Source organism: Streptomyces viridiviolaceus (assembly GCF_014650995.1).
GTDB classification, from domain to species: domain Bacteria; phylum Actinomycetota; class Actinomycetes; order Streptomycetales; family Streptomycetaceae; genus Streptomyces; species Streptomyces viridiviolaceus.
Map to the genome: position 1 here is coordinate 200516 of NZ_BMWA01000010.1, position 55439 is coordinate 255954.

Below are 55439 nucleotides of genomic sequence, written 5' to 3' on the forward strand. Positions count from 1 at the left end.
TACTGGGAGGTGGGGCGGACGAGTGAGGCGATCGATATCGAGGAGCAGGTGGCTGCGGATCGTGAGCGGATTCTTGGTGTGGATCATCTCGACACTTTGACCGCGCGGGCCAGCCTTGCCGCCTCCTACTGGGAGGTGGGGCGGACGAGTGAGGCGATCGATATCGAGGAGCAGGTGGCTGCGGATCGTGAGCGGATTCTTGGTGCGGAACATCCCGACACTTTGACCGCGCGCGTCAACCTGGCGGTTTCCTACCAGCAGGCGGGGCGGACGAGTGAGGCGATCGATATCGAGGAGCAGGTGGTCGCCGATCGTGAGCGGATTCTTGGTGCGGAACACCCCGACACCTTGACCGCGCGCGCCAACCTGGCCATCACCTACCAGCAGGCGGGACGCACGCATGACGCCATCGCGTTGCTCAAGGAGGTGACCGGCGACCGCGAACGGACTCTGGGTGCGGACCACTCCAGCACCTCGACCGCGCGGATCAACCTTGCCTCCGCCTACCGGGCAGCGGGGCAGGACGACGAGGCCATCGCGTTGCTGGAGCAGGTGGCTGCGGATCGTGAGCGGATTCTTGGTGTGGATCATCTCGACACTTTGACCGCGCGTGCCAATCTCGCCGTTTCCTACTGGGAGGTGGGGCGGACGAGTGAGGCGATCGATATCGAGGAGCAGGTGGCTGCGGACCGTGAGCGGATTCTGGGTGCGGAACATGCCGACACTCTGACCGCGCGCGCCAACCTAGCCGCCTCTTACCAGCAGGCGGGGCGGATGAGCGAGGCCATCGCCTTGCTGGAGCAAGTGGCTGCCGATCGTGAGCGGATTCAGGGTGCGGAACATCCCGACACCCTGACCGCGCGCGCCGCCCTCGCCACCGCCTCCCAGCAGGCAACCAGGCCGCAAGGTGATCACGCCGGCTAACGGGCTTGAAACTCGGTCTGTTGGGGCTTCGGCGTTGAGCCTCCGGCCGGACCCGCCATAACGGCCCACTACGAGCGGATCGCGGGCCGCTGCGCCGACCGACTCGAAACGGTGGCACATCTGGCGGGCCAGGGCGACCGGTACGCCGTCCACGCCATCACCACGGGCGCGTCCGCGGCCGGACGGGCCCTCGGCGGGCTCGCCAACGTCCTCGGCCCCGACCGGGGTCGTCGTCGCCGGTGGGCGTCCCGCGCATCGGCCGGCTCTACCGGAACGCCCTGACGGCAGCCTTCACCGCGGAACTCCTTCTTCCCTTGCGTGACCGGCGGCCCGAGCCGCCGCGCTTCGGAGACGCCCTGGTGATGGCCGATGTCGCCACCCTGCGAGAAGGAGTGACAGCAGCCGCCGACGGAGCCGACTTCGTCTCCACCACGCTGTCCGGGTACGCGCCCGGCTCTCCCGTCCAGGACGGACCGGACCTGGCTCTGGTGGCGGCCCTCGCCGCCGCGGTGGACGTCCCCGTCACCGCCGAAGGCCGCATCCGTACGCCCGAGGAGGCCGCCCAGGCCCTCGCACACGGCGCACACAGTGTCGGCGTCGGCACGGCCGTCACCGCGCCCACCGCTTTGACCTCCGCCTTCGTCCGGGCCCTGCCGCACCCCTAGGTGCAGCAGGGGACCGAGGCCCACCGGTTCCCCAACACCCCGGTACGCCTGCCCGACGGACTGCACTGGAACCTGCTCGCGCTCTTCCAGGGAACCGTCGACGGACTGCGGGAGGCCGCCCGGGCCGGCGGTGTCGTCTCCATCGGGGTGGACACGTGGGCGGTGGACTACGGACTCCTCGACGCCGACGGCGTACTCGTCGGCACCCCCTACCACTACCGGGACAGCCGCACCGACACCGCCGCCGAGCAGGTCTGGCCCCGCGTCGGACCCGAGGAGCTGTACCGGATCACCGGGCTGCAGCACCTGCCCTTCAACACCGTCTTCCAGCTCGCCTCGGCAGCGGGCAGCAGCCAGTTGCGCGCCGCCCGCACCCTGCTGCTGATACCGGACCTGCTGGTCCACTGGCTGACCGGATCCATCGGGGCGGAGGCGACCAACGCCTCCACCACGGGGCTCTTCGACGCCCGCACGGGCACCTGGTCCGCGGAACTCCTCGACCGGCTCTCCATCGACCCCGGCCTGCTGCCACCCCTGCGCCGACCCGGCGACCCGGCAGGCAGCCTGCTTCCGCACGTCGCCGCCCACACCGATCTGGACGCGAGCACCCCGGTCGTCACCGTCGCCTCGCACGACACCGCATCCGCGGTCGCCGCCGTCCCGGCCACCGAACCGCACTTCGCCTACATCTCGTGCGGCACCTGGTCGCTGGCCGGCCTCGAACTGGACGCCCCGGTCCTGACCGAGACCTCCCGGGCCGCGAACTTCACCAACGAGCTGGGCGTGGACGGCACCGTCCGCTACCTCCGCAACATCATGGGCATGTGGCTGCTGGAGGAGTGCCGCCGGGCCTGGGACGCACAGGGGCTGCCCACACACATCCCCGAGCTCCTCGCCGAGGCCGCCCGGTGCCGGGCCTACGGCGCGATCATCGACCCCGACGACCCCGAGTTCCTCGCCCCGGGCGACATGCCGGAACGGATCCGGGACCACTGCCGCCGCACCGGCCAGCCGGTCCCCGAGAGCCAGGGTGCCGTCGTCCGCTGCATTCTGGAGAGCCTGGCACTGGCCCACCGCCGCACCCTGCGGCAGGCCGCCGAACTCGCCGGCCGCGACATCACCCACATCCATCTCGTCGGTGGCGGCTCACGCAACGACCTGCTCTGCCAGCTCACCGCCGACGCCACCGGACTGCCCGTCATCGCCGGGCCCACCGAAGCCACCGCCCTCGGGAACATCCTCGTCCAGGCCAGGGCCGCCGGACTGGTGGCCGACCTGGCCGCGATGCGCCGACTCGTCGCCTCCACCCAACACCTCAGGCGCTACACCCCCCGCGGCGACAGCGCCGCCTGGGACGCGGCGGCTGCCAGGCTCACCCCTGCCCGAACGGAGCCCTGATGCGCGTAGCTCTCTTCGCCACCTGCGTCAACGACGCCCTGTACCCGTCCACGGCCATCGCCACCGTCAAGGTGCTCGAGCGCCTCGGAGTCGAGGTGGACTTCCCCGCCGCCCAGACGTGCTGCGGCCAGCCGCAGTACAACACCGGTTACCGGCGCGCGACCGAACCGCTGGTGCGCCGCATGGCCCGCGCCTTCGAGGGCTACGACCACGTCGTCGCCCCCTCCGGCTCCTGCGTCGCCATGGTCCGCGACAACTACCCCCGCATCGGCGCCAGAGCGGCAGCCGAAGGCCGCGGACGGGAACTGGCCGGGGCCGCCACGTCCCTGGTGCCGCGCGTCCACGAGCTGACCGAGTTCCTCGTCGACGTGCTGGGGGTGACGGACGTGGGCGCGTACTTCCCCCACACGGTGACCTACCACCCGTCGTGCCACGGGCTGCGCACGCTCGGGCTGGGCGACCGGCCGCGCCGCCTGCTGCAGGCGGTCAAGGGACTGGAACTGATCGAGCTGCCGGGCGCGGAGGAGTGCTGCGGCTTCGGCGGAACGTTCGCCGTGAAGAACGCCGACGTGTCCGAGGCGATGGGCGCCGACAAGATCAGCAATGCCCTGGCCACGGAGGCGGACGTGCTGTGCGGCGCCGACAACTCGTGCCTCATGCACATCGGCGGCATGCTGCGTCGCCGGGAGGCACCGCAGCGGGCACTGCACCTCGCGGAGATTCTCGCGAGCACGGAAGAGGAGCCGCTGCGATGAGTGGAACCTTCATCGGAATGCCGTCCTTCCCCGAGGCGGCACGCGACGCCGTACGCGACACGACGCTGCGCGGCAATCTCCGGCACGCCACGCACACCATCCGCGCCAAGCGGGCGGGGGCGGTCGCCGAACTCGACGACTGGGCGCAGCTGCGCGAGGCCGGCAAGCAGATCAAGGACCGGACGCTGCGTCACCTCGACCGCCACCTGGAGCAGCTGGAACGGGCCGTCACCGCCGCGGGCGGCACCGTGCACTGGGCCGCCGACGCCGAAGAGGCCAACCGCATCGTCGCGGACCTGGTCGAGGCGACCGGCGAGACGGAGGTCGTCAAGGTCAAGTCCATGGCCACCCAGGAGATCGGCCTCAACGCGGCGCTGGAGACGGCCGGCATCCGCGCCTACGAGACCGACCTAGCCGAACTCATCGTGCAGCTCGGCGACGACCTGCCCTCCCACATCCTCGTCCCGGCCATCCACCGCAACCGCGGCGAGATCCGCGACATCTTCCGCGACCACATGCAGGACTGGGGGCGCCCCGCCCCGGACGGCCTGACCGACCGGCCCGCGGACCTCGCCGAAGCGGCCCGGCTCCACCTGCGCGAGAAGTTCCTCCGCGCCAAGGTGGGGATCTCCGGTGCCAACTTCATGGTCGCCGAGACCGGCACGCTGGTCGTCGTGGAGTCCGAGGGCAACGGCCGCATGTGCCTGACCCTGCCCGAGACCCTGATCTCCGTGGTCGGCATCGAGAAGGTGATCCCCACCTGGCGCGACCTCGAGGTCTTCCTCCAGCTCCTGCCGCGCTCCTCCACCGCCGAGCGGATGAACCCCTACACCACGATGTGGACGGGCACGACCGACGGGGACGGCCCGCGCGCCTTCCACCTGGTCCTGCTGGACAACGGCCGCACCGACACCCTCGCCGACGAGGTCGGCCGGCAGGCGCTGCGCTGCATCCGCTGCTCGGCGTGCCTGAACGTCTGTCCGGTGTACGAGCGGGCCGGCGGCCACGCCTACGGCTCCGCCTACCCCGGCCCCATCGGCGCCATCCTCACCCCCCAACTGCGGGGCACCGCCACGGAGCTCGACGCGTCACTGCCGTACGCGTCGTCCCTGTGCGGCGCCTGCTACGAAGTGTGCCCGGTGGCCATCGACATCCCCGAAGTCCTCGTCCACCTGCGGGAGAAGGTCGCCGACCAGGGCGGCGCCGGACACCGCCTCGAACGGGCCGCGATGCGGGCGGCGACCTGGCTCCTGGACCACCCGGCCGCCCTCACCGCCGGTGAACGCCTCGCCTCCAGGACGCGGAAGCTGCATCCCAAGCGGCTCCCCGGCCCCGGGGCCCGCGAGTGGACCAACAGTCGTGACCTGCCGGAGCTGCCCGACCGGCCCTTCCGTGACTGGTGGAAGAAGAACCACGCATGACGTCTCCGTCCTCCTCCCGCGACCGCGTCCTGGGCAGAGTGCGCAGGGCCCTCGCCGACGTGCCCGAGGCCCCCGAGGTCGCGCGCGACTACCTCGTGAGCCACACACCCGACGACCCCGCCGGGGTGCTCGACCTCCTCCACGACAACCTCGTCGACTACCGGGCCGGTGTGCACCGCAGCACCCGGCAGGGCCTGCCGGCACTCGTCGGCAGGCTCCTCGCCGAGCGCGGCGCACGCACCGTCGTCGTGCCGCCCGGTCTTCCCGGTGCCTGGCTGGCCGGCTCGGACGCCCGGCAACGGTTCGACGACGTCCCCCTGACCCCGGCCGAACTCGATTCCACCGACGCCGTGGTCACCGGGTGCGCCCTGGCCGTCGCGGAGACCGGCACCGTCGTCCTCGACGCCGGCCCGGGGCAGGGCCGGCGCGCCCTCACCCTCATTCCCGACCTGCACGTCTGTGTCGTCGAAGCCCCCGGCCAGGTGGTCGCCTCGCTCCCGCAGGCCCTGCCCCGCCTCGACCCCACCCGCCCGATGACCTGGATCTCCGGCCCGTCCGCCACGAGCGACATCGAACTCGACCGGGTCGAAGGCGTCCACGGCCCGCGGACCCTGGAGGTCGTCCTGGTGGTGGACTGACGCCGCCGTCGACGCGGCCGGCGCATCGCCGGCCCCGTCGGTCAGTCCAGCCGCCCCACGCGGAACGTGGTCGTGCAGCCGCGTTCCTCGCCGGGAGCCAGGAACGTCATGGAACCGTCCTCCCGGGCCGCGGTCGCGCCGAAGAGCGTGTGGTCGAGGCCCGCGGTGAGCAGCAGTCCCGAGAAGCCGCGCATCATCGACAGGGCACGTCGTCGTCGCGGTACTCGTGCAGACCGGGGTGCCGGAAGCCGGTCGCGGAGCGCCAGCCGAAGCCGCGGCCCGCGAACTCCGTTCGGGCGGGACACCGTCACACGCGATGTCCGTCACTGTCGTAATCAAGCTCGCGGACCTGTCCGTCGCACGCGCCGACGCCCTGCGCGGGCGCGGTGTGAGCGACCTGATCGCACGCCTGACCGCCGAGGCGGGGACGGCCGTGTTCAAGGTGGCGTTCCAGCGCTGGATCGTCGAGCCCGGACAGCGGGACCTCTCACAACTCGTCAGGGAGTGCCTCGACACGCTCGGCGCCGTCGGCGCGGGCCGCTGACCGGCTCCGGCCGCCGGGCGCGCGAACCCGCCCGGCCGAGCCGCGCGGGAGCGCACGGGGGCCGCCGCCCGGATGCGCGGCGTGGCCGTACGTCTGGCGGCTTCCGGCCTGGGTACCCTCCGGCGCATGGCGGTGGACAGGAGGAACAAACCGCCGCACCGGACACCCGAGCGGACGCGGACGAACCGCACGCTCGGGCGGTCCCTGGTGCGGTGGGCGACGACGACCGATCACAAGGTGATCGGCAATCTCTACATGACGACCTCCTTCTGCTTCTTCCTCTTCGGTGGCCTGCTCGCGCTCCTGATGCGCGCCGAACTCGCCCGCCCGGGACTGCAGCTGTTCAGCAGTCACCAGTACAACCAGCTCTTCACCGTGCACGGCACGATCATGATGCTGCTGTTCGCGACCCCGCTGTTCGCCGGATTCGCCAACGCCATCATGCCCCTGCAGATCGGTGCCCCGGACGTCGCCTTCCCCCGGCTCAACGCGCTGTCCTACTGGCTGTACCTCTTCGGCGGTCTGATGGTGGTGGCGGGATTCCTCACCCCCCAGGGAGCTGCGGCCTTCGGCTGGTTCGCCTACGCGCCGCTCAACAGCGCCGTCTTCAGCCCGGGACCGGGCGGTGACCTGTGGGCCATGGGGCTGGTGGTCACCGGCGTGTCCACCACGCTCGGCGCCGTCAACTTCATCACGACCATCCTGTGTCTGCGCGCCCCCGGCATGACCATGTTCCGGATGCCGATCTTCACCTGGAACGTGCTGTTCACCTCGATCCTGGTGCTGCCCGCCTTCCCCGTGCTCACCGCCGCGCTCCTCGCCCTGGAGGCCGACCGCAAGTTCGGCGCGCACATCTACGACGCCGCGAGCGGCGGGGCACTGCTGTGGCAGCACCTGTTCTGGTTCTTCGGCCACCCCGAGGTCTACATCGTCGCGCTGCCGTTCTTCGGCATCGTCACCGAGATCGTCCCGGTGTTCAGTCGCAAGCCGATCTTCGGCTACCTCAGCCTGATCGGCGCCACCATCGCGATCACCATGCTGTCCGCCGTGGTGTGGGCCCATCACATGTTCGCCACCGGTGCCGTGCTGCTGCCGTTCTTCGCGCTGATGTCGTTCCTTATCGCGGTGCCGACGGGAGTAAAGTTCTTCAACTGGATCGGCACGATGATCCGCGGCTCGCTGTCCTTCGAGACGCCGATGCTGTGGTCGTGCGGCTTCCTCGTGACGTTCCTGCTCGGCGGCATGAGCGGCGTCCTGATCGCCTCCCCGCCGCTCGACTTCCACCTCACGGACTCCTACTTCATCGTCGCCCACCTGCACTACGTGCTGTTCGGCACGGTGGTGTTCGCGATGTTCGCGGGTTTCTACTTCTGGTGGCCGAAGTTCACCGGCAGAATGCTCGACGAACGCCTCGGCAAGATCCACTTCTGGACGCTCTTCGTCGGTTTCCAGACCACGTTCCTCGTGCAGCACTGGCTCGGCGAGCAGGGCATGCCGCGCCGTTACGCCGACTACCTGGCCGCGGACGGCTTCACGGCCCTGAACACCATCAGCTCCATCGGCGCCTTCCTGCTCGGCCTGTCCACGCTGCCGTTCCTCTACAACGTGTGGCGCACCCGCCAGTACGGCACCCGCGTGGAGAACGACGACCCCTGGGGCTACGGCCGTTCCCTCGAATGGGCCACCGCGTGCCCACCGCCACGCCACAACTTCCACTCGCTGCCCCGGATCCGTTCCGAGTCCCCGGCGTTCGAGCTGCACCACCCCCACATCAGCCGGCACGACCAGAGGCACGTGCAGTGAAGACCGAGGCGCGTCTGTTCACCCTGGTGGCGGCCTTCTTCGCCGTCATCACGATCGGCTACGGCTACTTCTCCGCCGAGCCGGCCGGCACCGCCGTCCTGACCGTCGCCTTCCTGATGTCGTCGCTCGTCGCGTTCTTCCTCCTCGTGCAGCACCGCAAGCGCGGCCCGCGGGCGCAGGACCGCGACAACGCCGAAGTCGCCGACGGCGCCGGCCCCCTGGAGTTCTTCCCGCCGCGCAGCCACTGGCCGATCATGACCGCCCTGGGCGCGGTCCTCCTCGCGCTCGGCGTCGTCTACGGCCTGTGGCTCGCCCTGCTGGGCCTCGGCGTCCTCGCGGGCGGCACCTTCGGCCTCGTCTTCCAGTACGCGGGACGGGACACTCAGCGCTCCAGCTCGTCCTCGGACGGCTCGGACACCTCCGGCTCCTCCACGTCGACGCGGTCGCCGTAGTACCACTGGCTGAGCGTCGCCCGGAGCCTTGCCACCCGCGGCGCCCCGCCTTCGGGCGCGGCCGGCGCGAGCGGCTCGGGCGGGCGCCCCGTCCGCAGCACGTACCGCGTCTCCTCGTCCAGGGGTTCGTGGCTCTCGGCGTAGCCGCCCGCGAGCGTCTGCCGCACCTCGCCCGTCTCCTCGCCCTCGGCCAGCCGCTCGCGGTCCCCTTCCTGCAGCGCCAGGCAGACCCGCTTGGTCACGACGAAGGCGAGCGGTGGCAGCACCACCAGACAGACACGGAACACCCACGTCAGCAGGTTCAGCGAGATGTCGAAGGTGAAGGCGATGATGTCGTTGCCGCCCGCGGCGGTCAGCACCCCGTAGAAGGTGATCGCGGCGACGCCCAGCCCGGTGCGCACGGGCTTGTTCCGGGGGCGGTCGCACAGATGGTGCTCCTGCCGGTCACCGGTCACCCAGCGCTCGAAGAACGGGTACGCGTAGAGCACCGCGAACAGGGCGCCCGGCAGCACGACCGCGGGCAGCAGCACGTTCCACATCACCGTGTGGCCGGCCACCACCGTCTCCCACGGTGGCACCAGCCGCAGCGCGCCCTCCAGGAAGCCGACGTACCAGTCCGGCTGCGACCCCGTCGAGACGACGTCCGAGCGATAGGGGCCGTACGCCCAGATCGGATTGATCTGGGCCACCGCCGCGAGCACCGTGAGCGCGCCGAAGACCATGAAGAACAGGCCGGTGGAGCCCGCGGCGAACTGCGGGAACATCGGCTTGCCCACGGCGTTGCGGTTGGTGCGGCCGCGGCCGGCCCAGTGGGTGTGCTTGAGGTAGAAGACCAGGATCAGATGGACCGTGAGGAGCCCCAGCAGCAGCCCGGGAACGAGCAGGATGTGCAGCGAGTACAGCCGCGGGATCAGCTCCTCGCCGGGGTACTCGCCACCGAACGCGAACATGCTGACGTACGTCCCCACCACCGGGAGGGACAGCATGATGCCCTGCGCGATGCGCAGACCCGTACCGGACAGCAGATCGTCGGGGAGCGAGTACCCGGCGAAGCCCTCGGCGAGCGACAGCAGGAACAGCGTCACGCCGATCATCCAGTTGGCCTCACGGGGCCGGCGGAACGCGCCGGTGAAGAAGACGCGCAGCAGATGCACTCCGATGGCCGACAGGAACACCAGGGCGGCCCAGTGGTGGAGTTGCCGGATCAGCAGCCCGCCACGGATGTCGAAGCTGATGTCGACCGTCGAGCGGTACGCCTCCGACATGCGCACCCCGAGCAGCGGCCGGTACGAGCCCTCGTAGACGACCTGCGTCATCGAGGGCTGGAAGAACAGCGTCAGCCAGACACCGGTCAGCAGCAGCACGACGAAGCTGTAGAGGGCGATCTCGCCCAGCAGGAACGACCAGTGGTCGGGGAATGCCTTGCGCAGCAGCCCCCCGCCCTCACAGACGGGGAGCCGCTCATCCGCCCAGTCGACCGTGCGTTCGGCCGCGTAGCGGGCCCGCGCGCCGGCGCGGGCCCTTCTCCTCTTCAACAGCACGGCGCATGGGTTCCCCGGCGGCCGTGCCGGAAATCACCTGCGGTCACCCTTCGGCTTGCCCCGCTGGTCCGGAGTGCCGTGCGGCGGCGGGCTGAACGGCTCCGGAGAGGTCGCGGGCGACACGGGCGAACCCGTGTGGCCCTGAGTCTGCTCGGGGCGTACGGCACCGGGGTCGCCGGACGACGGTTCGGCCCCGGACTGCAACTGCTCCAGACGGGTCGCCAGCAGCTCCGTCACCGGGAGACGGTCGGCGTGCGACCGTTCGTACGCCAGCAGTTCCTCCACCTCCTCCACGCCCAGCGACCGGATACGGCTCTCCAGACTCCCGATCGGCAGATGGTCGTAGTCGGGCAGCGGCAGGGTGTTGCGGGCCGGGTCGGCCATGGTTCTCACTTCTCTCTGTGCGGCGGCCCGGGCGCGGCGGCCCCGGCACTCCGGGCCCTTCGAAGGCCTTCGGGTCGGTTCCGGTTCAGCGGGCCCCCGGCCCGCCACTGCCGAACGAACCGCTGCCGCCCTCGTTCCAGCGGGGCCGTTCCCCTTCGGGGGCGGAGCGGCTGCCCTGGTGCCGAAGCTCGTGCGGCAGCATCCGGTCGTCGCTCCTGGGCACCTCCTCGGGCTCCCGGTTCTCCTGGACCTCGCGGACCGGTCCGTCCGCGGGCGGCCGGGGCTGCTCGTCGGGACGGGGCGGCGCGGGCTCCCTGCGTTTGACGCGGATGCCGAACGCGAAGGCGCCGATCAGCAGCGCCACCACCACGACACCCGCCACGATCAGTCCCACACCGGCGGCGCCGGAACTCGCGGCCATCTCCATCCATGCGCTAGTCATGCCGCGCGAGTACCCCCGGCGCACGTCACCAACCTGCTCAGCCCGACCGGGCCGCTCGCGTCTGCGAACGGTTCGCCTTGCGGATGGCGTCGAGCAGTTCCGTCTTGGACATCCGTGACCGGCCCTCGACGCCCAGCCGCCGAGCCACGCCGTAGAGGTGTTCCTTCGAAGCGCTCTCGTCGACGCCCTCGCCGCTGCGGCCGCCCTGCTGCCGGGGCCGGGCCGACTGCGGGTCGGAGGGGCCCTTGCGGCCGCCCTCCTTGCGCTCCCAGTGGTCGCCGACCTTCTCGTACATGTGCTTGAGCGCCCCGTAGGCCACCCGGTGGGCCCGTTCGCCCTCGCCGTACTCCTCCACGGCAGAGTCATGGGCCTTGATCCACGTGCGCTGGGCCTCCTCCGATGACCGCTCCAGGGTCGACGGCAGTTCCTGTCGTCCCGGCATGGTCGTGCACCTCCGTCCGTCGTCGCTTCCGGCGGGTCCACGGGTGCCCGGCGACGAAGCCGGAAAACGGGCCGGAACCCTTGGGAACACCGGGTTCGCCGGGTTTGCCGCCGCCCCTTCCGGCAACCCGCGGAGTGTGACATCGACGACGACTTCCCAGCAGGAGCTCTTCCGCTTCCTCGAAGATCGCTTCGCATGTGCACAGGCGTGCACCGAGTGTGCGCGGGCCTGCGCGCTGCGCGCGAGTCTCGTGGAACCGGACGGGACCGAGAAACAGGAACTGGTGCGCCGCAAGGGCATCATGTGCGCGGAGGTGTGCGACGCGACGTGCCGGGTGCTGTCCGAGCAGAACCAGGTGGACGAGTCCGCGATCCGGGTCCAGCTGGAGTGGTGCCGGCAGGTGTGCCTGGAGAGCGCGCACGTCTTCGACGAATGCCCCGGCGCGGAGGACGGCGCCGAGGCGAGCCGCGCCTGCGCCCGGGCCTGCGACGACTTCCTCGCCACCCTCCGCTGAGGCCCTGGGGCCACGACCCGTACGGCGTTAGCCTGCGGGTATGACGGTGACGCGGACGGGCGACCCGGGGCTGTTCGGCCCGGACTCGGTGACCTGGCAGGCCCATGCCGACCCGATGATGTGGATCGCCGGGATCCGTGCCCTCTACCTCCAGGCCCTGCACCCGCGCGCCGTGCGCGGCGTCATGCAGAACTCCGACTTCCGGCGCGACGCCTGGGGGCGGCTGATGCGCACCGCCGGCTTCGTCGGCACGACGACGTACGGCACCACCGAGGCCGCCGAGCGGGCAGGTGCCCGGGTACGGAAGATCCACCGCATGCTCGGGGCGACGGACCCGGACACGGGGGAGAGGTACGGCATCGACGAACCGGCGCTGCTGCTGTGGGTGCACTGCGCCGAGATCGACTCCTACCTGCACGTGCTCAGACGCTCCGGATTCCCGCTCACCGACGCCCTGGCCGACCGCTACCTCGCCGAGCACCGGCACAGCGCCCGCCTGGTCGGCCTCGACCCCGACGCCGTACCCGCGAGCCGGGCCGAGCTCGCCGCCTACTTCGCACGGGTGCGGCCCGAGCTGGCCGCGGGGGACGAGGCACGCGAGGTGGACGACTTCCTGCTCCGCCCGCCGACGCACCCGCTGCTGGTCCCGGCGCGCGCGTTGCTGTGGCGGCGGGTGGCACAGCTGGCGTACGCCTCCCTACCGCAATACGCGCACGTGCTCTACGGCAGACCGGCCCCCGCACCCGCCACCGTCACCCGCCGGCTACGGGTCACGGGAGCCCTGCTGCGCCGGATTCCCGCACGTCTGCGCTGGCAGCTGCCGCCCAAACACATCCTGCGCGCCATGGCGCGGCTCGGACCGGACGCGCGTCCGGCACCGTACAAACTCGGACGATAAACCGCCATACTGGACCGGCCAGGGGAGGGCGGGGCGACAGTGACGAGGCGGGGGCGGGCGCCGAGATGGGGGACAGCACGCTGATCCAGGGCCGGTACCGGTTGCTCGACCGGATCGGGCGCGGCGGCATGGGCGAGGTATGGCGGGCGCGGGACGAGTCGCTGGGCCGCCGCGTCGCCGTCAAGTGCCTCAAGCCGCTGGGAGCGCAGCACGACCATTCCTTCACCCGCGTCCTGCGGGAGCGGTTCCGGCGCGAGGCCCGCGTGGCCGCCGCCCTCCAGCACCGCGGGGTGACCGTCGTGCACGACTTCGGCGAGTCCGACGGCGTGCTCTTCCTCGTCATGGAACTGCTGGAGGGCCGCAACCTCAGCCAGCTCCTGGAGGACAACAAGCACCACCCGCTGCCGGTCCCCGACGTCGTCGACATCGCCGATCAGGTGGCCGCCGCCCTCGCCTACACCCACGAACAGGGCATCGTCCACCGGGACCTGAAGCCGGCGAACATCGTGCGGCTCGCCGACGGCACGGTGAAGATCTGCGACTTCGGCATCGCCCGGCTCGGCCACGACGTCGGGTTCACCGCCCGCCTCACCGGCACCGGCATCGCCATGGGCACCCCCCACTACATGTCGCCGGAGCAGATCGGCGGCACCGAGGTGGACCGGCGCAGCGACCTCTACTCGCTGGGCTGCGTGCTCTACGAGATCGCCACCGGCGTACCCCCGTTCGATCTCGACGACGCCTGGGCGATCCTCGTCGGCCACCGCGACACCCCGCCCGAACCGCCGCGCCGGCACCGCCCCGAACTGCCCGGGTACCTGGAGCGGATCATCCTGGACCTGCTGGCCAAGCGGCCCGAACGGCGTCCGCAGGACGCCCGTGAACTGGGCCGCCGGATCGCCGCCGGCCGCACGGCACCGGCGTACGTGCCCGTTGTGGCCGCTCCCCGGCCGGAGCTGCCCGAGCCGGTGGGACACAAGCTGCCCTCCTGGACGGCCGGCATGACCACCGGCCACAAGGCGACCGGCACCGGACTGCGCTCCACACCCCCGGACCCCGGGGCCGGTCTGTCCGGCGACTGGATCCCGCGGCCCGCCGACGACGAGGACGCGCGGCCCGTGCCCGACGAGCGGCCCGACCCGCCGCCGGAAGCCGTCACCTCGCTGGCGGGGCGGCACAACGCGGGCCTGAGCCTGGGGCGGCTCGGCCGCTGGACCGAGGCGGGCGAGGTGCACCGCGCGGTGGCGGGCGAACGCGAGCGCCTGCTCGGCCCCGACCACCCCGACACCCTCGCCAGCCGTCACGAGCTCGCCTTCACCCTCAGCCGCACCGGCCGTCCAGCCGACGCGCTGCACGCCTACAAGCGGGTGGCCGAGGCCAGGATCCGCGTGCTCGGCCCCGACCATCCCGACACCCTCGCCACCCGCCAGGAGATGGCGTACGTCCTGGGCCGGCTGGGCCGGTACGACGACGCCCACCAGGTCTACACGTCGGTCCTCGCCGTCCGGGAGCGCACCATGGGCGCCGACCACCCCGACACGCTGCGCTGCCGTCACAACCTCGCCTTCAACCTGGGCCGGCTCGGCCGCCCGGAGGAAGCCCACCGCATGGCCCGCGAGGTGGCCGCCGCCCGCGCCCGCGTGCTCGGTCCCGACCATCCCGACACCCTGGTCACCCGCTACGAGGTCGCCTACGCCCTCGGCCGGCTGGGTCGCTGGCAGGAGGCGCTGCGGACCTACCGCGAGGTCGCCGAGGCCCGCGACCGGGCGCTCGGCCCGGACCACCCCGACACCCTCGCCGCCCGCTACGAGATCGGCATCAGCCTGGGTCGTCTCGGCCGCAGCGCCGAGGCGCTGACGCTGTACGGCGAGCTGGTCGAGGACCGCACCCGCGTCCTGGGCGCCGAGCACCCCGAGACCCTGCGCGCCCGGCACGGCCTGGGCGTCAACCTGGGGCGGCTGGGCCGCTGGGAGGACGCGCTCACCGAGTCCCGCTCGCTGTGCGCGATCCGCGAGCGCGTGCTCGGCCCCGACCACCCGGACACGCTGGTCAGCCGCCGGGAGGTCGCCGTGGGCCTCGGCTGGCTGGGCCGCTGGGCCGACGCCCTGGCCGAGTACCGGCAGGTCGCCGACGCGCGCGAGCGGGTCCTCGGCCCCGACCACCCGGACACCGTCGCCAGCCGTGACGACGAGGCCCACTGCCTGCAGCAGCTCGGCCGGGGCGCCGAGGCCGTGGACCTGTACCGCAGGGCGGCGGTGGTGCGGCGGCAGGGGGCGTCGGGCAGCCGCTGATCCGGGGCACGGCCGGCCTCTGGCGATGTGGATCACGGCGTGCTACCAAGAGCCATGGCCCCACACCACGCATCCCGTGCCTACGACGCCGTCATCGTCGGCGGCGGCCACAACGGCCTGGTCGCCGCCGCCTACCTGGCCCGCGCGGGGCGCTCCGTGCTGGTGCTGGAGCGGCTCGGCCACACCGGGGGCGCGGCCGTCTCCACGCGGCCGTTCGCCGGGGTCGACGCGCGGCTGTCCCGGTACTCGTACCTGGTCAGCCTGCTCCCGAGCAAGATCGTGCGGGACCTGGACCTGGAGTTCCGGGTGCGCGGGCGCACCGTCTCCTCGTACACGCCCGTCGAGCGGGACGGACGGCCCACCGGGCTCCTCGTCGGCGGGGGCGAGCGGCGGACGCGGGAGTCCTTCGCCCGGCTCACCGGCTCGGACCGGGAGTACGCGGCCTGGCAGCGCTTCTACGGCACGACCGGCCGGGTCGCCCGGCGGGTCTTCCCGACGCTCACCGAGCCCTTGCCCACCCGGGAGGAGCTGCGCCGCCGCATCGACGACGAGGAGACCTGGCGGGCCCTGTTCGAGGAGCCGATCGGCGTCGCCGTCGAAAAGCACTTCTCGGACGACCTGGTGCGGGGCGTGGTCCTCACCGACGCACTGATCGGCACCTTCGCCGACGCGCACGATCCCTCCCTGAAGCAGAACCGCTGCTTCCTGTACCACGTGATCGGCGGCGGCACCGGTGCCTGGGACGTTCCGGTCGGCGGCATGGGTGCCCTCACCGACGCGCTGGCGCACGCGGCGCGGGCAGCGGGGGCCGTACTCGCCACCGGGCACGAGGCGGTGCGCATCGACACGGACGGCCGGACGGCCGAGGTCACCTACCGCACGGCCGACGGCGAGGGCGTCGCCGCCGCGCGCCATGTCCTGGTGAACGCCTCGCCGCAGGAGCTGGCGGTCCTGACCGGCGCGGCCCCGCCGCCGCCCGCCGAGGGCGCCCAGCTCAAGGTGAACATGCTGCTGACGCGGCTGCCGGCGCTGCGCGACCCGGCCGTCGACCCCCGCGAGGCGTTCGCCGGGACCTTCCACATCGCCGAGGGCTACGAGCAGCTCGGCGCCGCGTACGCCCGGGCCGCCGCCGGGGAACCGCCCGCCGCGCCCCCCTCCGAGATCTACTGCCACTCCCTGACCGACCCGACGATCCTCGGCCCGGACCTGGCCGAGCGGGGCATGCACACGCTCACCCTGTTCGGCCTGCACACACCCGCGCGGCTGTTCGCACGGGACAATGACGCCGTGCGCGAGGAGCTGCTCGCCTCGACCCTCGCCCAGCTCGACGTCCACCTCGCCGAACCCCTCGCCTCCTGCCTCGCGACCGATGCCGACGGGCGCCCCTGCATCGAGGCGAAGACCCCGCTGGACCTGGAGCGCGACCTGCGCCTGCCGGGCGGCAACATCTTCCACCGCGAGCTGTCCTGGCCCCACGCCCAGGAGGGCGCCGGCCGCTGGGGCGTGGCGACCGGGCACGCGAACGTGCTGCTGTGCGGAGCGGGCGCGGTGCGCGGGGGAGGGGTCAGCGGGGTGCCGGGGCACAACGCGGCCATGGCGGTGCTGGAGTCGCCGGAGCGCTGAGGGTCTGCATGCGTCGGGGTGTGCGGGGTACCGCGACATAACGGAAATTCCGTACAGCCGACCCGCACGGACAAGGAGCCTGTCATGGCCGACCTCAGCCCCATCGACCTGCAGAAGGCCCTCAGCGGCATGGACTACCCGGCGGACAAGAAGGCGCTCGTCGAATGCGCCCGCAAGAACCACGCCGACGACAAGGTCGTGAGCCGCCTCGACGGTCTGAAGGAGAACAGCTTCGACGGGCCGAACGAGGTGCAGAAGGCGGTGTTCAACCGGTAACGGACCCCCGGTCCGCTAGTCCGCCGACGGCGTCCACCCCACGGCCTCGACCCGCGCCGCGTCAGCCGGGCGCGCGTCGTCGAACAGGACGCCGCCGGCCGCCTCGGCGCGCAGCCCGTCGACGTACGCCCCGCGGCCCACGTACAGCCGGTCGGTCGTGTACCGCCAGCGCAGCGTGAGCCCGCGGGCGGCCGGGAGGTCCGCCGTCAGACGGTGCCAGACGCGCCCGGACCAGCCGGAGGCCGAGCCCGCGGGGTGCTCCCGCGGTGTCTCGCCCCGGCGCGTGGTCGTGAACGGCACGGGCCGCCAGGTGTCGCCGCCGTCCGTCGTGGCCTCCAGGACGAGGGCGTCCGACCCCGGCTCGGTGTCCCACCACAGCGCGCAGCGCAGGCGGGCGTCGCCGGCCGACGCGTCCAGCGCGGGGAGCGTGAGCGTCGCCGTCGTGGCGTTCGCCGTCCCGGAGAACCAGGCGGTGCGTCCGTGTGCCGGCCGGACCGGCACGGCGCGTGCCATGTGGGTGCCGGCGGCAACCCGCGGAGCCGAGCCGGAGCGCCAGCTGCGCACGGGGTGCACGGAGTTGCCCAGCACCACCAGGAACGAGTCGGTCGTCGGATCGAGCACCAGCGACGTCCCGGTGAACCCGGTGTGGCCGGCGGTGCGCGGGGTGGCCATCGCGCCCATGTACCAGTGCTGGTACAGCTCGAAGCCGAGCCCGTGCTCGTCCCCCGGGAAGGCGGTGTTGAAGTCGGTGAACATCAACTCCACCGACTCCGGCCGCAGGATGCGCGCCCGGCCGTAGGAGCCGCCGTTGAGCAGCGTGCGGCCGAGAACCGCGAGGTCCCACGCACAGGAGAACACCCCCGCGTGGCCGGCGACACCGCCGAGGCTGAAGGCGTTCTCGTCGTGCACCTCGCCCCACACCAGCCCGCGGTCGAGGCCGGACCAGGGTTTGCGGGCGTCCTCCGTGGCCGCGATCCGGGGTCTCCAGGAGGCGGGCGGGTTGTAGCGGGTGCGGTGCATGCCCAGCGGGGCGGTGATCTCGTCGCGCAGGAGGGCGTCCAGGGTGCGGCCGGTGACCTTCTCCAGGACCAGCTGGAGGGAGATCAGGTTCAGGTCCGAATAGAGATAGGCGGTTCCGGGCGGGCTCACCGGTGCCTCGTCGAAGATCAGCCGGACCTTCTCCTCGTACGTCGGCGCGCTGTACAGCGGGATCCAGGCGCGGAAACCCGAGGTGTGCGTCAGCAGCTGACGAACCGTCATCTCCTGCTTGCCCGCCCGGCCGAACTCCGGCAGGTACGAGGCGACCGGCGCCTCGAGCTCCACGGTGCCCCGCTCGATCTGCTGCACGGCGAGGATCGAGGTGAACAGCTTGGACACCGACGCCAGGTCGAACACCGTCTCCCGGGTCATGGGGATCTGCCGCTCGGCCGGGAACTCGACGCCGGTGTCGGTCTTCTCGTCGTACGCCCGGTAGCGCACCGCCATGCCGATCGGCTCGTGCAGCGCCACCGTGCCGCCGCGCCCGGCGAGCAGCACGGCACCCGCGTACCAGGGGTGCTTGGGGGAGGGGCCGAGGAACGTCTCGGCGTCGGCGACGAGTTGGCGCAGATGGCCGGGGAGCAGTCCGGCGCGCTCGGCGGAGCCGTGCCGCAGGGTGGGACGGCGGCCCGTGCCCGAGGCCGCCGCGGCGGGCCCGGCCGCGAACGGGGCGATCGCCAGGGCGCCGCCCAGCGCCAGGGCACCGGCGCCCAGTTGCCGACGTGTGAATCCGCTCGCCGCCTGCTCCGCCATCGAGAGCCTCCCGTACCGAAGGTGAAAGTATCTTTCCGGGATTGCCGTGCGGGGTGAAACTTTCCTGTCAGTGACGGGATGTGTCAATGGGGCGTGCGGGGCCCGCCCGGTACGACGCCGGGCGGGCCGGGGTGTCAGCGTTCACGCACGCGGACGACCCTGAGTGCGGGCGAGGAGAGGATGTCCCGCTCGCAGAAGCGGGACGTCACCCACCTCTCGCCGGAGAACAGCCGGGTCTGGTCGGCGTGATGCGGCGAGTAGGGGTCGGAGGACTGCGAGTACGTCAGGAGCGTCCGGGCCACCGGGCAGCGGGTCCCGTCCCAGCCGACGGCCTGGATGTAGCTGGAGCCGGTGGTCACCTCGGTGTAGCCGCCACGCGCCGGGTCCCAGACGGGCTCGATCTTGTTCCAGACGCCCAGCGACTCCGTGCCGCCGCCGACGGGGATGCGCTCGCCGCCTCGCACGACGAACTGGTGCTCGCCGAGAGGGGCGTCGAGCGCGATGCCCGCCGCCCGCAGTTCGGCGACGGCGTCGGCGAGGGCGGTGGCGAAGCCCGGCGCCTCGGTGTTCAGTGTGTGCGGGGTGCGGACCGGGTCGGCGGGCGAGAACGGCACCTTCCACAACTGCGCGGCGGGGACGGCCGCCGTGAGTTCGCGCCAGAACCGGTCGAAGAGCAGCGCGCCCCGGCTGCCGGAGTTCACGGTGCGGTCCCAGGAGGCGAGCACGTCGCAGGCATCCCGGACGTCCACGGCCCGCCCGTCGCTGCCCGTCGCCGTGCCGCCGGGCAGCGCGGCACAGCTCCTCGCCGCGTCGGCCGCGGCCACATCACCCGCGGGCACCCGGTTGGCGAACTGCTGCCTCTGCAGGTCCCCCACGGTCAGCCCGCCCCGGCCCGCCAGCGCCGCCACGTCCTCGAGCGCGCCCCGGGTACGCATCGTCCGCTGCGTGCCGACCGTGCCGAAGACCCGCTCGTAACCGGTCAGCGGCCGGTCGGCGTTGGCCAGCCAGGCGCTGTCGTTGGAGTTCTCCGCGTACGGCGCGTCCCGCAGCGTCGGCATCCTGCTCGGGCCGAAGACGCCCGGCTGCACGGCGTCCCGGTCGCGGCCCAGCGCGCAGTCGCCGCGCGAGCCGTCCAGGACCGCCAGTCCCGACGACGGGTAGGTCACCTTGCCGAGCGGCGTGGAGCAGGCCCGAGCCAGCTCGTCGGTGATGCGCGGCAGCACCTGCGACTGGGTGAACAGGGTGTGGCCGCCGGAGTCGGCGGCGATCGTGTTCACCCACGGCAGGCCCTGGGTGCGCCGCAGGGAGTCCAGCACGTCGTCCGTGTCGCGGGCCCGGCTGAAGCCGAGGGCGGTGTCGGAGGCGCGCATGTTGGCGGCGTTGGGGTCGTTCAGCGCGTAGGCCGTCGTGGCCGTCCAGGGCAGCGGCAGGGAGGCGCCGAGCGAGGTGACCACCGGGCCGTACCGGGTCCACCACTGGGTCTTCGTCACCGGGGCGCCGTTGCGCACCGGGACGGTGACGGACCGTTTCGTCATGCGTTCACGCCTGCCGTCCACCAGGTAGACGGTCGGGTCGGCCGGGTCCAGCGTCAGCTGGTGGAGGTTGAGGGTGACGCCCGTGGCGACGGTGTGGCTCCACGCCACGTGCGCGTTGTGGCCTATGGACACCGTCGCCGAGCCGAGCAGCGAGCCGCCCGCGACGTTCAGGCGCCCGGGGATCGTCTGCTGCGACTGCCAGAAGCGGCGCCCGCCCTGCCACGGGTAGTGCGGGTTGCCCAGCAGCAGGCCCCGGCCGTTCGCCGTGGTGGCGCCGCTGAAGGCGACCGCGTTGGAGCCCATGTCGGCGTCGTCCGCGGCGAACAACTGCCGGGCGGCCCGCGCGGTCGCCTCGGCGTCGGGTGCCCGCGAGGGTGCGGTCCCCGGCGTCCCGGCCGGCGGCTGCGCGGCCGTGATGCCGTCCGCACCCCGCCCCTGCCCGCCGAGCACGGAGAGGGCGAAGCCGCGCGCGGCCACGTCAAGCGGCGTCACCGGCCGTACCCAGGCGGCGCCCCGGCACGCCGGGTCGGTGATCCGGTTCTGTTCCAGCCAGGCGTTGTAGCCCGCCGCGAAGCCCCGCATCAGCTCCTTCACGTCGCGGCTGGGGCCGCGCGGCGCCGGTTCGGCGAGCAGCTTCTCCACCGTGCCCGCCTCCCGCACCCCCCGGAAGTACAGGTCGCTGGAGAGGTTCGTGGTGGCGGAGGAGAGCGAGAGGTCGGACGCCGCGTCCGCGCCGAAGTAGCGGGAGCGTTCGCCGCGTACGGTCACGAAACCGTCGGCCAGCGTGCACACCTGGTCGGTGGCCTGCGCCCAGCCGGTGCCGAAGCCGAGATTCGCGTAGTCCTCGGCGACGATGTGCGGAATGCCGTACTCGGTGTAGCGGATGACGGCGGACAGTCCGCCGTGGGACGGATTCTCGTGGCGGCCACCGGGGCGTTCGGCCGCGGCGGCGGGCAGCACGGTCGTGGCGGTGAGCAGGGCGACGGCCGTGACGACGAACCGTCTCAGACGGGTGCGCATCGTGCCTCCCGACGTCATTGGGGGAAGGGGCGGCTGAGCGTACCAGTCGGTATGTGCACGTGTCAGTGCCATGACACCAGGGGTTTCGAAGGTGCCGTCACGCCCTCGGTGACGCGTTCAGCCGCGTTCCTCACCGCCGCCGACGGCGGCTTCGTACGCGAGCAACGTCTCGACGAACAGCCTGCGCTGATCCGGCGTCAGCGGATCGAGGGCCGCACGCCACGCGGTCGCGCCGGGAGCCAGCCAGGCGCGGATGGCGGGTTCCTGCTCCGGTGCGATGGCGACGATCCGGCGGCGCCGGTCGGCCTCGTCCTCGCGGCGCTCCAGGATCCCCTTCCGGCTCAGGTCGCCGATCAGCAGGCTCGCCGTCGTCGGCGCCACCTCCAGCCGTGCGGCCAGTTCGTTCACCGTCATCGGGCCGTCGAACAGCAGGCAGGCGAGCAGGGAGAGATGGCGCGGCGCGAGCTGGAAGGACCGCAGGGCCTCCGGCACGGGGATGCGCTTCGCCCGGCCCACCAGTCGCGGCATGAGCAGCAGCAGGGCCCGGACCGTGTCGTCGACGCCTCCGGCTGCGTCCCCGTTGTCCCGTCCGGGCGCGCTCCCGGGTGTCGGCATCGTGCACTCCCTGGCATTTACCTTTGAAGACAAAGATGCTTTGCTTTGTCCTACGAGCTTTCCGCCATGCTACGCATCGTGTGAACGGAGATCCTGCCATGCCGCACTTCACCGTCCACCTCAGCGAGGAGACCCTCGACGGGACGGTCGAGCCGAAGCTGATCGCCGCCCTGACCGACGCGGTCGGTTCCGTCTACGGAGAGGAGTTCCGCCGCCTGGTCGGCGTCGACCTGATCGGCGTCCCGCAGCACCGGCGCGGCCTCGGCGGTGTGCCGACCGACGCCGATGCCCCCCTGGTGACGTTCAGCCTGCGCGAGGCCGCCCTGCACCTCCCGCAGGTCCCCGAGGCACCCGCCCGCCTCGTCGCCGCCATCACCGGCGCACTGGCCGGCGTACTCGGCGAGGGGGTCCGCGAGCAGACCGTCGTCAGCCTCACCGGCGTGCCGGACGGCCGCAGCGGGGTGGGCGGCACCCTCATGTGAACCCGGCACCCGACCCGCACGGCGCACCGGTGTCTTGACCTCCCCGGGACGCGAGCCGAGGATCGACTGTCATGACGCCCGGACATGGCAGCACGGTCGACGGGGTGCTGCGGCGCAGCGCCCGACGCACCCCGGCGCGCGTCGCGGTGGAGTACCGCGACCGCACGTGGACGTACGAGGAGCTCGACACCGCGGTCTCCCGCGCGGCGAGCGTCCTGCGGGAGCTGGGACTGTCCCCCGGGGACCGGGTCGGCGCCTACGGCCACAACTCGGACGCCTACCTGATCGCGTTCCTGGCCTGTGCCCGGGCGGGCCTGGTGCACGTGCCGGTCAACCAGAACCTGACCGGCGACGACCTCGCCTACATCGTCGGCCAGTCCGGCAGCACGCTGGTCCTGGCCGACCCGGACCTCGCCGGGCGGCTCCCCGACGGGGTCCGTACGCTCCCGCTGCGCGACACCGACGACTCCCTCCTCGCCCGGCTGGCCACGGCTTTCGCGTACGACGGCCTGGAACCGGGCGGTGAGGACCTGGTGCAGCTGCTGTACACCTCGGGCACCACCGCGCTCCCCAAGGGCGCGATGATGACCCACCGCGCGCTGGTGCACGAGTACCTGAGCGCCATCACCGCCCTCGACATCGGCGCCGGCGACCGCCCGGTGCACGCGCTCCCCCTCTACCACTCGGCGCAGATGCACGTCTTCCTGCTGCCCTGCCTCGCGGTCGGCGCGAGCAGCATCATCCTCGACGGGCCCGACGGCGACCGGCTCTTCGACCTGATCGAAGCCGGCCGCGTGGACAGTCTGTTCGCACCGCCGACGGTGTGGATCGGCCTCGCGAACCGCCCCGACTTCACCACTCGTGACCTCGGTGGCCTGCGCAAGGCGTACTACGGTGCCTCGATCATGCCCGTGCCCGTCCTGGAGAGGCTCCGCGGGCGCCTCCCGGACCTCGCCTTCTACAACTGCTTCGGACAGAGCGAGATCGGTCCGCTCGCCACCGTCCTCGGACCCGACGAGCACGAGGGCCGGATGGACTCCTGCGGCCGGCCCGTCCTGTTCGTGGACGCCCGCGTGGTCGACGAGGACGGCAAGGACGTGCCCGAGGGCACCCCCGGCGAGATCGTCTACCGTTCCCCGCAGCTGTGCGAGGGGTACTGGGACAAGCCCGAGGAGACGCGAGAGGCGTTCCGCGGCGGCTGGTTCCACTCCGGCGACCTCGCCGTGCGGGACGCGGACGGCTACTTCACGATCGTCGACCGGGTCAAGGACGTCATCAACTCCGGTGGCGTCCTGGTCGCCTCCCGCCAGGTCGAGGACGCCCTGTACACGCACGAGGCCGTCGCCGAGGCCGCCGTGGTCGGGCTTCCCGACGAACGGTGGATCGAGGCCGTCACGGCGGTCGTCGTCAGGCGCGCGGACGTCACGGAGGAGGACCTGATCGCCCACGCCCGCGAGAAGCTCACCGCCTTCAAGGCACCCAAGCGGGTGCTGTTCGTGGACGAGTTGCCCCGCAACGCCAGCGGCAAGATCCTCAAACGGGAGCTGCGGGACCGCTTCACCGCTGCCCGGGAGTGACGGTCACGGGCACGGGCGCAGATCCACGATCCGCCGGATCTTCCCCACCGACCGCTCCAGCGACTCCGGGTCGACGATCTCCACGCCGACCGAGACGCCGATGCCGTCCTTCACCCCCGCCGCGATGGCCCGCGCCGCCTCCTCGCGCACCTCCGGACCCGCGTCCGGACGGGCCTCGGCCCGTACCGTCAGGGCGTCGAGGCGACCCTCCCGCGTCAGCCGCAGCTGGAAATGGGGCGCGACGCCCGGCGTACGCAGCACGATCTCCTCCACCTGCGTGGGGAAGAGGTTCACGCCGCGCAGGATCACCAGGTCGTCACTGCGGCCGGTGACCTTCTCCATCCGCCGGAACACCCGCGCCGTGCCCGGCAGCAGCCGCGTCAGGTCCCGGGTCCGGTAGCGGACGACGGGCATCGCCTCCTTGGTCAGCGAGGTGAAGACCAGCTCGCCCTCCTCGCCCTCGGGCAGCACCTCGCCGGTGACCGGGTCGACGACCTCCGGATAGAAGTGGTCCTCCCAGATGTGCAGCCCGTCCTTGGTCTCCACGCACTCCTGCGCGACGCCCGGGCCGATCACCTCCGACAGCCCGTATATGTCGACCGCGTCGATCCCGAAACGCTCCTCGATCTCCCGGCGCATCTCCTCGGTCCACGGCTCGGCGCCGAAGACGCCCACGCGCAGCGAGGTGCCGCGCGGATCGACGCCCTGCCGCTCGAACTCGTCCAGGAGGGTGAGCATATAGGAGGGGGTCACCATGATGACCGCGGGCCTCAGGTCCTGGATCAGCTGCACCTGACGAGCCGTCATACCGCCGGAGGCGGGAACGACCGTACACCCCAGCCGCTCCGCGCCGTAGTGCGCGCCGAGCCCGCCCGTGAACAGTCCGTACCCGTACGCCACGTGCACGATGTCCCCGGGCCGGGCACCGGCCGCGCGGAGCGAACGGGCCACCATGTCCGCCCACACCGACAGGTCGCCGTCGGTGTAGCCGACGACCGTGGGGCGTCCCGTCGTGCCGCTGGAGGCGTGCAGCCGGCGGACGCGCTCCCGCGGCACCGCGAACATCCCGTACGGGTAGTTCTCCCGCAGGTCCGCCTTCGTGGTGAAGGGGAAGCGGGCCAGGTCGGCGAGCGAACGGCAGTCCTCGGGGCGCACCCGGGCCTTGTCGAAGGACTCCCGGTAGAACGGCACGTTCTCGTACGCCCGCCGCAGCGAGGCCCGCATCCGGTCCAGCTGCAGTGCCCGCAGCGCCTCGGCGTCGAGCCGCTCCCCCGAGTCCAGCAGGTCCGTCGCGTCCGCCATCGGCACGTCTCCCTCACCAACCGCATCATTCCGGGCGACCGATCATTCGGTCGAGGTGCTGGGGATCAGTAACGCAGGCCGCGTCCGCGCAGGCAAGACCTCCGCCCGCACTTTCTGCCGGACGTCCCGCGGAACTCCGTTGCGGCCGGTCCGCGCGACGGCGAGGATCGGGGCCATGCCGACCTTCACCGCGTCCGACGGCACCCGCCTCGCCCACCACGTCCGGGGCGACGGCGACCCGCTCGTCGTCCTGCCCGGCGGGCCCATGCGGGCCTCCGCCTACCTGGGCGACCTCGGCGGGCTGGCCGCCCACCGCCGGCTGATCCTGCTCGACCTGCGCGGCACCGGGGACTCCGCCGCCCCGGCGGACCCGGCGACCTACCGCTGCGACCGGCTCGTGGACGACGTGGAGGCGCTCCGCATCCACCTCGGATCGGACTGGAGCGCATGGACGTGCTCGCGCACTCGGCGGGCGGCAGCCTCGCGATGCTGTATGCCGCCCGCCACCCGGCCCGCGTGGCCCGCCTCGCGCTCGTCACCGCCACGCCGTGGGCGCTGGGCATGCCGGCGACCGCCGAGGACCGGCTGACGGCGGCGCGGCTGCGCAAGGGCGAGCCGTGGTTCGAGGGCGCCTTCCCGGTGTTCGAGAGCTGGCTGGCGGGGACCGGCGACTACGACCCGGTGTTCACGCCCTTCTTCTACGGGCGCTGGGACGACCCGGCCCGGGAGCACGCCGCGCGCGGCGACGAGGAGTGCAACGACGAGGCCGCCGACGTCTACGGCTCCGAGGGCGCCTACGACCCGCCCGCGACCCGGGCCGCCCTCGCCCGGTGCACCGCCCCGGTCCTCGTGCTCGCCGGCGAACTCGACGGCGGCCCGCGCCCGGAACTGGCCCGCCGCGCCGCCGACGCGTTCCCGCACGCCGAGGTCGCGGTCCAGCCCGGCGCCGGGCACTATCCGTGGCTGGACGACCCCGATTGGTTCGTACGCCGTGTCGTCGCCTTCCTCGGTCAGGACTGAGGCGACCGTGCCGGGACCGCTCCGAGTGACCCGTGTGGTCACGGGCAACCGGTCTGGCGAAAGGTACGCCTCAGGTGGCCTGTTGGCGGTCGGACCCGATCGCTAGGCTGGCCGCGGACGACGATTCGGGAGGAGCACGGACGTGGCCGAGACCACCACCCAGCAGCGCCCGCTCACGGGCTGGGACAAGCCCGAGCTGGACCTCAGCAACGCGCAGTGGCAGTCCAGCAGCCGTGGCCTGGGGGATGTCCAGATCGCCTTTGTCGAGGGGTTCATCGCCATGCGCAACAGTGGCCGCCCGGAAAGCCCTTCCCTGATCTTCACCCCCGCGGAGTGGGGCGCTTTCGTGTCGGGCGCGCGGGAAGGAGAGTTCGACCTCACGTGACCCGCCGGACCGGCCGGTGAGCCGTCCGGCCGATCCGGGGGTGTTCCACCCGTTTTTCCGGACACGCGACCAGGAGCACCCTCCGGGAGCCCGAGCCTGAGCGAGGCTGGCGACCGGAGGGGGAGGTCGTACTCCGGAGGTGAGGAACCCATGAGCACCCTGCCGGTCATCGCGGCGGTCGACGGCTCGGACGACAGCCTGCGTGCCCTGGACTGGGCCCTCGACGCCGCCCGCCGGCGCGAGGCGCCGCTGCGGGTCGTGCACGTGCGGCAGTACGCCGCCTGGGGACAGCCCGACGTCCTCGTCTCCGGCCCCCCGGACATCGGCGAGGACCTGGTGCTGGACCAGGCACGCACCCACCTCGAGGAGCGGACCGACGCGCCGGTGACGGAGTACGTCGGCGTGGAGGGAGTACCGGGCGCCGCGCTGCCGGAGATGGGCGGGGAAGCCCAGCTGCTGGTGCTCGGCTCCCGGGGCCGGGGCGGATTCACCAGCCTGCTGCTCGGGTCCAACGGCCTGGCCGCCGCCCGGGACGCCGAGTGCCCCGTGGTCGTGGTGCCCCGGCCGGGGCGCGAGGTGCTCGGCGAGGCGCCGGCCGAGCCGGGGCCCCGGGTGGTCGTCGGACTGCACGTGGACGGCCCCGACGAGGCCACGCTGTCCTTCGCCTTCACCGAGGCCGCCCTGCGCGGCGCCCGGCTCCAGGTGGTCGCCGCCTACCCGTGGCCGGTGCAGACCTGGGCCGCCGCGGGCCAGATCGTGCCCCCGGTGATCGACGAGGTCTCCATCGAGAGCGAGACCCGGGTCCTCGCCGACGGCTTCCTGGCCCCCCACCGCGAACGGCACCCCGACGTGCGGGCCGAGCCGTACGTCGTTCCGGGCGATGCCGCCGGAAACCTCGTCGCCGCCTCCCGGGACGCCGAGCTGGTCGTCGTCGGCCGGCACCGGCGGCGCCTGCTCGCGCCCGCCCGCATGATGGGCTCGGTCACCCACGCGGTCCTGCTGCACGCCGCGGCCCCGATCGCCGTGGTGCCGCCGGCCCCGCCGGAGGAGTGACCCACGCAGGCGTCCCGTGCAGCCCGCCGTGTCTGTCACCGGCGCCACGGCCGCCTCAGCGGGACACCCGGCTCGCCTCGACCGTCCGGCACGACGGACGCGGCGGGCCGCCGCCGACCCGACGGACCGCAGGGCCCAGGGGCGCGGACCCGCTCCGGCGTCGTCCCGCACGCGGACCGCTGTCGAGGCACGCTCGGCCCGTACCGCACGGCCGTCCACGCCGAACCCGGCCGACGCTGCCCGCCCTCGGCTCCCGGACGGGCCGCCGACACCGCCGCCCGCGTGCCGAGGCCGCCGGCCTCGTGGCGGCCCTGGCAGGGACCGTGATCGTCCGGGCTCGGGCCGGCCCGTCACCCCGGACGACACGGCAGGGCCGCACGGCCGGATCGGCACACGCCCGCACGCCGTTCGGCGGCTTGGTGCACGTACCATGGCGGCATGTCGTTCCTCCGCCGCCGCAGTGCCACACCCGCCGGGCCCGACTTCGACGTACTGGCCATGGACCCGGGCGACTGGCCCGGGAATCTGGGCGCCGGGCTGCTGCCCGCCCCCGACGGCAGCTGCCAGGGCGTCTTCCTGCGCTACGACCTGTTCGGCGGCCGCGGCCCCGCGATGATCATCGGCAATCTGCCGGAGGGCTCGCCGGCCCGCGACGTCCCCGAGGGACAGATCCCGTTCGAGGTGGGCCAGCTGCTGCTGGCCCTGGAGAACGACGAGGAGGTGACGGTCGTCGGCAGCGAGGACGTCCCCGTCATGCAGGGCGACAACCTGCTGATCGTGCGCCGTCTGAAGCTCTCCGAGGGCCGGATCTCCTGTGTGCAGTTCGACCGCAGCGACAAGGTCCTGGTGACCATCGCCGCCTGGGACCGCCCCATCACCGACGACCTGTACGCCCTGCTGAAGCCGCTCCCGGCGGAGCTGTTCCAGCAGGGCTGACCCGGCTACTTCCCGCTGGGCACCAGCGTCACGTCGGCGGCGCGCACGTACGCGACCCGGTGGCCGTACTGGATCTCGTAGTACAGGTCCTTGCCCACCACCACCCGGTGGGAGGCGTCGTCGAAGGTGACCGCGTAGTAGTACTCGCCGGGCACCTGGTCACCGACCACGTACCGCTGGCCCTCGGGCAGTGTGTACGGCAGCGGGGACACGGACTGAGCGGGCACGTCCGCCGGGTAGGCCGCCTTCTCCGGATAGGCCCGCCCGTACACCGGGACGCTCTCCAGGCCCGCCCGCGGGGTGATCAGCCGGCCCGAGGCGGGCACGGCCGTCGGGTTCTTCTCCGGGTTGCGGAACCAGGCCTTCTGGCCCAGGTACCAGATGGCGGTCCAGTCGCCCCAGCGGTCGGCCACGGCGTACTGCTGGCCGGTGGAGACCCGGGAGGACAGGTCGTTCACCCCGGTGGTCGGCGTCGTGCCCAGGCCGACGTCCTTGATTAGGGGCGCCTTCTCGTCGTGGTCGGAGTACAGCCGCACCTCGCTCGAACCGTGCGCCGCGCACGGTACGCCCTTGGTCTCGCAGCCGGTGTACTCCGGCTGGTTGGTGGCGTAGTCGGGGCGGATCGTCACCAGGGCGGCGTCCTTGCCGGCGGTCGGCTCGAAGGGCCGGCCGAGGAGCTGGAAGTAGTGCCGCCAGTCCCAGTAGGGCCCCGGGTCGGTGTGCATGCCGGGGACGGTTCCGGCGGTCGGGCCGGGCACGTTGTCGTGGCCGAGGACGTGCTGCCGGTCCAGCGGGATGTCGTACTCCTTGGCCAGGTACTTCACCAGCCGCGCCGACGAGCGGTACATCGCCTCCGTGTACCAGGCGTCCGGCTCCGCGAGGAAGCCCTCGTGCTCCAGGCCGATCGACTTGGCGTTGATGTACCAGTTCCCCGCGTGCCAGGCCACGTCCTTCGCCTTCACGTGCTGGGCGATATGGCCGTCCGTGGAGCGCAGCGTGTAGTTCCACGACACGTAGGTGGGGTCCTGCACCATGTTCAGGACCCCGTCCCAGGCGCCCTCCGTGTCGTGCACGACGATGTACCGGATGGACTGGGAGGCGGGCCGGTCGCCCAGGTCGTGGTTCCCGTAGTCGCCCGCCCCGAACTCCTTGTACGGCGCCGGGATCCACTCGCAGGACACCGTCGTCGGGCACTCGGTTCCGGCGTCCGCGGCGGGACGCAGGCCGGCCCGGACCAGCTGCCCGGTCTCGGGCGCCACGTCCGGCCGGGCGGCCAGCACGACCCGCTGCCCGGCGTCCGTGGTGCGTTCCTCGCCGCCGCGGATCACCTCGTAGACGTCGTTTGCGTACGCCGCCGCCGTCGCCGAGTCGTCCGCACCCGAGAACCGGGCCACCGCCCCGTACCAGTCCGCCGGGTCGTCGCTGAGGGGCGCGCCCAGGTCCCGCTGGGCGGCGGCGAGCAGCGCGGCGCCGCCCGACACGTTGGCGGCCGGGTCGCTGCGCAGGTCCTCGGGGCTGAGCCCGGTCAGCTCGGCCGCCTTCGGGAGCGTCGTCAGCCGGGCCGGCAGGTCGGCGGTGTCCGGGAGCTTCGCCTCCGCGGGTCGCAGGGGCGCCCGGGCGTCGTCGCCGCGCGGGTCCTCGGTGCCCTCGCTGTGGTGGGAGGCACCGGCCAGCGCCGTGCGTGCGTCGGTGAGGTGCATCGGGCCGTACCCGCCGGTCACGCTGGGCGCGCCGCCGTGGGCGTCCCAGCGGGACTGGAGGTAGGAGACGCCGAGCAGCACGCTCTGCGGCACGTGGTACTCGGCCGCCGCGGTGGCGAACGCCTGTTGGAGGGTCTCGGGGGCGGGCGACGCGTCGGACGGCCGCGCCGTGGACGGGGCCGCGCCGAGGAGCGGCAGCAGCAGCGCCGCGGCGGCGAGGGCGCCGGCCGTGATGCGGACACGTCTGCCGCCGGGCGTGGGATCGGGGACGGGGGCGGAACCTCGCAATGCAGCCTCCTGTGACGGTCGGGCGTGGCGGGGCGTGCGGGGCCGAGCGTCCGTCAGTGGTACCCGGCGGTCCGACGATCCGTCAATCATGCAGGAGCAAAGGCGATTACCCACGTCAGCAGGGGGATGGGCGAGTTTCGTGGCGGACGCTCACGGGCCTGCGGAGCGTCAGTGGCGTACACCAATGGCCGCTGGACACATCCGGGAACACAGAAGTCCGCGGTGCGCCCCGTGCGGGCACACCGCGGACCGCCGTCCCCGTCAGCGAGTGCCGACCGCCGCGCGCACGGCCCGCCGGGCCAGCTGGCAGTCGTCGTGCAGCCGCCGCAGCAGCAGCCGCTGTTCCTCGCCGGACGGCGCAGCACCCGGGTGGGCCGCTCCCGGTGCCGCCGGGGCCGTGTCGTGCATCGAACGCTGCACGGCCGTCTCGTACGTACGGATCTCCCGGGTCAGTACGATCATCAGGTTCACCAGGAACGCGTCACGCGCGGCCGGTCCGCCGGACTGGGCGATCTGGCTGATCTGGCGACGGGCCGCCGGCGCGTCACCGAGGACGGCCCACAGCGTCGCCAGGTCGTAGCCCGGCAGGTACCAGCCCGCGTGCTCCCAGTCCACCAGCACCGGACCGGCCGGGGACATGAGGATGTTGGACAGCAGGGCGTCGCCGTGGCAGAACTGGCCCATGCCCTGACGCCCGGCCGCGTGAGCGATGCCGTGCAGCAGCTTCTGCAGGTCGCCCAGGTCCCGGTCGGTGAGCAGCCCCAGCTCGTGGTACCGGGAGATCCGCGCCGCGTAGTCCAGCGGGGCGTCGAAGGTGCCGGCCGGCGGCCGCCAGGCGCCCAGCCGGCAGATCGCGCCCAGCGCCGCCCTGATGTCCGCCCGCGGCGGGGCCTCCACCGGGTGCCGCTGCAGCGCCGCCGCCCGTCCGGGCATCCGCTCGATCACCAGGGTGCAGTTGTCCGGATCCGCCGCGATCAGCCTCGGCACCCGAACCGGGGGGCGGTGCCGGACGAACGAGCGGTATGCCGCTATTTCGTGCCGGATCCGCTCCGCCCACGCGGGGGAGTGGTCCAGTAAACACTTGGCAACGGCCGTGCTGCGCCCGGTCGTTCCGACCAGGAGCACGGACCGCCCGCTGCGGCGCAGCACCTGCACCGGAGCGAACTCCGGGCAGATCCGGTGCACGGAGGCGATCGCCGTGCGCAGCTGGGCGCCCTGGGGGCCGGACAAGTCGATTCTCCCGCTGAGGGGTTGCGTGCCGGGTGCCGCGCCGCGCCGCGCCCTGCCCGTCCCGAGCACGGGAGCCGCCGGACGCGCGGGGGCGAGGTAGGGGCCGCCGCCCGCCGCCGGGCGGGGGTGCAGCGACCGGGGCGGAGCGGACACGGAGGACGATGCTGCGTACATGGGCGAGACAGATCCCTTCGTGTGCCTGCTGTGCCTGCCTGACAAGCCGCGCCCGTCGAGGGCGGCGCCTGTCTCAAAGAGCCGTCGCGCTGCCCTCCCGGCCGCCGAGGACCACCCTGGGGAGTGCCCCTGCGGCGACCGGTCGGGGTGGCGCGTTCCTACCTGACACCCGTCGGCCCGTGGCACACCATCTGGCGCACCCTGGCGAACGGTGGCGAATAGTCGCCCGGCAACTCTCCCCGGGCTACTGTCAAGTCAGCCGAGAACCTGGGGGCTTGACGTGAGCGGACAACCCAACACCCGCCTATCGGACCTGTTCGGCCTGGCCGGCTGGTCCAAGGGGGAGCTCGCGAGGCTGGTCAACCGGCAGGCGGCGGCCATGGGCCACCCCCAGCTGGCGACCGACACCTCGCGGGTGCGGCGGTGGATCGACATGGGAGAGATCCCGCGCGATCCGGTACCGCGGGTGCTGGCGGTCCTGTTCACCGAGCGTCTCGGCCGTGTCGTGACCATCGAGGACCTCGGTCTGGTACGGCGCGGGCGTGCGGGGAGACGGCAGGGCGGCGGGAGTGCTGAACATCCCGACGGAGTGCCGTGGGCGCCCGAACGGACCGCCGCGGTCCTCACCGAATTCACGGGAATGGACCTCATGCTCAACCGACGCGGCTTGGTGGGCGCGGGCGCCGCGCTCGCCGCGGGATCCGCACTCAGCAGCGCCATGCACGACTGGCTGCACACCGACCCTGTCCTGGCTGCCGACGCTCCCGACCTCGACCACCCCCTGCACGCCGACCCCGCTGGGTTCGACCGCTACGAGGCCGCCCCCATCGGGTCGCAGGAGATCGAGGAACTGGAGCGCTCGGTCGAGGTGTTCCGCGCCTGGGACGCCGCCCGCGGCGGCGGGCTCCAGCGCAAGGCCGTGGTGGGCCAGCTCAACGAGGTGGGCGGCATGCTCGCCTACCATCACCCGTCCCACCTCCAGCGGCGCCTGTGGGGCGTCGCCGCCAACCTCGCCGTCCTCGCCGGCTGGATGTCGCACGACGTGGGCCTGGAGCCCACGGCCCAGAAGTACTTCGTCATCGCCGCCCACGCCGCGCGCGAGGGCGGCGACCGTCCCCGTGCCGGGGAGGCGCTCTCCCGGGCGGCCCGCCAGATGGTGCACCTGGGCCGGCCCGACGACGCGCTGGACCTGATGAAGCTCGCCAAGTCCGGTTCCGGCGAGCGGCTGCTGCCGCGCACCCAGGCGATGTTCCACACCATCGAGGCGTGGGCGCAGGCGTCGATGGGCAAGGGCCAGGCGATGCGCCGCACCCTCGGGCAGGCCGAGGACCTGTTCGTCTCCGACCGGAACGACACCGAGCCGCCGGACTGGATGCAGACCTTCAAGGACGAGGACCTGTACGGCATGACGGCGCTCGCCTACCGCACCCTGGCGGAGTTCGACCCGGGTGCGGCGGTGCACGCCCAGTACTACGCCGAGAAGGCTCTCGAGCTGAGGATCGACGGCCGCGAGCGGTCCAAGATCTTCGACCATCTGTCCATGGCCTCGGCCTGCTTCATCGCGGACGACCCGGAACAGGCGGACCGCTACGCCCGGTTGGCCCTGATGTCGATGGGCTCCAACTCCTCCCAGCGGACCTGGGACCGGCTGCGCCAGATGTACCGGCTCACCGCCGAGTACGCCGGCTACCCGAAGATCCAGGAGCTGCGGGAGGAGATCAAGCTGGCGCTGCCGAAGGGGAGGGGGAGGACCGGCAACAGCGCCCAGGCGTAGCGGGCACCGCTTCCCGCGTGGTTTCTACGACGTCACCCGGGCGACCAGTACGCAGGCGTCGTGCTCGCGTCCGGTCCCGGCGATCGCGGCGAACTCCTCCGTGACGATCCGTACGCCGTCCTGCGCCGAGCGGGCCTCGGTCAGGCGCGGGGTGAGGGCGAGGACCCGGTTCACCGCTGCCGCTCCGCTGTCTCCCGGCACCAGTGCGCCGGTGTGCAGGAGGAGCAGGTCGCCCACCTGGAGGGTCTCCTCGTGCCGCCCGTCCAGCCTGCGCCCCGTTCCGTTGCGGAAGAGCAGCGGGGCGGGGTGTCCGGTGTGCGCCCACCGCAGTGTGCGGGTCCCGGGCCGGAAGCCGCAGCACACGGCGCTGTCCAGGGGCGGCTGGGCGGTCGCCTCGAGTAACGGGGTGAGCCGGCTCAGAAGGTCTCCGGGCGGGGTGTCCGCCATGGCGGCCATGCCGCGCAGGGCACCGACCAGCATCGCCGTGCCCGCCGCCTCGCCGGTGGCGGGGCCGGTGAGCTCGCCGACGGTGAGCAGGGTGCCGTCGTCGCCGAGTGCGCAGGCGTCGTACCAGCCGCCGCCGACCGGGCCCGCCGAGGAGGGCAGATAGCCGGCGGCGAGGTCCAGACCCGGGCGTCCCTGCCCGGGGAAGCGCAGCAGGCCGTGCCACGGTGGCACCGCGGCTGCCCGCTGCCCGGTCCCGGCGTCCCGCGGCCGGCTCCGGAGCGTGTCCCGGGTCTCGCTCACCGTCCGCTGGCTGCGGCGCAGTTCGCTGACGTCCCGCAGCACCGCCCACATCGAGGCGGTGCTGCCGTCGGCGTCGAGCACGGGCTCGCCCATCATGTGCACGAGCCGTACGTCGCCGTCGGGCCGCACGATGCGGAACTCCCCGTCGATGGGCCGGGCGTCGACGAGACAGTCCGTGACCATCGCCGTCAGCTTCGGCCGGTCTCCGTCGTGGACCACGGACGGCAGCTCGTCGAGGCTGAGCGGGGGAGCGGCGGGATCACGGCCGAGGATCTGGTGGAGCTCCTCGGACCAGTCGGCCTCGTCGGTCAGCAGGTTCCACTCCGCGCTGCCGACCCGGCTGAGCAGCGAACCGCTTCGGGGCGCGGGCGCAGGACCGTCCCGCAGCTGGGCCAAGTGCTCGTCAAGATCGCGGAGTTGGTGCAGCGCCAGGTCGCACAGCGCGCGCTGCCAGCGGCCCCGCGGGTCCGTTCCATCGTCCCGGGTGTCCCGCCGTACGGCGTCCACGTCGCCCCTGAGCCGCCGGGCCTGCGATATCAGCGCCTCGACGGAGCCGCGCCCCGGCGGCTGGGCGGCTGGACGGTCCGCGGAGAGATGGGACGGCATGACGCACTCCGGTGTGCAGACGGTACGACCAAGGCGGAACCGAGGCTGGCGGAAGGACCGTTACGACTGTTGCACAGCCCACGACGCCCTGTAAGGGATTTGGCAACACACGATACGGTGGTGCTTCTGGCATATGCCAGCGTCTTCCCGGAGTGACTTCGACGGTCGAACGGCGTACGCGTCGGGAGTGCCAAGTCCCAGGATCTCTACGGAACTTGACGGAGTGGCGGGCCTCGTGGCGTTGTCGTTCTGGTGTTCGCCGGACCTGCGTTCTACGAGGGGGTGTGGAGCGCCGGGCGGGACGCCAGGTCGACGGCCGTCCGGGCTCCCGTCTCCAGGGCCCGTACGCCGGCCTCGGCGACCGCGGAGGCCGCGTACCCGTCCCAGGTGCTCGGGCCGGTGACCCGGCCCCGCCGCGTGGCGTCGACCCAGGCCTGCACCTGGCGGTCGTAGGCGTCCGCGAACCGCACGAGGTAGTCCTGCGTCACCTCCTCGCGGCTGCCGCCCCCCGCCGTCACGACCATCGTGTGCGCGGCCCCGATCCGCGCACTGCCCGCCTCGCAGACCGCCTCGCAGCGGACCTCGTAGCCGAAGCCGCAGTTGACGAAGACCTCCACGTCGACCAGGGCGCCCCCCTCGGTCTCGAACAGCACGAACTGCGGATCGAGCAGCCCCTCGGGCGCGCTCGCCGACGGGCGCGGCCGGAGCACGGTCACCGCGGTCAGCTCCTGGCCGAGCAGCCAGCGGGCCGCGTCGATCTCGTGCGAGACGGAGCTGTTGACCAGCATCGCGGAGGTGAAGCGGGGCGGGGAGGACACGTTGCGATGGATGCAGTGCAGCATGAGCGGCCGCCCCAGCCGCCCGCCGTCCAGCAGCGACTTCAGCTCACGGTATTCGGCGTCGTAGCGCCTCATGAACCCGATCTGCGCCAGCCGCCGGCCCAGCCGGGCCTCCGCCTCCACCACCCGCAGCGCACCCGCGGAGTCGGGCACCATCGGCTTCTCGCACAGCACCGGCAGCCCCCGCGCGAAGGCGGCGAGCAGCGCCTCCTCGTGCGCCTCGCCGGGAGAGGCGATCAGCACGGCCTCGACGCCGGGCGCGTCGAGCGCGGCCTCGGCCTCCGTATGCGTGACGACCCCGTCCATCCCGGCCACCGCGGCCTTCGCCCGCTCGGCGTCGGGATCGGCCACGGCGGCGACCCTGGCCCCGCTCACCACCCGGTCGAGACGCCGTACGTGATCGGCCCCCATGTGTCCCGCGCCCAGGACCGCCACACCCAGCAGCTCGCTCACCCTCCGCCGGCTCCTTCCCGGTTCGCCGTGCGCCCGCCGGGGCGGGCACCTGCACGGCGAACAGGGTTTCATGGTCGTCAAGAGGGCCGTACGGCGCGCGGGCGGCGCACGCGTCAGTACCGCAGCACTCCCGCGATGCCGTTCGCGTCCCCCAGCATGCCGTCCGGTACGAAGCGGACGTCGGCGCCGGTCTCCAGGCACTGCTCCACGATCTCGTCCACGATGTCCTCGCGGGCGTCGAGATCGCCGCTCTCCGCCGGGATCAGATGGTCACCGGCGTCACGCACCGTGACCCGGTAGTTCTCCTCGACGGCCAGCAGCCGTACGCGTCCCGTCCGGGCGCTCTGCCACAGCTCGTCGACCCCGGCCGCGTACTCCTTGCGTCCGCGGGCGGCGACCAGCTCCTCGGCGACCGCGTCGGCGGAGCCGCGGGCCTCCTCGTCGAGCACCGGCCGCACCGCCTGCCGGACGGCCTCGGGCGTGCCGTGCGCCAGGCCGCCGCGCGGGACGAGCACGGCCTCCTTGGTGATGCTGCCGGCCTCTTCGAACAGTGCCAGCGCGGCCTGCGGACCGGTGACGTAGAGCGGCCGCGGGTGTGCGCGCAGCACCTTCGTCATGGCGGTGTCGGCATCCCGCAGGAAGCGGCGGGTGGTCTCGTCCCGGAAGGTGCTGGGCGCGTCCCCGATCCGCTCCTGACGCTCGGGGTCGAAGTTCTCCGGGGGCCGGTCCATCGGGAATCCGCCGGTGCGCTCCTCGACGACGCGGTCGCCTCCGCCGCTCCACAGCGTGACACGGTCGGCGGCGACCGACAGCACCCAGAACGGCCGCTCGGCGGCCTGTGCGGCGACGAGGTTGCGGGTCAGGAAGGTGTCCGAGAGCACCACGCGCTCCGGCACGGAACGGGCGAGCGTCCACACCTGGTGCTCACCGGGAGCGGCGAAGATCGCCAGCCCGTCCTCGGCGTGCGACAGGTCGACCTCGGTGAGGGCCCGGTCGAGTTCCCGGGCGACCTCCATGCGGCGTTCGCGGGTGACCGCCGGATCGTCCTCCAGCTGTTTCTTGGCCTCGGCGACCGCGTTGCGCAGCCGTACCGGGTCCTGGGCGTTGTCGGGTTCTCGGCGGTGTGTCGGCGTCAGCACGGACACTGCCGGATACGGGCGGGGCCGCCGCAGCTCGGCGAGGGTGGCGGGACTGAGATCGTGCTCCATGTCAGCACGATAGGGCGGATGCGCGTATCGGGCATTCGGAGCAAGTCGCCGACTCAGCCGGCTCCGTCCTCACTGGCGCCGCAGGAACTGCCGTCGGGCGGCAGGGTGCCGTACAGGAGGAAGTCGTCGACCTTGCGGTGCACGCACTTGGAGGATGCGTACCCGGTGTGCCCGTCGCCCCTGTTGTCGAGCACCACGGCCGACGGGCCGAGCCGCTCGGCCGTCTCCTGTGTCCAGCGGTACGGCGTCGCCGGGTCGCCGCGCGTGCCGACGAGCAGCATCCTGGAGGTGTCGAGGTCCCTCACCTCGTCACGGATGTAGTCGGTGCCCTTGGGGCGGCCGTAGCACATCAGCACCTGGACGAGCCGGTAGGGGCCGAAGATCGCGGACGCCTCCTCGTACCGCGCGCGCAGCGGGCCCAGGGACCGGGTGACCTGCTCGGTGGTGGGCCGGTCGGGGTCGTCCGCGCAGTTGATCGCCATGAGCGCCGCCGGCAGGTTGTCGAGGGGGACGTCCTCCTCGTCGGTGAGGCCGCCGTCCTCCTGCCGGACGGGCAGGGTGACGCCGCCGGAGATGAAGCCCTCCAGGCCGCTGGTGTCGCCGTGCTCGACCAGTTGTGCGAGGGCGCGCTCCAGTGACGGCCACAGCTGCCGGCTGTAGAGCGCCTGCCCGACGGCACCCACCAGGTCCTGCCCGGTGAAGGGCTCGCCGAAGGCGGACGGCACCGGGTTCGCGTCGAGCGAGCCGACGAGCTGCTCGACCTGGCGCCGGGCGGCCCGGGGGTCCTGGCCGAAGGGGCAGGCGATGTCCTCCACGCACCAGTCGAGGAAGTTCTCCAGCGCGGTCTGCTGTCCCCGCGCGCCGGCCAGCCCCTGTTCGGTCAGGGGTTCCGTCAGCGTGTCCACGCCGTCCAGCACCACCCGGCCCACCTTGTCGGGGAACTGGGCGGCGTACACCGCGCCCAGCCGGGTCCCGTAGGAGAAGCCCAGGTAGTTGAGCTTGTCGTCGCCGAGGGCGCGGCGCATCACGTCCATGTCGCGTGCGGCGTTCACCGTGCCTATGTGGGGCAGGACCGGGCCGGAGCGCTTCGCGCACTCCGCGGCGGCGTCCTGCAGCTGCCGCAGTACGTCCTTCGGATCCCTGAGCTCCTCGTCCCCGTCCGTCGCCTCCACGATGTCCGCCGTGGCCGTGCCGCAGGTGACGGGCGAGGAGCGGCCGACGCCGCGGGGATCGAAGGTCACCACGTCGTAGCCGTTGGTCAGGTGCATGAACTCCTTGCCGGCGGCGGCGAGTTCGCTGACGCCGGATCCGCCCGGGCCGCCGAAGTTCAGCAGTACCGAGCCCCGCGAGTCACCGGTCGCCCGGTACCGGGCGAGGGCCAGGTCGAGCGTCCGCCCGTCGGGCCGGGAGTAGTCGAGGGGGACGGTGACCTTGCCGCACTGCAGGTCCTCGGGCGCCTCCATGCCCTCGCAGGCCGACCAGGTGATCTTCTGGTCGTGGAACCGGGACAGATCGGATCCGTCGTCGTCCGCCGTCGTGACGGGCAGCCCCGCGCCCAGCAGGGCCAGCCCGAGCGCTCCGGTGACGGCGCAGCGCCGGACCGTGGACCGAGTCGACGGCTTGGCCAGCATCGATGCCTCCCGGGCGCCGCGTCGCGGGACCGGGGAACGGCGCCCTCGCTCACCATAAGCGGCCACCGGACGCCCCGCCTCCGGGCGGACCGGACGCCCCGCCCCCGGCCGGCTTTGCCGCTAGTTCGACAAACGGGCCACTCGATGGAGTGAAAGGCGGATAAGCCATAACTCGGATGGTGCGTCCGCGTTTTATCCGGTGCGGGCGAGTGCCCGCGACCAATTCTGGAAGGCAGGGAACCTCATGAGAAGGGTTACCCGAAACGGTGTGCTCGCCGTCGCCGCGTCCGGTGCGATGGCCGTGACCATGCCGGCGTACGCGGCCTTCGCCTCCGACGGCGCCGGCGCTGACGGCTCCGCGGTCGGCTCGCCCGGGGTGCTCTCCGGCAACACCGTGCAGCTCCCGGTGGACGTGCCGGTGAACGTGTGCGGGAACACCGTGAACGTGGTCGGACTCCTCAACCCCGCGGCGGGCAACAGCTGCGCCAACGCGGGCGGGACCGGGACGGCGCGCGACGAGGGCGGTGCGACCGGCGGCACGTCCGCCGGGGGAGCGGTCGCCGAGGGCAGCGCACAGGACTCGCCCGGCGTGCTCTCCGGCAACGGGGTGCAGCTGCCCGTCCACCTCCCGGTGAACGTCAGCGGCAACACGGTGAACGTGGCCGGCGTCGGCAATCCGGCCGTCGGCAACGAGTCCACCAACGGCGTCGACCGCCCCGCGACCCCGGACCGCCCGGCGCAGCCGGCGCCGACCGAGCCCACCGAGGAGCGTGCCCAGCCGGCCCCGGCCCCGGCCCCGCACGCCGCTGCGCCGCAGGCGTCCCTCGCCCGGACGGGAGCGGACCAGACCCTGCCCGTCCTCGCGGGCGGTGCCGCCCTGGTCCTCGGCGGAGCCGTCCTCTACCGGCGCTTCCGGCCCGGGACGGCCGGCTGACCTTCCTCCGGGCCACGCGAGCGCCGTCGGCCGGCCGCGCGCCCACCGGCCCGGCGCCCCTGTCCCGGACACCGAGCGGCGGACCGTGTCCGGGTCCGGGCCGCGAGAGATCGCGCCGGTCCGGTCCCGGACGGTCGAAGACGGCACCCGGCGCTTCCCCCCGGCCGGCCTCGCCGTCGGACAGGGGCGCGCTGTTCGCCCCGCCGGGCCGCCGCCGTCAGCCGTGACCGCCGTGGAAGCGGTGGTGCAGGGCCCGCACCTCCTCCGCCAGTTCGGGCACCGGGCCCTCCACCTCCACACCGGGGGCGACCTCCCGCACCGGCAGTGCCCGGACCGGCGGGGCGGGCACGTCCAGCTCGGCCAGCCAGTCCGTGAGCTGCTGCGACGAGGCGACGTAGACGATGCGCCCGAGGCCCACCCAGGCATGCGCCGCGGCGCACATGGGGCAGTGCTCGCCGGACGTGTACACCGTCGCGGCGGCCCGCTCCCCGGGGGTGAGATGGGCGGCGGACCAGCGCGCGAGCTCGAACTCGGGGTGCCGGGTGCGGTCGCCGGAGGCCACCCGGTTGTGGTCCTCGGCCAGCACCGAGCCGTCCGCGCCCACCAGCACCGAGCCGAACGGCTCGTCCCCGGCCTCCAGTGCCTCGGCCGCCAGCTCCACACAGCGGCGCAGGTACGGCAGTTCGGTTTCCTTCACGACCATGGGGTACGGCCCTCCTCGTGATCCGCTCTCCTGCGGCACCCTACGTGCTCCGCGTCATCGCCCGGCGGAGCCCGAAGACGCCCGCCGGTGCGCCGCCCGGCGCGACTGCCTCCGCGAAGGCCGGCGGGAACGGGCCGTGAACCGTCCGCGCGCTGCCGACCGCTCCTCCTCGTCTCCCGCCAAGCCCTGACGCCCGTCTGGGCAGCTGATGCTTGCTAGGCGTCTCTGCGCGAGTTACAGTCTCTAACTGTTGCGAGCACTGCTCACAGAATCGAGGAGACCGACATGTCCGCCACCACTCCGCAGACGCGGGCCCCGCACGCCGTCCTGGGGGCCGGTCCCGCCGGCACCGCCCTCGCCCGCGAACTGGCCCGCCGGGGTCACCCCGTGCGCCTCGTCGACCGGAAGGGCGGGGGGCCCGCCCTGGAAGGCGTCGAACGGTTCGCCGCCGACGTGAGCACACCGGACGGCGCTCGGGCCGCCGCCGGTGAGGCGGCCGTGGTGTACCACTGCGTCAACGTCGGCTATCACCTCCAGGTCGAGGTGATGCCCCGCGTCCAGCAGGCCGTCCTGGCCGCCGTGCAGGACTCCGGGGCCCGACTGGTCGTGCTCGACACCCTCTACCCGTACGGCGAGACCGGGGGAGCGGTGATGACCGAGGACAGCCCGTGGCAGGCGACCAGCCGCAAGGGCCGCATGCGCGCCGAACTCGACGAGCGGTACCTCGCCGCGCACCGCGCGGGCCGTGCCCGCGTGGTCCTCGGCCGATCCGCCGACTTCGTCGGCCCCGGCGTGCTCAACTCGTCCCTCGGCGCCGCCGTGTTCCCGGGCGCGCTCACCGGCGGAAAGGTCCTCGGGCTCGGGGACATCGACCTGCCGCACAGTCACACCGACATCCGGGACGTGGCGACCGGTCTGGCGACCCTCGGTGAGCGTCCGGAGGGTGACGGACGCGTCTGGCACCTGCCCACCGCGCCCGCCGTCAGCACGCGCGAGATACACGCGATGATCGAGAAGCGCGTGGGCCGTGCCCTGGACGTCGTGGTCCTCGAAGAGCCCCGCCCCTTCGGGCCGTTCGACGAGCAGTTCATGGCCGAGTACGCGGAGATGTTCTACCAGCACACGGAGCCCCAGATCGTGGACTCCTCCGCCTTCGAGCGGGCCTTCGGGACGGCTCCCACTCCGCTCGCGGACACGGTGGAGGCGACCCTGGCCTGGTACCGGGAGTGGCTCACGCGATGATGCGGCGCGGTCACGGGCGCGCCGGTGCGGCGCGCCGGGTCGCCCCGGCGCGCCACGTGCGCCGTCCAGGCCCTACGCCGTCAGCGGCGGGCCCGCGAACGGTCCAGCGCGGTCACGCCGAGTGCCGCGAGGCCGATCTGGATGAGCCACTCGATCCAGTCGACACCCTCGGTGTCGGCCACGTCGAACGCACTCGCGATCCAGGAACCGATCAGCGCGGCCACGATGCCCACGAGGATCGTCCACAGGATGCCGATGCGCTGACGGCCCGGGACGACGAGTCGGCCCAGGATGCCGATGACGATACCGATGACGATGGCACTGATGATGCCGTCGATCTCCATCTCCGCCCCTCTTCGTCAAGACCCCCGCAATAAGCGGATGCCCGCAGAAGGCGGGCACAGTCCGTCCGGGTTTCACCTTGTGACCGAGCGGGGGCGCGTTGACATGCAGGTAATTACCTGCATAACGTGGCGTGTGCGATCAGAGAGCGACCCCGGGGTCCACGGGATGGACAGGGCCTTCAAGGCGCTCGCCGACGACACCCGGCGGCGTCTGCTCGACCTGCTGCGCGAACGCGGCGGGCAGACCCTGGGGGAGCTGTGCCGGGACATCGACATGACACGTCAGTCGGTGACCCAGCACCTGGCCGTCCTGGAGGCCGCCAACCTGATCGGCACGGTGCGGCGGGGGCGGGAGAAGCTGCACTACCTCAACCCGGTCCCGCTCCACGAGATCCAGGAGCGGTGGATCGACAAGTTCGAGCGCCCGCGCCTGAGCGCGCTCGGCGCCGTGAAGCGACGAGCCGAGGAAGCCATGACCGGCAAGCCCGCATTCGTGTATGTCACCTATATCGAGAGCACGCCCGAGAAGGTCTGGGACGCGCTCACCGACGCGGACCTGACCGCCGCCTACTGGGGGCACAGCAACGTCTCGGACTGGCGGCCGGGCTCACGCTGGGAGCACGTCCGCACGGACGGCTCGGGCATCGCCGACGTCGTCGGCACCGTGGTGACCCGCGACCGCCCGCACCGCCTGGTCACCACCTGGGCGGCACCCGACGAGGAGGACCGGCCGGACCGGCACTCCCGCGTCACCTTCGAGATCCAGCCGCACGGCGACATCGTCCGTCTCACGGTCACCCACGAGGACCTCGCCGACGAGGGCGCGCGTGCCGAGGTGGCGACGGGCTGGCCGGCGGTGCTGTCCAACCTCAAGTCGCTCCTGGAGACCGGCAGTCCGCTGCCGCAGGAACCGTGGCAGGTGCCCGGCCGCTGAGTGGCGGAGGAGGCGAGCCGGGCCGGACGTGCACGTGCAGGCCGGTCCTGGTGCGGTCGGCCTGCACGGCGTTCTCTTCCGGTGTGCCTACGGCTTGGCGCTCCTCGCTGCCGTGCCGGCGCAGACCAGCCCCAGGACCAATGCCAGGGCGCCGATGACGATGTTGTTCCACACGACGCCGGCGTCCGGGCTGCTGCCGACGATCCACGGTGAGATGATCATCCACACGCCTATGGCGCACATGGCCCAGCTCAGGCCGTACATGCGCTCCGGGGCCCTGGTGAACCCGAGGGCCAGCAGGCCTATGGCGATGCCCACGATCAGGTTGTGGGGCACCAGCGCGGGCTGGTTCGCCGTGAAGTGGAGGATCCACGGGGACACGGCACAGTACAGACCGAGCAGGAACACCGGTCCGTCCACGAGTGCCACATCGCGACCACCGAGCATGCGGGCGTAGCGTTCCCGCATTTCCGAGGCATCAGGGTGAGTGGTGATGTCACCTCTGGTGTGCGAGACGTTGGCCATGAGTCGTCTCCTTTGACTTGCGGGCCGACCGCGTCCGGTGCGGTTTGCCGTAAGCGTCGGGTATATACATTCTGCGCTTATTTCACCCTTATGTGTAGTGGTCAGTGGGGGTCTCACATGTCTCGCGGGATCGCGGGCACGCGCATCGGTACGGCAGTACGTGTCGATCTACGGACAGTGGAGGTGGCGGCCGCCATGGGGGCGAAGGTCTTGGAGCGGTTTCCCGCGGGAGCTCCCCGCGGATCGTGGCCGGCGGAGGAGTACGCGGCACGCCGCCGCGCGGAGGGCGAGCCCGCCACCGTGGTGATGGACCTGGAGTCGGACGCGTTCCTCGTGGTGGTGCCGAGCCGCGAAGAGGAGTGATCCGGCTCTGCCCGTGCGTGGCGCGTGCGAGGGCATTGCTTGTGACGCCCTCGTGAATTCGAGGTCCGCGACACGAGAACGGATCGGGGACTCCTTGACGGCTCTCACCAGCGGCTGTCACGATCGACGACATGACCATGCGACTGGATCTCACGCGGCGACGCCACGTCGATCTCGCACGCGTTTCCAGCGCTTCCTGTCGCACCGCGGCCTGATCGCTTCCGGTCCGCCGCCGCTTTGCGCACGGTGACGGTCCCGCGCGCATTTCCCCTTCACCGTGCGAATGCGGCGTTCTTTCACGCCGGTTGAATGTACCGAAATCCCCGGCACGCCCGTCGTCCCGGATTTCCGCGACAGGGTTGCGTCGGACCGTGCAGCCGCTGACGTTCGAGCCGGGGACGGGCCGATACGCCGGTGACTTCCGCCGGTTGTGCGACTTCTCCCTCGGACTCCGGCCGCCGCGACGCCCCGGCAGCCGGTGAAGCCGAGCGCACTGGTACTCCAGACCGCCTCCAGCGGGGCGCCGCCCTCGACGCCGGGCGCCCCGCCATCTTCGAAATGAGGGCCCATGGCCACCGTCCTGTCCGTCTCCGGCAGCCCCTCCGCCTCCTCCCGCACCAACCGGCTGCTGCGCCATCTCGACGACCGGCTGATCGCCCAGGGCCACGAGGTGATCCCGCTCGACGTGCGCACCATCCCCGCCGACGCCCTGCTCGGCGCGGACTTCCGGCACCCCGCGATCGTCGAGGCCGGCGAGCTGTTCGCCCGCGCCGACGGCGTCGTCGTCGGCACCCCGGTCTACAAGGCGTCCTACTCCGGCGTCCTGAAGGCCCTCCTCGACCTGCTCCCGCAGTACGCGCTCACCGGCAAGACCGTACTGCCGCTCGCCACGGGCGGCTCCACCGCCCATGTCCTCGCCATCGACTACGCCCTCCGTCCGGTCCTGAACTCCATGGGCGCGGCGCACATCGTGCAGGGCTGGTTCACGCTCGACAGGGACATCACCGCCCATGAGGACGGCTCGGTCACGGTCGCCCCGGGCGCCGCGGAGGCCCTCGCCCAGGTGGTCGACCAGTTCTCGCTGGCCCTGGGCGCCCACGTCCCGGTCCTGGCCGCCGCGGGCTGAGCCCCGGCGCCGCGCGAGGCGGCGGACCGGTCGCCGGCCCGCCGAACCGCCCTTCGGCACCGCCCGGTTGCCGTTCGCTGCCCTTCCCGCCCGGCCGCACCGCCACGGCCCGCTCCACGGACGTCCCTGATCGGAGACCTGACGTGTCCCTCACCTTCCACTGGTTCCTGCCCACCAACGGCGACAGCCGCGACGTCGTCGGCGGCGGCCACGGCAGCCCGGCCACCGCCTTCGGACGGTACCGGCCGCCGACGGTGGCCTATCTGAGCCAGATCGCCCGGGCCGCCGAGAGCCTCGGCTTCACCGGCGCGCTCACGCCCACGGGGGCCTGGTGCGAGGACGCCTGGCTGACCACGGCGATGGTCTCCCGGCACACCGAGCACCTGAAGTTCCTCATCGCCTTCCGTCCCGGCTTCGTCTCGCCCACGCTGGCCGCGCAGATGGCGTCCACCTTCCAGCGGCAGAGCGGCGGGCGGCTGCTCCTGAACGTCGTCACGGGCGGCGAGAGCCATGAGCAGCGGGCCTACGGCGACTTCCTCGACAAGGACGACCGCTACCGCCGCACCGGCGAGTTCCTGCACATCGTCCGTCAGCTGTGGGAGGGCAAGACCGTCGATCTGCACGGCGAGCACATCCGGGTCGAGGACGCCCGGCTCATCCGGGTGCCCGACCCGGTGCCCGAGATCTACTTCGGGGGTTCCTCGCCCATCGCCGGGGAGGTCGCCGCCCGGCACGTCGACGTGTACCTCACCTGGGGCGAACCGCCGGCGCAGGTCGCCGAGAAGATCTCCCGGATCCGGTCGCTGGCCGCGCGGGAGGGCCGCACCCTGCGCTTCGGCATCCGGCTGCACGTCATCACGCGGGACACCTCCGCGCAGGCGTGGGCCGAGGCCGGCCGGCTGCTCGACGGCTTCGATCCGGAGACCGTGCGGGCCGTGCAGACCGGACTCTCCCACAGCGAGTCCGAGGGGCAGCGGCGCATGCTCGCCCTGCACGGCGGCTCCCGCGACGCCCTGGAGATCCACCCCAACCTGTGGGCCGGCATCGGCCTGGTGCGCGGCGGCGCGGGCACCGCGCTGGTCGGCAGCCACGAGGAGGTCGCCGAACGGATCAAGGAGTACGCGGACCTGGGCATCGACGAGTTCGTCCTGTCCGGCTACCCCCACCTGGAGGAGGCGTACTGGTTCGGCGAGGGCGTCCTGCCGCGCCTGGCCGCCCAGGGGCTGTGGCAGCACCCGTACGACGACCGGGCGGGCTCCGCGGCACCGGTGCCGTTCGCCGTCTAGTCGTGGGCCAGCGCGGCGAGGTGCGCTCCCCGCACCGGCGCCGTCTGGCCCTGCACCAGCAGGAACATGGCCTCCCGCGCGAGCCGCTGGGCCGGGCTGTCAAGGCTCATCGAGCGCCCGCCCCCGGCCACGACCGCCGCGGTGGTGGCAGCGCGCAGGAGGTCGTACGCCCGCGTCCTGAGCGCCAGCCGCTCCTCGACGCGTTCGTGCGCGACGGGGTGGTCGGCGAGCGCGTACGCCCGCCGCCTCACCTCGTCCAGCCGGGAACGCAGCGCGCGTGCCGTCTCCTTCGCGTCCGGGGCCCCGTCCAGCAGGCGCAGCGCGGCGTACGCCACGCCGAAGACGGCCGGGGAGGTGTTGGTGCTGCGGGGGATGTCGACGCGGGCGAACTCCTCGCGCGGGGTGCGCAGGACGACCGACTCCCGCGGCACCCACAGGCCGGCCAGCTCCAGGGACACCGTACGGGCGGCCGTCAGCGCAGCGAGTCGCATCGGCGCCGACGGGCGCAGGCCCGGCCGCTCACGGGCTTCGGCGAAGGCGAACACCACCTCGGCCGCGTCGGTCACGCCCGCCAGCAGCATCACGTCGTTCAGACCCCAGCCGGTGTACCAGGGAACGGTGCCGTCGAAGCGCCAGCCGCCCCGCTCGGCGCGGACGCGCACCGGCACCCGGGGGAAGGCGCGCAGGTGCGCGTAGGCGATGCCCGCCAGCAGTTCACCGGTGGCCAGCGGGCGCAGCAGGCGCTCGCGCGCGGGAAGTCCGGGCTCGGCCCTGCCGAGCATCCGCACCGGCGTGTGGTGCTGCGTCTGCACGAACCACGTGGAGCAGCACGCCCCGGCCAGGATCTCGGCGGTCTCCCGGGCCACGGTGTCCGGGGCGCCCGCCCCGCCGTACTCCTCGGGCGCGCTCACTCCGAGCAGTCCGGACCGCCGGACGGCCTCGATGTGGGTCGCGGGCACGCCGTCCCGGTCGACGCGCTGTGCGGACGGGATCAGGAGGTCGTCCGCGAGCCGGCGGGCGCGGGCGACGAGCGGGTGGGGTGCGGTGGTCATGGGGAGATTCTCGCGACCGCCTCCGGGGAAGCGTGCCGCCGGAGCGGGGAGCGTCACGGATGCGGCGGCACGTCACGTCCTGCGGGCGACCGGCCGAGGGGGCTTCTTCACGCCAACGCCGCCGGATCCGGGCCGAGTTGAACTGGTCTACACCCTTGACTGGTACAGACCAAGACGGTTGAGTGTGCCTCCACAACCCCCCACCACGGCCGCCCCCACGCCGTGGCCGGTCCGGCCGGCCCGTGCGCACAAGGCTCTCGCCCCCTGTCCTTGTCCGGGGACGGCCGTGCCCCGCAAAGGAGGCAGACCCGTGTCGAGACGCCGTATCTCCGCCGTGGTGACCGCACTCGCCCTCGCGGGCGCCGTGCCCGTGCTCCTGCCGGCCGCCGAGGCGTCCGCCGCCGCCTGTTCGAGCTACCCGAGCTGGACGGCCGGGAAGTCCTACAACGCCGGTGACATAGTGCGCTACACCGACGGCAAGGCCTACATCGCCGAACACGCCAACCCGGGCTACGACCCGACGATCAGCACCTGGTACTGGGAGCCGTACGCCTGCGACGGCGGATCGCAGACGCCGGTCGGCAATTTCGTCGTCACCGAGGCCCAGTTCAACCAGATGTTCCCGAACCGGAATTCCTTCTACACCTACAGCGGTCTCACCGCCGCGCTCAACGCCTACCCCGGCTTCGCGGCCACCGGCAGCGACACCACCAGGAAGCAGGAGGCCGCCGCCTTCCTCGCCAACGTCAGTCACGAGACAGGCGGACTCGTGCACGTCGTCGAGCAGAACACCGCCAACTACCCGCACTACTGCGACTGGAGCCGGCCCTACGGCTGTCCGGCGGGACAGGCCGCCTACTACGGGCGCGGCCCGATCCAGCTCAGCTGGAACTTCAACTACAAGGCGGCGGGCGACGCCCTGGGCATCGACCTGCTGAACAACCCCTGGCTGGTGCAGAACGACGCGGCCGTGGCCTGGAAGACGGCCCTGTGGTACTGGAACACCCAGTCCGGGCCGGGCACGATGACCCCGCACAACGCCATGGTGAACGGCGCCGGCTTCGGCCAGACGATCCGCTCCATCAACGGCTCCCTGGAGTGCGACGGCAGGAACCCGGCGCAGGTGCAGAGCCGCGTGACCAAGTACCAGCAGTTCACGCAGATCCTCGGCGTCCCGCCGGGCGGCAACCTGTACTGCTGACCCGCGCCGGCGTGTGCGAGACTCCGCCGATGACCTCGGAAACGATCACCGCGGAGTCCGCGGGCTCCTGGACACTCGGTGACCTGCCCGTCCGCCGCATCGGCCTCGGCGCCATGCGGCTGACGGGCAGTGCCGCCTTCCACCTCGGCACCCCGAGCGAGCGGGAGCGGTCCCTCGCCGTACTGCGCCGGGCGGTCGAACTCGGCGTCAACCACATCGACACGGCCGCCTTCTACTTCTCGTCCCTGCGCTCCGCCAACGAGCTCATCAACAGCGCGCTGGCGCCGTACGCCGAGGACCTGGTGATCGTCACCAAGGTGGGCCCGTACCGCGACTGGTCGGGCCGGTGGGGCACCTCCGCCCGCCCCGAGGACCTGCGGGCCCACGTCGAGGAGAACCTGCGCCAGCTCGGCCGGGACCACCTCGACGTCGTCAACCTGCGCCGCATGCGGCAGGACTCGATCGCCGAGCACTTCGGCGCCCTCGCCGAACTGCGTGAGGCGGGCCTGATCCGCCACCTCGGCATCTCCGACGTCGAACCCCGGCACCTCGCCGAGGCCCAGGCCATCGCCCCCGTGGTGTGCGTGCAGAACCGCTACGGACTCGGCCACGACGCCCCCGCCACCGCCGAACTCCTGCGCCTGTGCGGCGAACAGGGCATCGCGTTCGTGCCGTTCTACGCCATCGCCGGCGAGGCCGGACCGCAGGCGGCGGCCACCGACCACGACGAGGCGGTGCGTGCCGTCGCCCGCGCGCACGACGCGAGCCCCGCCCAGGTCCGGATCGCCTGGACCCTGCACCAGGGCCCGCACGTGCTGGCCATCCCCGGCACCGGTGATCCCGGCCACCTCGCCGAGAACGTGGCCGCGGGCGCGCTGCGCCTCACGGAGGAGGACCTGGCACGGCTCGGCGGCGCGTCCACGGTCTGACGCCCGCCGGGGCTCACACGGTCCGGGCGGCGTCCCGCATGAGGTGCCGGCCCTTCAGCTCGTGCTCCTCGTGCCACGCCTGGACCGCACGCGGACGCACCCGGAACCAGGCGTACGGGGCGCTGTCCTCGCGGGGGGCCCAGCCGGTCTTCGCGACGAACGCGCCGGCCGCCTCCACCGGCACCGCCCGCGCCCCGAACGTCTCCACGTCACCGTCGATCAGTACGACGTCCCGGGTGTGTCCGAAGGCCGGCCGAGCCCGGCCGCCCTCGCGCAGCTTGCGGCCGGTGGGGTCGGCCGGCCGCGTGGCCGGCCACAGGCACTCGCCGTGCCACACGAACCACAGCGGGACCAGACACGGCAGCCCGTCGGCGTCCGCGGTGGCCACCCAGATGTCCGTCTCCCGGTCCAGACGGGCCAGTACCTCCTGCTTGCGCCGCTCGGGGCTGCGCGGAGAAGCGGTGATCCTCATGGCGGGGACGCCAACGGACACGACGCCGTCGCGCCTCGGGCCCGAGGCGTAGGGCCAGAGACTGGCGTCGCTCAGGTTTTACGTATAACCTCTCCCGTCAATCGCCCCTCCCGGAAGGCCCCGATGACCCGTATCGCCCTGGTCACCCTCGTCGTCGACGACTACGACGAGGCGATCCGCTTCTACACCGAGGCCCTCGGATTCCGCCTCGCCGAGGACACCCCCCGACCCGACGGCTCCCGCTGGGTCGTCGTGCGGCCGGGGGCGCAGGCCGACGGCACGGCGCTGCTCCTGGCCCGCGCCGCGGGCGAGTCCCAGCGCGCCCGGGTCGGCGACCAGACCGGCGGACGCGTCGGCTTCTTCCTGCACACCGACGACTTCGCCCGCGACCACGCCCGCATGCTCGCCGCCGGCGTGACCTTCCTGGAGGAGCCCCGGCACGAGCCCTACGGCTCGGTCGCCGTCTTCCAGGACCTGTACGGCAACCGCTGGGACCTGCTCCAGCCCGCCGCGTGACGACGGCCCTTCCACGTGACGACAAGCCTTCCGCCCGACGACAAGAACGACTTGCTGAGGAACACCCCGCTCATGACCGCGCCCCACATCGCCACCGACACCCTGCGCCGCCTGCCCAAGGCGGTGCTGCACGATCACCTCGACGGCGGCCTGCGCCCCGCCACCGTGGTGGAACTCGCCCGGGCCGTCGGCCACGACCTGCCCGCCACCGACCCCGGCGAGCTGGCCGCCTGGTTCTACGAGGCCGCCAACTCCGGTGACCTGGTGCGCTACATAGCCACCTTCGAGCACACCCTCGCCGTGATGCAGACCCGCGAGGGCCTGCTGCGCACCGCCGAGGAGTACGTGCTCGACCTCGCCGCGGACGGCGTGGTCTACGCCGAGGTCCGCTACGCCCCCGAGCTGATGCTGGCCGGCGGGCTGGCCCTGGCCGAGGTCGTCGAGACCGTCCAGGAGGGCCTGGCCGCCGGCATGGCCAAGGCAGCGGCCGCCGGAACCCCCGTACGGGTCGGTACCCTGCTGTGCGGCATGCGGATGTTCGACCGCACCCGCGCGACCGCCGACCTGGCGGTCGCCTACCGGGACGCCGGCGTCGTCGGCTTCGACATCGCCGGCGCCGAGGACGGTTTCCCGCCCGCCGACCACCTCGACGCGTTCGAGCACCTGCGTCAAGAGAGCGTGCCGTTCACGATCCACGCCGGGGAGGCGCACGGCCTGCCCAGCATCCACCAGGCACTCCAGGTGTGCGGCGCCCAGCGCATCGGCCACGGCGTGCGCATCGTCGAGGACATCCCCGACCTCGCGGCCGGCAAGCTGGGCCGTCTGGCGGGCTGGGTGCGCGACCGCCGCATCGCCCTGGAGATGTGCCCGACCTCCAACCTCCAGACGGGCGCCGCGACCTCGATCGCCGAGCACCCCATCACGGCGCTGAAGGACCTCGGCTTCCGGGTCACCCTCAACACCGACAACCGCCTCGTCTCGGGCACGACGATGACCCGCGAGATGTCCCTGCTGGTCGAGCAGGCGGGCTGGACGGTCGAGGACCTGCGCACGGTCACGGTGAACGCGGTCAAGAGCGCCTTCATCCCGTTCGACGAGCGCAGGGCCCTGATCGAGGAGGTCGTCCTGCCGGGCTACGCGGCGGCGCTCTGAAGGAGCCCCCGCACATAGGCGGCCTGTCCGACGTGCTGGAGATCGTCGGACAGGACGCTGACCAGCCGCACGCCGAGGGTGACCGGCGGATCCCAGTTCTCGTCCACGATCTGCTCCAGGTCCTTGGCGGACAGACCGCGCAGGGCCCCGAGCGTCTGCTCGTGCACGTCGTCGTAGTAGCCGGTCAGCAGGTCCGCCGAGTCGACCCGCACCTTCGCGACCTTCGCGGAGGTGTGGCCGTACCCGGTGTCGTGGCGCGGCAGTTTGAGCCCGAACCGCTTCTCCCACTCCTGGGCGAGCCACACCTGGTCGAGCCCGAAGGCGTCGGCCACGTGGTCGTCCTGGACCCGCGTGAGGTGCCAGACCAGCCAGGCGACGGAGTTCGCGTCGTCGGCGGGGCGGGCGTTCAGGTCGTCGGGGCCCAGGCCCTCGACGACGGCGTGGACTTCTTCCCGGATGCGGCTGTAGCCCTCGATGAGGATGTCCTTCGCATGCATGCGTCCACCATCGCGCAGTCCGCCGTCACCCGCTTCCCGTTTCCAGCAGCGTCATGAGCGCCCGGGCGGCCGGACTGGTGGCCTGCTCCGGCGGCAGCAGCGCGATGGTCTCGTACGCCGTCCCGCCGGTGTCCTTCAGCGGAAGCGAGGTGAGGGAGACCCGCTTGCGCCGGAAATGCCGTGGCACGACCGCGATGCCGAGGTTCTCGTCGATCAGGTCGAGCAGCCCGTGCACGTCGTTCACCTCCAGCGCGACCGTCCGCCGTACCCCCGCGGCCGCGAACACGGCGTCGGTGACGCGCCGCGGCCCCCAGTCGGGGTGGAAGTCGACGAAGACCTCGTCGGCGAGGTCGCGCGGGGCCAGGACCGCTCCGCCGGCCGCCAGACGGTGGTCGGGGTGGCACAGCACCGTCATCGGCTCGCCGCCCAGCGAGGCCGAGCGGAGCTGGTCCGTGTCCGCCTGCGTCCGGTAGGCGAACGCGAGGTCCAGGCGCCCGGCCGCGACCTCCTCCGCCAGCTCGCCCGAACCCGCTTGCCGCAGCCGGATCTCCACGTCCGGATGGCGCCGCCGGAACGAGGCCAGCAGCCCGGCCACGTACACCCCGGCCACGCACTGCTCGGTGCCCAGCGACAGCGTGCCGCGCAGCACGCCCTGCACCGCGGCCACCGCCTCGTGCGCCGCCCGCACCTGGGCCAGCACCCGCTGCGCCTCGCCCAGCAGCGCCCGCCCGGCCTCCGTCAGTGTGACCCGGCGGGTCGTCCGCACGAACAGCGACGTCTGGAGCTCCCGCTCCAGCGCCCGGATGGACGCCGACAGACCGGACTGGGAGACCAGCAGGCGTTCCGCCGCCCGGGTGAAGTGCTGGTCCTCGGCGACCGCCACGAAGTGCTGGAGATGACGCAGTTCCATGATTGAGAAGCCTAAGCGCTGAATCCCATCGGATTCTTCTGTTGGACCACTGCCCGCAGGTCGCGAAAGAGTGGGACACGGTTCCGTCAGACCCCGGCACACCGTGCCAACCCCTCTGGAGTCGCGTTGTACACCGCACACCCCGACCGCTACGCGGACATGCCCTACCGGCGCACCGGACGCAGCGGTCTGAAGCTTCCCGCGCTCTCGCTCGGCCTGTGGCACAACTTCGGACCCGACCGTCCCGTCGAGACCCAGCGTGCCATCCTGCGCCGCGCCTTCGACCTCGGCGTCACCCACTTCGACCTGGCCAACAACTACGGCCCGCCGCCCGGCGCCGCCGAGTCCGCCCTCGGCGAGGCGCTGAAGGCCGACTTCGCGCCGTACCGGGACGAGCTGGTGATCTCCACCAAGGCGGGCTACCTCATGTGGCCCGGCCCCTACGGCGAGTGGGGCTCGCGCAAGTACCTGCTGTCCTCCCTGGACCAGAGCCTGAAGCGGATGGGCCTGGAGTACGTCGACGTCTTCTATTCGCACCGCCCCGACCCGGAGACTCCGCTGGAGGAGACGATGGGCGCCCTGCACTCGGCGGTCCAGCAGGGCAAGGCCCTGTACGTCGGCGTCTCCAACTACTCCCCGGAACAGACCCGCGAGGCCGCCCGCATCCTCGCCGACCTGGGCACCCCGCTCCTGATCCACCAGCCCCGCTACTCGATGCTGGACCGGCGCCCGGAGAGCGAGGGTCTGCTGGACACCCTCGACGAGCTGCACGTCGGGTCCATCGCCTACTCGCCGCTGGAGCAGGGCCTGCTGACCGCCCGCTACCTCGACGGCATCCCGGAGGGCTCGCGCGCCGCGAGCGACAGCCCGTTCCTGAACTCCGACGCGGTCACCGAGGAGCTGGTCGGCCGGTTGCGGGCCCTGGACGAGGTGGCCGGGTCCCGCGGCCAGTCGCTCGCCCAGATGGCGCTGGCGTGGGTGCTGCGCGGGGGCCGGGTGACCTCCGCCCTGGTCGGTGCCAGCAGCCCCGAGCAGCTGGAGGACAGCGTCTCGGCCGTCCGCAACCTGCACTTCGGTGCCGACGAGCTGGCCCGGATCGACGAGATCGTGAAGCGGTAGCACACCGCCGGGGCCCCGGTGGCGCATGACGGCGCCGCCGGGGCCCCGGCGCGGTCACGAGCCGAGCCGTTCCTCCAGACGGACCGTGACCGTGTCGCCCTCCTCCTTGCCGATGGCCTTGCGGACGGCGGCCTTCACCGGCAGCTTGTGCGTACCGTCGCCCAGTGCCATGAAGGAGCTGCGGAAGGGGTGCCCGTCGATCGTGCCCCGCACCTTGACCAGTCCCCGGGTCCCGAAGAAATCGACGGACCGGGGCCAGACCAGAAAGGTCCAGCCTCCCTCGACGGGGCTCTTGCGCAGTACGGCGGTGAACTCTTCGTCCAGTTCTCGGCTCGCGGTCATCACGTCCTCCGTTCCGGCGGCCGGTCGTTCTGCTCCGGTGGACCGCCGGTGGCCGCGGAACTCATCGCCCGCCGCGAGCGGTCACGCTCCCCGCGGGTACCCGATCCGGGAAGCCCGGCACGCCCCGGATCCAAGGTCGTAAGCGCAGGTCCTGTGACGGATGTCGGCCTCGGTGCCACGTCGCGGCGGCCCTGCCCGCACGCCACCCGTACCGTCGATCGCCTCCGGGGTCATGAGGGTGGGGTCGCCCGCCTGCCGGGTTTCGGCCAACAGGCGCGGTGAATATGCCAGGAGACTGGCCGGAAACTCATGGTGACAGTGGTTCAGCGGTGAACATACTCGACAGCTAGGGCGTCTCACCCCATGCGACGGCGCCCTCACGCACCGCACACGAGCCGCACGGACGCCCTGCCCG

54 protein-coding genes and 2 pseudogenes are annotated in these 55439 nt (G+C 72.6%); 33 read left to right on the top strand and 23 right to left on the bottom strand.

Annotated features, from left to right (window positions below):
* The 6 genes and pseudogenes from IE260_RS16555 to IE260_RS16580 all read left to right on the top strand — a co-directional run.
* Positions 1–924: tetratricopeptide repeat protein (locus IE260_RS16555; protein ID WP_189872509.1), on the top strand; the 924-nt coding region annotated here is incomplete at its 5' end.
* A gap of 45 nt (positions 925–969) precedes the next feature.
* Positions 970–1589, top strand: a pseudogene (locus IE260_RS43070) (ROK family protein); the annotation flags it as partial.
* Positions 1590–2987: a rhamnulokinase gene (locus IE260_RS16565; protein ID WP_189872511.1), complete on the top strand. Its 1398-nt coding sequence runs from the start codon at positions 1590–1592 to the stop codon at positions 2985–2987. It abuts the pseudogene before it with no gap.
* Entirely contained in the window at positions 2987–3742 is a 756-nt protein-coding gene (locus tag IE260_RS16570; protein WP_189872513.1) for a (Fe-S)-binding protein, read from the top strand. The genes IE260_RS16565 and IE260_RS16570 overlap by 1 nt, the downstream gene beginning before the upstream one ends.
* Positions 3739–5163, top strand: coding sequence for a LutB/LldF family L-lactate oxidation iron-sulfur protein (locus tag IE260_RS16575; protein ID WP_189872515.1), 1425 nt, complete (start codon positions 3739–3741; stop codon positions 5161–5163). The genes IE260_RS16570 and IE260_RS16575 overlap by 4 nt, the downstream gene beginning before the upstream one ends.
* A complete protein-coding gene (locus IE260_RS16580) occupies positions 5160–5801 on the top strand; it encodes a LutC/YkgG family protein (RefSeq protein WP_189872517.1) in 642 nt (213 codons plus the stop codon). The genes IE260_RS16575 and IE260_RS16580 overlap by 4 nt, the downstream gene beginning before the upstream one ends.
* A gap of 41 nt (positions 5802–5842) precedes the next feature.
* On the opposite strand, the gene IE260_RS41680 is transcribed toward IE260_RS16580, so the two are convergent.
* The gene (locus tag IE260_RS41680) at positions 5843–5995 is read right to left on the bottom strand and encodes a hypothetical protein (protein WP_229880821.1); all 153 of its coding nucleotides are present in this window, start codon (positions 5993–5995) and stop codon (positions 5843–5845) included.
* Between the two features lie 122 nt (positions 5996–6117).
* Between IE260_RS41680 and IE260_RS16590 the strand changes: the two genes are divergently transcribed.
* The 3 genes from IE260_RS16590 (at position 6118) to ctaF (ending at position 8600) form a co-directional block, all read left to right on the top strand.
* Positions 6118–6345 (top strand): acyl-CoA-like ligand-binding transcription factor, encoded by a 228-nt coding sequence (locus IE260_RS16590; protein WP_189872519.1) that lies wholly within the window; start codon positions 6118–6120, stop codon positions 6343–6345.
* Positions 6346–6471: 126 nt separating this feature from the next.
* Positions 6472–8148: an aa3-type cytochrome oxidase subunit I gene (gene ctaD / locus IE260_RS16595; RefSeq protein ID WP_189872521.1), complete on the top strand. Its 1677-nt coding sequence runs from the start codon at positions 6472–6474 to the stop codon at positions 8146–8148.
* The gene (gene ctaF, locus IE260_RS16600) at positions 8145–8600 is read left to right on the top strand and encodes an aa3-type cytochrome oxidase subunit IV (RefSeq protein WP_189872523.1); all 456 of its coding nucleotides are present in this window, start codon (positions 8145–8147) and stop codon (positions 8598–8600) included. Before ctaD ends, ctaF begins: the two co-directional genes overlap by 4 nt.
* Here the strand turns inward: ctaF and qcrB are convergent.
* From qcrB to IE260_RS16620, 4 genes are all read right to left on the bottom strand, one after another.
* On the bottom strand, positions 8531–10141 hold the full coding sequence (gene qcrB / locus IE260_RS16605) for a cytochrome bc1 complex cytochrome b subunit (protein WP_189872525.1): 1611 nt from the start codon (positions 10139–10141) through the stop codon (positions 8531–8533). The genes ctaF and qcrB overlap by 70 nt on opposite strands.
* Before the next feature lie 33 nt (positions 10142–10174).
* Entirely contained in the window at positions 10175–10525 is a 351-nt protein-coding gene (locus tag IE260_RS16610) for a DUF8129 domain-containing protein (protein ID WP_189872527.1), read from the bottom strand.
* 85 nt (positions 10526–10610) lie between these two features.
* Positions 10611–10967, bottom strand: coding sequence for a DUF6479 family protein (locus IE260_RS16615; protein ID WP_189872529.1), 357 nt, complete (start codon positions 10965–10967; stop codon positions 10611–10613).
* Positions 10968–11004: 37 nt separating this feature from the next.
* Positions 11005–11409: a ChaB family protein gene (locus tag IE260_RS16620; RefSeq protein ID WP_189872531.1), complete on the bottom strand. Its 405-nt coding sequence runs from the start codon at positions 11407–11409 to the stop codon at positions 11005–11007.
* Positions 11410–11545: 136 nt separating this feature from the next.
* On the opposite strand from IE260_RS16620, the gene IE260_RS16625 reads away from it, so the two are divergent.
* From IE260_RS16625 to IE260_RS16645, 5 genes are all read left to right on the top strand, one after another.
* Positions 11546–11923 carry a four-helix bundle copper-binding protein gene (locus IE260_RS16625; RefSeq protein ID WP_189872533.1) on the top strand — a complete coding sequence of 126 codons (378 nt, stop codon included), beginning with the start codon at positions 11546–11548 and terminating at the stop codon, positions 11921–11923.
* Between the two features lie 40 nt (positions 11924–11963).
* Positions 11964–12821, top strand: a complete 858-nt coding sequence (locus IE260_RS16630) for an oxygenase MpaB family protein (RefSeq protein ID WP_189872535.1) — start codon at positions 11964–11966, stop codon at positions 12819–12821.
* A 65-nt stretch (positions 12822–12886) separates the two neighbouring features.
* Entirely contained in the window at positions 12887–15112 is a 2226-nt protein-coding gene (locus IE260_RS16635; protein WP_189872537.1) for a serine/threonine-protein kinase, read from the top strand.
* 54 nt (positions 15113–15166) lie between these two features.
* Complete coding sequence (locus IE260_RS16640) at positions 15167–16735, top strand: phytoene desaturase family protein (protein WP_189872539.1); 1569 nt, start codon at positions 15167–15169, stop codon at positions 16733–16735.
* An 84-nt stretch (positions 16736–16819) separates the two neighbouring features.
* A complete protein-coding gene (locus IE260_RS16645) occupies positions 16820–17011 on the top strand; it encodes a DUF2795 domain-containing protein (RefSeq protein ID WP_189872541.1) in 192 nt (63 codons plus the stop codon).
* 15 nt (positions 17012–17026) lie between these two features.
* Here the strand turns inward: IE260_RS16645 and IE260_RS16650 are convergent, their stop codons facing one another.
* The 3 genes from IE260_RS16650 to IE260_RS16660 form a co-directional block, all read right to left on the bottom strand.
* Entirely contained in the window at positions 17027–18802 is a 1776-nt protein-coding gene (locus tag IE260_RS16650; RefSeq protein ID WP_189872543.1) for a serine hydrolase domain-containing protein, read from the bottom strand.
* Between the two features lie 134 nt (positions 18803–18936).
* Entirely contained in the window at positions 18937–21357 is a 2421-nt protein-coding gene (locus IE260_RS16655; RefSeq protein WP_189872545.1) for a penicillin acylase family protein, read from the bottom strand.
* Positions 21358–21474: 117 nt separating this feature from the next.
* A complete protein-coding gene (locus IE260_RS16660; RefSeq protein WP_189872547.1) occupies positions 21475–21972 on the bottom strand; it encodes a MarR family transcriptional regulator in 498 nt (165 codons plus the stop codon).
* 98 nt (positions 21973–22070) lie between these two features.
* Between IE260_RS16660 and IE260_RS16665 the strand changes: the two genes are divergently transcribed.
* On the top strand, positions 22071–22454 hold the full coding sequence (locus IE260_RS16665) for a hypothetical protein (RefSeq protein ID WP_189872549.1): 384 nt from the start codon (positions 22071–22073) through the stop codon (positions 22452–22454).
* A gap of 71 nt (positions 22455–22525) precedes the next feature.
* Positions 22526–24031, top strand: a complete 1506-nt coding sequence (locus IE260_RS16670; protein ID WP_189872551.1) for an acyl-CoA synthetase — start codon at positions 22526–22528, stop codon at positions 24029–24031.
* Positions 24032–24034: 3 nt separating this feature from the next.
* On the opposite strand, the gene paaK is transcribed toward IE260_RS16670, so the two are convergent.
* Positions 24035–25333: a phenylacetate--CoA ligase PaaK gene (paaK, locus tag IE260_RS16675; RefSeq protein ID WP_189872553.1), complete on the bottom strand. Its 1299-nt coding sequence runs from the start codon at positions 25331–25333 to the stop codon at positions 24035–24037.
* A gap of 175 nt (positions 25334–25508) precedes the next feature.
* Here paaK and IE260_RS16680 point away from each other — a divergent pair.
* From IE260_RS16680 to IE260_RS16695, 4 genes and pseudogenes are all read left to right on the top strand, one after another.
* Positions 25509–26353, top strand: a pseudogene (locus IE260_RS16680) (alpha/beta fold hydrolase).
* 142 nt (positions 26354–26495) lie between these two features.
* Positions 26496–26738 (top strand): DUF397 domain-containing protein, encoded by a 243-nt coding sequence (locus IE260_RS16685; protein ID WP_189872555.1) that lies wholly within the window; start codon positions 26496–26498, stop codon positions 26736–26738.
* Positions 26739–26888: 150 nt separating this feature from the next.
* Positions 26889–27791 (top strand): universal stress protein, encoded by a 903-nt coding sequence (locus IE260_RS16690; RefSeq protein WP_189872557.1) that lies wholly within the window; start codon positions 26889–26891, stop codon positions 27789–27791.
* A 438-nt stretch (positions 27792–28229) separates the two neighbouring features.
* Complete coding sequence (locus IE260_RS16695; RefSeq protein WP_189872559.1) at positions 28230–28727, top strand: hypothetical protein; 498 nt, start codon at positions 28230–28232, stop codon at positions 28725–28727.
* A 5-nt stretch (positions 28728–28732) separates the two neighbouring features.
* On the opposite strand, the gene IE260_RS16700 is transcribed toward IE260_RS16695, so the two are convergent.
* Positions 28733–30715: an N-acetylmuramoyl-L-alanine amidase gene (locus IE260_RS16700; RefSeq protein ID WP_229880826.1), complete on the bottom strand. Its 1983-nt coding sequence runs from the start codon at positions 30713–30715 to the stop codon at positions 28733–28735.
* 261 nt (positions 30716–30976) lie between these two features.
* Positions 30977–32119 (bottom strand): aminoglycoside phosphotransferase family protein, encoded by a 1143-nt coding sequence (locus IE260_RS16705; RefSeq protein WP_189872563.1) that lies wholly within the window; start codon positions 32117–32119, stop codon positions 30977–30979.
* 280 nt (positions 32120–32399) lie between these two features.
* Here IE260_RS16705 and IE260_RS16710 point away from each other — a divergent pair, with 280 nt between their 5' ends.
* Positions 32400–33893: a DNA-binding protein NsdB gene (locus IE260_RS16710; RefSeq protein ID WP_189872565.1), complete on the top strand. Its 1494-nt coding sequence runs from the start codon at positions 32400–32402 to the stop codon at positions 33891–33893.
* A 24-nt stretch (positions 33894–33917) separates the two neighbouring features.
* On the opposite strand, the gene IE260_RS16715 is transcribed toward IE260_RS16710, so the two are convergent.
* The 4 genes from IE260_RS16715 to IE260_RS16730 all read right to left on the bottom strand — a co-directional run bounded on the left by IE260_RS16715 (position 33918) and on the right by IE260_RS16730 (position 39377).
* Positions 33918–35246 carry a PP2C family protein-serine/threonine phosphatase gene (locus IE260_RS16715; RefSeq protein ID WP_189872567.1) on the bottom strand — a complete coding sequence of 443 codons (1329 nt, stop codon included), beginning with the start codon at positions 35244–35246 and terminating at the stop codon, positions 33918–33920.
* A gap of 272 nt (positions 35247–35518) precedes the next feature.
* The gene (locus IE260_RS16720; RefSeq protein WP_189872569.1) at positions 35519–36538 is read right to left on the bottom strand and encodes a Gfo/Idh/MocA family protein; all 1020 of its coding nucleotides are present in this window, start codon (positions 36536–36538) and stop codon (positions 35519–35521) included.
* Positions 36539–36651: 113 nt separating this feature from the next.
* Positions 36652–37746 carry a baeRF3 domain-containing protein gene (locus tag IE260_RS16725; RefSeq protein WP_189872571.1) on the bottom strand — a complete coding sequence of 365 codons (1095 nt, stop codon included), beginning with the start codon at positions 37744–37746 and terminating at the stop codon, positions 36652–36654.
* A gap of 53 nt (positions 37747–37799) precedes the next feature.
* Positions 37800–39377 carry an alpha/beta hydrolase gene (locus IE260_RS16730; RefSeq protein ID WP_189872573.1) on the bottom strand — a complete coding sequence of 526 codons (1578 nt, stop codon included), beginning with the start codon at positions 39375–39377 and terminating at the stop codon, positions 37800–37802.
* Between the two features lie 244 nt (positions 39378–39621).
* Here IE260_RS16730 and IE260_RS42800 point away from each other — a divergent pair, with 244 nt between their 5' ends.
* On the top strand, positions 39622–40311 hold the full coding sequence (locus tag IE260_RS42800) for a chaplin (RefSeq protein ID WP_189872589.1): 690 nt from the start codon (positions 39622–39624) through the stop codon (positions 40309–40311).
* Between the two features lie 217 nt (positions 40312–40528).
* Here the strand turns inward: IE260_RS42800 and IE260_RS16740 are convergent, their stop codons facing one another.
* The gene (locus tag IE260_RS16740; protein ID WP_189872591.1) at positions 40529–41014 is read right to left on the bottom strand and encodes a nucleoside deaminase; all 486 of its coding nucleotides are present in this window, start codon (positions 41012–41014) and stop codon (positions 40529–40531) included.
* Positions 41015–41299: 285 nt separating this feature from the next.
* Between IE260_RS16740 and IE260_RS16745 the strand changes: the two genes are divergently transcribed.
* Positions 41300–42256 (top strand): NAD-dependent epimerase/dehydratase family protein, encoded by a 957-nt coding sequence (locus IE260_RS16745; protein WP_189872593.1) that lies wholly within the window; start codon positions 41300–41302, stop codon positions 42254–42256.
* An 80-nt stretch (positions 42257–42336) separates the two neighbouring features.
* Here the strand turns inward: IE260_RS16745 and IE260_RS16750 are convergent, their stop codons facing one another.
* Complete coding sequence (locus tag IE260_RS16750; RefSeq protein ID WP_189872595.1) at positions 42337–42600, bottom strand: GlsB/YeaQ/YmgE family stress response membrane protein; 264 nt, start codon at positions 42598–42600, stop codon at positions 42337–42339.
* A gap of 166 nt (positions 42601–42766) precedes the next feature.
* Here IE260_RS16750 and IE260_RS16755 point away from each other — a divergent pair, with 166 nt between their 5' ends.
* Positions 42767–43534 (top strand): ArsR/SmtB family transcription factor, encoded by a 768-nt coding sequence (locus IE260_RS16755; RefSeq protein WP_189872597.1) that lies wholly within the window; start codon positions 42767–42769, stop codon positions 43532–43534.
* Between the two features lie 87 nt (positions 43535–43621).
* Here IE260_RS16755 and IE260_RS16760 read toward each other — a convergent pair whose 3' ends face one another.
* Positions 43622–44059, bottom strand: a complete 438-nt coding sequence (locus tag IE260_RS16760; protein ID WP_189872599.1) for an SPW repeat protein — start codon at positions 44057–44059, stop codon at positions 43622–43624.
* A gap of 195 nt (positions 44060–44254) precedes the next feature.
* Here IE260_RS16760 and IE260_RS16765 point away from each other — a divergent pair, with 195 nt between their 5' ends.
* The 4 genes from IE260_RS16765 to IE260_RS16775 all read left to right on the top strand — a co-directional run bounded on the left by IE260_RS16765 (position 44255) and on the right by IE260_RS16775 (position 46834).
* Complete coding sequence (locus tag IE260_RS16765) at positions 44255–44422, top strand: DUF8839 family protein (RefSeq protein WP_189872601.1); 168 nt, start codon at positions 44255–44257, stop codon at positions 44420–44422.
* A 137-nt stretch (positions 44423–44559) separates the two neighbouring features.
* Positions 44560–44637 carry a putative leader peptide gene (locus IE260_RS43075; protein WP_355726404.1) on the top strand — a complete coding sequence of 26 codons (78 nt, stop codon included), beginning with the start codon at positions 44560–44562 and terminating at the stop codon, positions 44635–44637.
* A 353-nt stretch (positions 44638–44990) separates the two neighbouring features.
* Positions 44991–45548, top strand: coding sequence for an NADPH-dependent FMN reductase (gene ssuE / locus IE260_RS16770; protein ID WP_189872603.1), 558 nt, complete (start codon positions 44991–44993; stop codon positions 45546–45548).
* 143 nt (positions 45549–45691) lie between these two features.
* Entirely contained in the window at positions 45692–46834 is a 1143-nt protein-coding gene (locus IE260_RS16775; RefSeq protein WP_189872605.1) for an LLM class flavin-dependent oxidoreductase, read from the top strand.
* Here IE260_RS16775 and IE260_RS16780 read toward each other — a convergent pair.
* Positions 46831–47886, bottom strand: a complete 1056-nt coding sequence (locus tag IE260_RS16780) for an acyl-CoA dehydrogenase family protein (RefSeq protein WP_189872607.1) — start codon at positions 47884–47886, stop codon at positions 46831–46833. The genes IE260_RS16775 and IE260_RS16780 overlap by 4 nt on opposite strands.
* Before the next feature lie 310 nt (positions 47887–48196).
* Between IE260_RS16780 and IE260_RS16785 the strand changes: the two genes are divergently transcribed.
* Both IE260_RS16785 and IE260_RS16790 read left to right on the top strand, forming a co-directional pair.
* Positions 48197–49087: a glycoside hydrolase family 19 protein gene (locus tag IE260_RS16785; RefSeq protein ID WP_189872609.1), complete on the top strand. Its 891-nt coding sequence runs from the start codon at positions 48197–48199 to the stop codon at positions 49085–49087.
* Positions 49088–49116: 29 nt separating this feature from the next.
* Positions 49117–50016: an aldo/keto reductase gene (locus tag IE260_RS16790; protein WP_189872611.1), complete on the top strand. Its 900-nt coding sequence runs from the start codon at positions 49117–49119 to the stop codon at positions 50014–50016.
* A gap of 13 nt (positions 50017–50029) precedes the next feature.
* Here the strand turns inward: IE260_RS16790 and IE260_RS16795 are convergent, their stop codons facing one another.
* Positions 50030–50488 carry a pyridoxamine 5'-phosphate oxidase family protein gene (locus IE260_RS16795; protein WP_189872613.1) on the bottom strand — a complete coding sequence of 153 codons (459 nt, stop codon included), beginning with the start codon at positions 50486–50488 and terminating at the stop codon, positions 50030–50032.
* Positions 50489–50611: 123 nt separating this feature from the next.
* Between IE260_RS16795 and IE260_RS16800 the strand changes: the two genes are divergently transcribed.
* Together IE260_RS16800 and IE260_RS16805 are read left to right on the top strand one after the other, a co-directional pair.
* Complete coding sequence (locus IE260_RS16800; protein WP_189872615.1) at positions 50612–51004, top strand: VOC family protein; 393 nt, start codon at positions 50612–50614, stop codon at positions 51002–51004.
* 72 nt (positions 51005–51076) lie between these two features.
* The gene (locus IE260_RS16805) at positions 51077–52156 is read left to right on the top strand and encodes an adenosine deaminase (protein ID WP_189872617.1); all 1080 of its coding nucleotides are present in this window, start codon (positions 51077–51079) and stop codon (positions 52154–52156) included.
* On the opposite strand, the gene IE260_RS16810 is transcribed toward IE260_RS16805, so the two are convergent.
* Positions 52138–52653 (bottom strand): mycothiol transferase, encoded by a 516-nt coding sequence (locus IE260_RS16810; protein WP_189872619.1) that lies wholly within the window; start codon positions 52651–52653, stop codon positions 52138–52140. The two genes, IE260_RS16805 and IE260_RS16810, sit on opposite strands and share 19 nt — an antisense overlap.
* Before the next feature lie 25 nt (positions 52654–52678).
* On the bottom strand, positions 52679–53563 hold the full coding sequence (locus IE260_RS16815) for a LysR family transcriptional regulator (RefSeq protein ID WP_189872621.1): 885 nt from the start codon (positions 53561–53563) through the stop codon (positions 52679–52681).
* 126 nt (positions 53564–53689) lie between these two features.
* Here IE260_RS16815 and mgrA point away from each other — a divergent pair, with 126 nt between their 5' ends.
* Complete coding sequence (gene mgrA / locus IE260_RS16820) at positions 53690–54682, top strand: L-glyceraldehyde 3-phosphate reductase (RefSeq protein ID WP_189872623.1); 993 nt, start codon at positions 53690–53692, stop codon at positions 54680–54682.
* 54 nt (positions 54683–54736) lie between these two features.
* On the opposite strand, the gene IE260_RS16825 is transcribed toward mgrA, so the two are convergent.
* Complete coding sequence (locus IE260_RS16825) at positions 54737–55024, bottom strand: DUF1905 domain-containing protein (protein WP_189872625.1); 288 nt, start codon at positions 55022–55024, stop codon at positions 54737–54739.
* Between the last annotated feature and the right edge of the window lie 415 nt (positions 55025–55439).

Bases quoted from the DNA above. Each gene is read 5' to 3' on its own strand.
- IE260_RS16660 (WP_189872547.1), bottom strand. From the start codon at position 21,972: ATGCCGACACCCGGGAGCGCGCCCGGACGGGACAACGGGGACGCAGCC.
- IE260_RS16745 (WP_189872593.1), top strand. From the start codon at position 41,300: ATGTCCGCCACCACTCCGCAGACGCGGGCCCCGCACGCCGTCCTGGGG.
- IE260_RS16715 (WP_189872567.1), bottom strand. From the start codon at position 35,246: ATGCCGTCCCATCTCTCCGCGGACCGTCCAGCCGCCCAGCCGCCGGGG.
- IE260_RS16640 (WP_189872539.1), top strand. From the start codon at position 15,167: ATGGCCCCACACCACGCATCCCGTGCCTACGACGCCGTCATCGTCGGC.
- IE260_RS16665 (WP_189872549.1), top strand. From the start codon at position 22,071: ATGCCGCACTTCACCGTCCACCTCAGCGAGGAGACCCTCGACGGGACG.
- IE260_RS16570 (WP_189872513.1), top strand. From the start codon at position 2,987: ATGCGCGTAGCTCTCTTCGCCACCTGCGTCAACGACGCCCTGTACCCG.
- IE260_RS16580 (WP_189872517.1), top strand. From the start codon at position 5,160: ATGACGTCTCCGTCCTCCTCCCGCGACCGCGTCCTGGGCAGAGTGCGC.
- IE260_RS16800 (WP_189872615.1), top strand. From the start codon at position 50,612: ATGACCCGTATCGCCCTGGTCACCCTCGTCGTCGACGACTACGACGAG.
- IE260_RS16620 (WP_189872531.1), bottom strand. From the start codon at position 11,409: ATGCCGGGACGACAGGAACTGCCGTCGACCCTGGAGCGGTCATCGGAG.
- IE260_RS16650 (WP_189872543.1), bottom strand. From the start codon at position 18,802: ATGGCGGAGCAGGCGGCGAGCGGATTCACACGTCGGCAACTGGGCGCC.
- ssuE (WP_189872603.1), top strand. From the start codon at position 44,991: ATGGCCACCGTCCTGTCCGTCTCCGGCAGCCCCTCCGCCTCCTCCCGC.
- IE260_RS16695 (WP_189872559.1), top strand. From the start codon at position 28,230: ATGTCGTTCCTCCGCCGCCGCAGTGCCACACCCGCCGGGCCCGACTTC.
- IE260_RS16765 (WP_189872601.1), top strand. From the start codon at position 44,255: ATGGGGGCGAAGGTCTTGGAGCGGTTTCCCGCGGGAGCTCCCCGCGGA.
- IE260_RS16815 (WP_189872621.1), bottom strand. From the start codon at position 53,563: ATGGAACTGCGTCATCTCCAGCACTTCGTGGCGGTCGCCGAGGACCAG.
- IE260_RS16690 (WP_189872557.1), top strand. From the start codon at position 26,889: ATGAGCACCCTGCCGGTCATCGCGGCGGTCGACGGCTCGGACGACAGC.
- IE260_RS16725 (WP_189872571.1), bottom strand. From the start codon at position 37,746: ATGGAGCACGATCTCAGTCCCGCCACCCTCGCCGAGCTGCGGCGGCCC.
- IE260_RS16730 (WP_189872573.1), bottom strand. From the start codon at position 39,377: ATGCTGGCCAAGCCGTCGACTCGGTCCACGGTCCGGCGCTGCGCCGTC.
- IE260_RS43075 (WP_355726404.1), top strand. From the start codon at position 44,560: ATGCGACTGGATCTCACGCGGCGACGCCACGTCGATCTCGCACGCGTT.
- IE260_RS16750 (WP_189872595.1), bottom strand. From the start codon at position 42,600: ATGGAGATCGACGGCATCATCAGTGCCATCGTCATCGGTATCGTCATC.
- IE260_RS16610 (WP_189872527.1), bottom strand. From the start codon at position 10,525: ATGGCCGACCCGGCCCGCAACACCCTGCCGCTGCCCGACTACGACCAT.
- IE260_RS16655 (WP_189872545.1), bottom strand. From the start codon at position 21,357: ATGCGCACCCGTCTGAGACGGTTCGTCGTCACGGCCGTCGCCCTGCTC.
- IE260_RS16630 (WP_189872535.1), top strand. From the start codon at position 11,964: ATGACGGTGACGCGGACGGGCGACCCGGGGCTGTTCGGCCCGGACTCG.
- paaK (WP_189872553.1), bottom strand. From the start codon at position 25,333: ATGGCGGACGCGACGGACCTGCTGGACTCGGGGGAGCGGCTCGACGCC.
- IE260_RS16590 (WP_189872519.1), top strand. From the start codon at position 6,118: ATGTCCGTCACTGTCGTAATCAAGCTCGCGGACCTGTCCGTCGCACGC.
- IE260_RS16810 (WP_189872619.1), bottom strand. From the start codon at position 52,653: ATGCATGCGAAGGACATCCTCATCGAGGGCTACAGCCGCATCCGGGAA.
- IE260_RS16635 (WP_189872537.1), top strand. From the start codon at position 12,887: ATGGGGGACAGCACGCTGATCCAGGGCCGGTACCGGTTGCTCGACCGG.
- IE260_RS16670 (WP_189872551.1), top strand. From the start codon at position 22,526: ATGACGCCCGGACATGGCAGCACGGTCGACGGGGTGCTGCGGCGCAGC.
- IE260_RS42800 (WP_189872589.1), top strand. From the start codon at position 39,622: ATGAGAAGGGTTACCCGAAACGGTGTGCTCGCCGTCGCCGCGTCCGGT.
- IE260_RS16575 (WP_189872515.1), top strand. From the start codon at position 3,739: ATGAGTGGAACCTTCATCGGAATGCCGTCCTTCCCCGAGGCGGCACGC.
- IE260_RS41680 (WP_229880821.1), bottom strand. From the start codon at position 5,995: ATGCGCGGCTTCTCGGGACTGCTGCTCACCGCGGGCCTCGACCACACG.
- ctaD (WP_189872521.1), top strand. From the start codon at position 6,472: ATGGCGGTGGACAGGAGGAACAAACCGCCGCACCGGACACCCGAGCGG.
- IE260_RS16755 (WP_189872597.1), top strand. From the start codon at position 42,767: ATGGACAGGGCCTTCAAGGCGCTCGCCGACGACACCCGGCGGCGTCTG.
- IE260_RS16780 (WP_189872607.1), bottom strand. From the start codon at position 47,886: ATGACCACCGCACCCCACCCGCTCGTCGCCCGCGCCCGCCGGCTCGCG.
- IE260_RS16790 (WP_189872611.1), top strand. From the start codon at position 49,117: ATGACCTCGGAAACGATCACCGCGGAGTCCGCGGGCTCCTGGACACTC.
- IE260_RS16795 (WP_189872613.1), bottom strand. From the start codon at position 50,488: ATGAGGATCACCGCTTCTCCGCGCAGCCCCGAGCGGCGCAAGCAGGAG.
- IE260_RS16825 (WP_189872625.1), bottom strand. From the start codon at position 55,024: ATGACCGCGAGCCGAGAACTGGACGAAGAGTTCACCGCCGTACTGCGC.
- IE260_RS16805 (WP_189872617.1), top strand. From the start codon at position 51,077: ATGACCGCGCCCCACATCGCCACCGACACCCTGCGCCGCCTGCCCAAG.
- IE260_RS16740 (WP_189872591.1), bottom strand. From the start codon at position 41,014: ATGGTCGTGAAGGAAACCGAACTGCCGTACCTGCGCCGCTGTGTGGAG.
- IE260_RS16705 (WP_189872563.1), bottom strand. From the start codon at position 32,119: ATGTACGCAGCATCGTCCTCCGTGTCCGCTCCGCCCCGGTCGCTGCAC.
- IE260_RS16615 (WP_189872529.1), bottom strand. From the start codon at position 10,967: ATGACTAGCGCATGGATGGAGATGGCCGCGAGTTCCGGCGCCGCCGGT.
- IE260_RS16645 (WP_189872541.1), top strand. From the start codon at position 16,820: ATGGCCGACCTCAGCCCCATCGACCTGCAGAAGGCCCTCAGCGGCATG.
- IE260_RS16760 (WP_189872599.1), bottom strand. From the start codon at position 44,059: ATGGCCAACGTCTCGCACACCAGAGGTGACATCACCACTCACCCTGAT.